The organism is Paenibacillus jilunlii, from assembly GCF_900102965.1.
Lineage (GTDB): Bacteria > Bacillota > Bacilli > Paenibacillales > Paenibacillaceae > Paenibacillus_AQ > Paenibacillus_AQ jilunlii.
Genome location: NZ_FNGM01000022.1, coordinates 57,672 through 101,376, shown reverse-complemented (window position 1 = coordinate 101,376; position 43,705 = coordinate 57,672). Strand labels below are relative to the sequence as shown.

General features: G+C 52.9%; 37 protein-coding genes and 1 pseudogene (1 of these 38 running past the window's edge). 11 read left to right on the top strand and 27 right to left on the bottom strand.

What is annotated here, in order from left to right; genetic code table 11:
* Positions 1-90: 90 nt before the first annotated feature.
* The gene (locus tag BLQ82_RS27020; RefSeq protein WP_062525643.1) at positions 91-3,057 is read right to left on the bottom strand and encodes an ABC transporter substrate binding protein; all 2,967 of its coding nucleotides are present in this window, start codon (positions 3,055-3,057) and stop codon (positions 91-93) included.
* Positions 3,058-3,382: 325 nt separating this feature from the next.
* Between BLQ82_RS27020 and BLQ82_RS27015 the strand changes: the two genes are divergently transcribed.
* Positions 3,383-4,696, top strand: a complete 1,314-nt coding sequence (locus BLQ82_RS27015) for a hypothetical protein (RefSeq protein ID WP_062525645.1) — start codon at positions 3,383-3,385, stop codon at positions 4,694-4,696.
* Between the two features lie 324 nt (positions 4,697-5,020).
* Complete coding sequence (locus tag BLQ82_RS27010) at positions 5,021-5,998, top strand: LacI family DNA-binding transcriptional regulator (RefSeq protein ID WP_062525648.1); 978 nt, start codon at positions 5,021-5,023, stop codon at positions 5,996-5,998.
* A 368-nt stretch (positions 5,999-6,366) separates the two neighbouring features.
* Here BLQ82_RS27010 and BLQ82_RS32195 read toward each other — a convergent pair whose 3' ends face one another.
* Positions 6,367-6,504 carry a hypothetical protein gene (locus tag BLQ82_RS32195; protein WP_157243839.1) on the bottom strand — a complete coding sequence of 46 codons (138 nt, stop codon included), beginning with the start codon at positions 6,502-6,504 and terminating at the stop codon, positions 6,367-6,369.
* Positions 6,505-6,579: 75 nt separating this feature from the next.
* Here BLQ82_RS32195 and BLQ82_RS27000 point away from each other — a divergent pair, with 75 nt between their 5' ends.
* Complete coding sequence (locus tag BLQ82_RS27000) at positions 6,580-7,038, top strand: DinB family protein (RefSeq protein WP_062525652.1); 459 nt, start codon at positions 6,580-6,582, stop codon at positions 7,036-7,038.
* 852 nt (positions 7,039-7,890) lie between these two features.
* On the opposite strand, the gene pgmB is transcribed toward BLQ82_RS27000, so the two are convergent.
* The 6 genes from pgmB to BLQ82_RS26960 all read right to left on the bottom strand — a co-directional run bounded on the left by pgmB (position 7,891) and on the right by BLQ82_RS26960 (position 16,239).
* A complete protein-coding gene (pgmB, locus tag BLQ82_RS32865) occupies positions 7,891-8,466 on the bottom strand; it encodes a beta-phosphoglucomutase (protein WP_342028184.1) in 576 nt (191 codons plus the stop codon).
* 15 nt (positions 8,467-8,481) lie between these two features.
* Positions 8,482-10,899, bottom strand: a complete 2,418-nt coding sequence (locus BLQ82_RS31175) for a glycoside hydrolase family 65 protein (protein WP_244281020.1) — start codon at positions 10,897-10,899, stop codon at positions 8,482-8,484.
* Between the two features lie 119 nt (positions 10,900-11,018).
* Positions 11,019-12,110 carry a carbohydrate ABC transporter permease gene (locus BLQ82_RS26975; RefSeq protein ID WP_062525654.1) on the bottom strand — a complete coding sequence of 364 codons (1,092 nt, stop codon included), beginning with the start codon at positions 12,108-12,110 and terminating at the stop codon, positions 11,019-11,021.
* Complete coding sequence (locus BLQ82_RS26970; RefSeq protein ID WP_062526138.1) at positions 12,111-13,214, bottom strand: carbohydrate ABC transporter permease; 1,104 nt, start codon at positions 13,212-13,214, stop codon at positions 12,111-12,113. It lies immediately after the preceding gene.
* Positions 13,215-13,498: 284 nt separating this feature from the next.
* The gene (locus BLQ82_RS26965) at positions 13,499-14,926 is read right to left on the bottom strand and encodes an ABC transporter substrate-binding protein (RefSeq protein ID WP_062525656.1); all 1,428 of its coding nucleotides are present in this window, start codon (positions 14,924-14,926) and stop codon (positions 13,499-13,501) included.
* A gap of 308 nt (positions 14,927-15,234) precedes the next feature.
* The gene (locus BLQ82_RS26960) at positions 15,235-16,239 is read right to left on the bottom strand and encodes a LacI family DNA-binding transcriptional regulator (protein ID WP_062525659.1); all 1,005 of its coding nucleotides are present in this window, start codon (positions 16,237-16,239) and stop codon (positions 15,235-15,237) included.
* A 417-nt stretch (positions 16,240-16,656) separates the two neighbouring features.
* Here BLQ82_RS26960 and BLQ82_RS26955 point away from each other — a divergent pair, with 417 nt between their 5' ends.
* The 4 genes from BLQ82_RS26955 (at position 16,657) to pepT (ending at position 21,618) form a co-directional block, all read left to right on the top strand.
* The gene (locus tag BLQ82_RS26955; protein WP_208810737.1) at positions 16,657-17,670 is read left to right on the top strand and encodes an LLM class flavin-dependent oxidoreductase; all 1,014 of its coding nucleotides are present in this window, start codon (positions 16,657-16,659) and stop codon (positions 17,668-17,670) included.
* 915 nt (positions 17,671-18,585) lie between these two features.
* Positions 18,586-19,593 (top strand): hypothetical protein, encoded by a 1,008-nt coding sequence (locus BLQ82_RS26950; protein ID WP_062525661.1) that lies wholly within the window; start codon positions 18,586-18,588, stop codon positions 19,591-19,593.
* A 31-nt stretch (positions 19,594-19,624) separates the two neighbouring features.
* Positions 19,625-20,290: a sortase gene (locus tag BLQ82_RS26945; protein ID WP_062525662.1), complete on the top strand. Its 666-nt coding sequence runs from the start codon at positions 19,625-19,627 to the stop codon at positions 20,288-20,290.
* A gap of 95 nt (positions 20,291-20,385) precedes the next feature.
* Positions 20,386-21,618: a peptidase T gene (gene pepT / locus BLQ82_RS26940; RefSeq protein ID WP_062525664.1), complete on the top strand. Its 1,233-nt coding sequence runs from the start codon at positions 20,386-20,388 to the stop codon at positions 21,616-21,618.
* Between the two features lie 159 nt (positions 21,619-21,777).
* On the opposite strand, the pseudogene BLQ82_RS26935 reads toward pepT, so the two are convergent.
* Positions 21,778-22,607: pseudogene (locus tag BLQ82_RS26935) on the bottom strand (oxidoreductase); the annotation flags it as partial.
* A gap of 42 nt (positions 22,608-22,649) precedes the next feature.
* Positions 22,650-23,024 carry a winged helix-turn-helix transcriptional regulator gene (locus BLQ82_RS26930; RefSeq protein ID WP_020425931.1) on the bottom strand — a complete coding sequence of 125 codons (375 nt, stop codon included), beginning with the start codon at positions 23,022-23,024 and terminating at the stop codon, positions 22,650-22,652.
* A 363-nt stretch (positions 23,025-23,387) separates the two neighbouring features.
* Between BLQ82_RS26930 and BLQ82_RS26925 the strand changes: the two genes are divergently transcribed.
* A complete protein-coding gene (locus tag BLQ82_RS26925) occupies positions 23,388-23,708 on the top strand; it encodes a cupin domain-containing protein (protein ID WP_062525668.1) in 321 nt (106 codons plus the stop codon).
* An 89-nt stretch (positions 23,709-23,797) separates the two neighbouring features.
* On the opposite strand, the gene hxlB is transcribed toward BLQ82_RS26925, so the two are convergent.
* Positions 23,798-24,355, bottom strand: a complete 558-nt coding sequence (gene hxlB, locus BLQ82_RS26920; RefSeq protein ID WP_062525670.1) for a 6-phospho-3-hexuloisomerase — start codon at positions 24,353-24,355, stop codon at positions 23,798-23,800.
* A gap of 7 nt (positions 24,356-24,362) precedes the next feature.
* Entirely contained in the window at positions 24,363-24,995 is a 633-nt protein-coding gene (gene hxlA, locus BLQ82_RS26915; protein ID WP_062525672.1) for a 3-hexulose-6-phosphate synthase, read from the bottom strand.
* Between the two features lie 271 nt (positions 24,996-25,266).
* Between hxlA and BLQ82_RS26910 the strand changes: the two genes are divergently transcribed.
* Positions 25,267-26,652, top strand: a complete 1,386-nt coding sequence (locus tag BLQ82_RS26910) for an MATE family efflux transporter (RefSeq protein WP_062525674.1) — start codon at positions 25,267-25,269, stop codon at positions 26,650-26,652.
* Positions 26,653-26,759: 107 nt separating this feature from the next.
* Positions 26,760-27,365 carry a class I SAM-dependent methyltransferase gene (locus BLQ82_RS26905; RefSeq protein ID WP_062525675.1) on the top strand — a complete coding sequence of 202 codons (606 nt, stop codon included), beginning with the start codon at positions 26,760-26,762 and terminating at the stop codon, positions 27,363-27,365.
* 226 nt (positions 27,366-27,591) lie between these two features.
* Here the strand turns inward: BLQ82_RS26905 and BLQ82_RS26900 are convergent, their stop codons facing one another.
* From BLQ82_RS26900 to BLQ82_RS26860, 9 genes are all read right to left on the bottom strand, one after another.
* Positions 27,592-28,506: a copper amine oxidase N-terminal domain-containing protein gene (locus BLQ82_RS26900; protein ID WP_244281022.1), complete on the bottom strand. Its 915-nt coding sequence runs from the start codon at positions 28,504-28,506 to the stop codon at positions 27,592-27,594.
* A 233-nt stretch (positions 28,507-28,739) separates the two neighbouring features.
* Positions 28,740-30,080: an extracellular solute-binding protein gene (locus BLQ82_RS26895; protein ID WP_062525682.1), complete on the bottom strand. Its 1,341-nt coding sequence runs from the start codon at positions 30,078-30,080 to the stop codon at positions 28,740-28,742.
* A gap of 115 nt (positions 30,081-30,195) precedes the next feature.
* Complete coding sequence (locus BLQ82_RS26890; RefSeq protein ID WP_062525684.1) at positions 30,196-30,993, bottom strand: response regulator transcription factor; 798 nt, start codon at positions 30,991-30,993, stop codon at positions 30,196-30,198.
* A complete protein-coding gene (locus BLQ82_RS26885) occupies positions 30,977-32,770 on the bottom strand; it encodes a cache domain-containing sensor histidine kinase (protein WP_074648672.1) in 1,794 nt (597 codons plus the stop codon). The genes BLQ82_RS26890 and BLQ82_RS26885 overlap by 17 nt, the downstream gene beginning before the upstream one ends.
* Positions 32,771-33,096: 326 nt before the next feature.
* On the bottom strand, positions 33,097-33,327 hold the full coding sequence (locus BLQ82_RS26880) for a cold-shock protein (RefSeq protein WP_062525688.1): 231 nt from the start codon (positions 33,325-33,327) through the stop codon (positions 33,097-33,099).
* Positions 33,328-33,459: 132 nt separating this feature from the next.
* Positions 33,460-33,660 (bottom strand): cold-shock protein, encoded by a 201-nt coding sequence (locus tag BLQ82_RS26875; RefSeq protein ID WP_036722718.1) that lies wholly within the window; start codon positions 33,658-33,660, stop codon positions 33,460-33,462.
* A 259-nt stretch (positions 33,661-33,919) separates the two neighbouring features.
* Positions 33,920-34,198: a hypothetical protein gene (locus tag BLQ82_RS26870; protein WP_062525690.1), complete on the bottom strand. Its 279-nt coding sequence runs from the start codon at positions 34,196-34,198 to the stop codon at positions 33,920-33,922.
* 136 nt (positions 34,199-34,334) lie between these two features.
* Positions 34,335-35,438, bottom strand: coding sequence for an MBL fold metallo-hydrolase (locus BLQ82_RS26865; protein ID WP_062525691.1), 1,104 nt, complete (start codon positions 35,436-35,438; stop codon positions 34,335-34,337).
* Positions 35,439-35,579: 141 nt separating this feature from the next.
* Entirely contained in the window at positions 35,580-36,293 is a 714-nt protein-coding gene (locus BLQ82_RS26860; RefSeq protein ID WP_062525693.1) for an HAD family hydrolase, read from the bottom strand.
* 144 nt (positions 36,294-36,437) lie between these two features.
* On the opposite strand from BLQ82_RS26860, the gene BLQ82_RS26855 reads away from it, so the two are divergent.
* On the top strand, positions 36,438-37,472 hold the full coding sequence (locus BLQ82_RS26855) for a copper amine oxidase N-terminal domain-containing protein (RefSeq protein ID WP_062525695.1): 1,035 nt from the start codon (positions 36,438-36,440) through the stop codon (positions 37,470-37,472).
* 432 nt (positions 37,473-37,904) lie between these two features.
* On the opposite strand, the gene BLQ82_RS26850 is transcribed toward BLQ82_RS26855, so the two are convergent.
* The 6 genes from BLQ82_RS26850 to BLQ82_RS26820 form a co-directional block, all read right to left on the bottom strand.
* Complete coding sequence (locus BLQ82_RS26850; protein WP_020425948.1) at positions 37,905-38,153, bottom strand: type B 50S ribosomal protein L31; 249 nt, start codon at positions 38,151-38,153, stop codon at positions 37,905-37,907.
* A 133-nt stretch (positions 38,154-38,286) separates the two neighbouring features.
* Positions 38,287-39,183, bottom strand: a complete 897-nt coding sequence (locus tag BLQ82_RS26845; protein ID WP_062525697.1) for a GNAT family N-acetyltransferase — start codon at positions 39,181-39,183, stop codon at positions 38,287-38,289.
* Positions 39,183-39,971 carry an SDR family oxidoreductase gene (locus BLQ82_RS26840; RefSeq protein WP_062525699.1) on the bottom strand — a complete coding sequence of 263 codons (789 nt, stop codon included), beginning with the start codon at positions 39,969-39,971 and terminating at the stop codon, positions 39,183-39,185. The genes BLQ82_RS26845 and BLQ82_RS26840 overlap by 1 nt, the downstream gene beginning before the upstream one ends.
* 516 nt (positions 39,972-40,487) lie before the next feature.
* Positions 40,488-41,342: a diguanylate cyclase domain-containing protein gene (locus tag BLQ82_RS26830; RefSeq protein ID WP_062525703.1), complete on the bottom strand. Its 855-nt coding sequence runs from the start codon at positions 41,340-41,342 to the stop codon at positions 40,488-40,490.
* Positions 41,332-43,428 (bottom strand): cellulose biosynthesis cyclic di-GMP-binding regulatory protein BcsB, encoded by a 2,097-nt coding sequence (locus BLQ82_RS26825; protein WP_062525705.1) that lies wholly within the window; start codon positions 43,426-43,428, stop codon positions 41,332-41,334. Before BLQ82_RS26825 ends, BLQ82_RS26830 begins: the two co-directional genes overlap by 11 nt.
* Before the next feature lie 44 nt (positions 43,429-43,472).
* A protein-coding gene (locus BLQ82_RS26820; protein WP_062525707.1) for a glycosyltransferase family 2 protein crosses the window boundary here: on the bottom strand, positions 43,473-43,705 show its final stretch. 1,018 nt of this gene lie beyond the right edge of the window; the window shows 233 of its 1,251 coding nt (coding positions 1,019-1,251); its start codon lies beyond the right edge, outside the window; its stop codon occupies positions 43,473-43,475.

Genomic DNA, 43,705 nt, shown 5'->3' with positions numbered 1-43,705 from the left:
TACCTCTCATTTCACCCTGTTGCCCACTTCTGGCCTAATCAAGGGTACTTCTACCTCTCATTTCGCCTCAGCCCCAATCTAAGCTCCAGCTCAGCCCGTCTGTCTGCCAGAAATCCAGCTGGCAACCTCTTTTTCCGGGATCGGTCTGCTAATGAAGTAGCCTTGGATCTTGTCGCAGCTTGTCCGCTCCAGAAAGGCCAGTTGTTCCTGCGTCTCTACACCTTCGGCGGTTACGTTCAGCCCCATGTCATGGCCAATCGTCACAATGGAGCTGGCCAGCGACATGTTGTTCGGTGTATCAATACTGTCGATAAAGGATTTATCGATCTTCAGCGTGGTGATCGGCAGCTGCTTCAGATAGCTTAGCGAAGAGTAGCCTGTCCCGAAGTCGTCAAGCGCAATGCCGATTCCTCTCTGCTTGAGGGGTTCCAGCTTGGAGCTGATCGCCTCGAAGGATTCCATAAAGATCGACTCGGTAATCTCCAGCTCCAGATACTCCGGCGCAAGTCCGGTATCCTCCAGTACAGCCAGCACCATATCCGCGAAGTCATCAAGCATCAATTGGACCACTGAAATATTCACCGAAATGTGATAGCCTTCGTATCCCTGTGCCTGCAACTCCCTCATGAAACGGCAGGCCTTGCGCAGCACCCATTCCCCAATCGGAACAATCAGGCGGCAATCCTCGGCAATGGTGATGAACGACAAGGGAGACACAAATCCAAGCACCGGGCTGTTCCAGCGGATCAGGGCTTCAAAGCCCCAAATCCGGCCTGAGCCGGTATCCACCAGCGGCTGGTATTGCAGCGACAATTCATTGTTCGCAATCGCATTCCTTAAATGATGTTCCACAATCATCCGTTCATCAAAATGCTGCTGCATCTCTTCCCCATAGACGACATAGGTGCCTTTACCCGCCTCCTTCGCCTTGTACATCGCAATATCGGCATTTTTCAGCAGCTCCTCGGCACTCGTCCCATTCTCTGGATAACTGGCAATTCCGATACTAACCGAGATATGTACACTGCTGGCATTAAGCCCAAACGGCTCACTGAAGCCCTGAACCAGAGACTCCGCATAATAAATCACCTCAGTATATCCATCCACATCCTTTAACAGAATGACAAATTCATCCCCTCCAAAACGGAAATGCCTGCACCGCCCGTCTGACAATTCCAGCAGCCGTTCACCAGCCTTCACCAGCAGTTCATCGCCGAAGGTATGGCCCATTGTGTCATTAATATATTTGAAGTTATCGATATCCAGGAAAAAGAGTGCGGCCTGCCCGCCCGGATGCTCTTCAATAAAATCCGTCAGTTCCTCGGACAGCGACAACCGGTTTGGCAGACCGCTAAGAACATCGTTATAGGCCAGGAACCGGTATTTTTCTTCACTGGCCTGCAGCAGCGCCTGATTCTCCACAACCTTGTTATACTGCTCCAAAAGCTCATCCTGCAGAGCGGTCAGCTCCTCATAGGTGGACTCCAGTTCCTGGTAGCTCATCTGCAGCTTGCTCTCGTAACCCTTGCGGTCCGTCACATCCACCATCGATCCCGCAAAACGGATGTACCCCCCGCCCGCACTCCGCAGTACCTTGCCCCGGGCCTGAAACCATATGTATTCCCCTGTTTTGCTGCGCATCCGGTACTCGGCATAATAATAAGAAGAACGCCCCTCCAGATGCTGTGTGCGCAGCCTGTCCTCCTGCTCGGCATCCTCCGGATGGACAATCTCCCTCCACCCGCCATGGCTCTCATTGATCTCACCCCGTTCGTAGCCCAGCAGCTCGTACCAGCTATCCGAGAAATAGTAGATCATCGTGGACATATCCACATCCCAGATCACTGCATCCGAGCCATACGCCGCCAGACTGAAGCGCTCATTGCTTATTTCCAGACGGCTTCGCATCCGTTTCACCAGCTGCACATAGAACAGTAAAATGAGGATGAAAACCAGCAGAACGGCAAAAGCTGCAATAATGCCCAGCACCAGTGTCCTATAGGTTTCGTAGAAAGAAAAAGGCTTGTTGATCACCTCGCTGCCTTTCGGCAGCTTGTTCAGGGGAATCCCAAAATGCTGAAGCTCATTATAGTCGAACACATTACGAATCGTACTGTCCGTAACGACCGGCAGTTCATCGGCGCGTTCACCCTGCAGAATACGGAGTGCCAGTTCCGCAGAGGTCTGGCCCTGAATTTTGCCGCTGATCAGGCTTCCGCCGAAAGCCCCATGGTTGAGGGCAAAATCATAGATATGATAGACCGGCACACTGCTGCTTCGACCCAGCTCGCTTGCAAACCGTTCAAATTCGATAATTCTTCCGGTGGAATCACTATAATATGTAGTCATGAGTACAATACTGTCTGAAGAGAGGCCCGAGACGTTTTGAACAATCTGTTCACTGGAGAGTCGGTTCAGGGGGATGAACTCAAGCCCCTGATTCAGCGAGGCAATCTGGTCCATGACCAGCTTGCCTGTAGAGAGTCCGCTTTCCGAGTTGTCAAATACAACATACACTTTGCGGATTGAAGGATTAATTTGCAGCGCCATTTGTATGGTGCGGATGGGGTCGATCTTTTCGGTCACACCGGTTATATTGCGCTTGTCCGGGATGTTGTCCACACCCAGTTCATTTACTCCGCTGAATATAATAGGCGCGTCGTTCAGGATTTCCTGCCGGTATTTCCGTGCGAAGCTGAGTGCGGCATCATCCGTGGTGATGATGGCATCAACATGAATGTTGTGATATTTGAGCTTAATCGTCTGATACAATTGCCGGAGATTCTCCTGGCTGGGATAACGTTTCCAGTCCATATACTCCGTATAAATCACCGGGGCATTTTTCGCACCTTTGAGACGTTCTTCAATGCCGTCGCTTTGCTCATCCGTCCACGCAAAACCCTTCTGGTAGGAATGCAGCACCAGCACATTCTGCGGAGGCTCACCCTCGGCCTTGACCGCCAACGCCGGAAACAGGATTGCGCTCAACATAGCAACCAGAAGAAGAGGCATCCGCCAGCTTTGTAACACTTTGAGATCAAATCTCCCTGCGACCATTAGCATACCCCCATGCATCTATCTCAAAGTCTGCCTATCACTCTTAATAGCGAAAACCTTTTATTCACGAGCCATAAAATATACGGGAAGTTTCGACAATATATTAATTCGTTGACTGTCTTCCGCTTCCCTCTTTATGGCTCTATTTTCACTGAATTGAGCATTTTGCATTAATCTAAATCAATAAAGTTGATTTGGCCGATCTCAATTTGATACTATTTACACAAAATAACAATTTATTACTAAAGAGGTGATTGGATATATTTCTGTCTCTTTTGTCCATCCAGACAGAGGAAAGTAATGAATAATGAGGAGAAGTGAAAAAATGAAACGGAAGATTACGCTGTTCATAGCAATGCTTATTACCTTGCTTTCTGGTCAAAACGCATTCGGATCAGCCTCCACTCAAGAGATCGGTGCGATCATGGGAGGCGGCAATTTCACCAATGGCAGCACAACCCAAACGAATTGTTTTCAGACATTGAATACGATCGGAGTTGGAATGACCCGTGTCAACCTGTATCCCCAATCTTATTATGCGAACAATGCTCCCACACCTGAACGGCTGGACAGTATGATGCTCCAATCCTATCAGCACGGAATAACACCGATGATCCTGTTTGAATACTACGGTTCTTATGAGAAGAACGGACAATTGCTCGGCAACTACGACAAATGGTACAGCATCGGTCAGGCGTTCGCTGATCGTTTCCGGCCCAATGGGAAGTGGGCGCAGGCCAATGGTATACAGGATTGGGGGGTCAGCATTTATACCGCCTTGAATGAGCCCGATGTGGAAAATCTGATTTCCAAGACGGATTATCACAACGCTCTTGAAGGTTTAGCGGACGGCGTGCATTCAGTCGACAAGTCCCTGAAAGTGAATCCTGGTGGATTTGCGAAGGCGAATTCGAACAGCGACTATACCCTCAGAGGCTACGGACCGGCCATCGCCGATCTTTATAATTCCGGCAAACTCGACGGAATTGATCTGCATACATATTACGACATCCAATACGCCCCTATGAAGGGAACCTACAAATATTCAGCGCAGAGCAACTTCGATTCGGTCAAACGGGCCTCCGGCATTACGGCAGACGTCAATTTTTACTCTACAGAATTCAATTTCAAGAAACGCCTGATTACCGAAGAAGAAGCGGCCAAAGGCTTCTTTACGGCGATTTGGGACAACCTTGGGGTAGTGAAAAATGACGGTAAAACCCCGGCCACACAATTCGCATTTCCATGGAGCCTGTTCAATTCGGCAACCACTGATACTTATTACGGTTTGAGTTCGAGCCCGGATTCTTGGGTACCAGTGACTCGGGGAAAAACGCTGGAAAACGTCATTGAAAAAACCAAAGGAATGTCGTTTGCTTCTCTTGATCCTAAGAAAACCGGCGAGTATGTGCTGAACGGAAGCAGCAAGAAGCTGTGGGTATGGCAGAACCTGGATTACTGGACCAATCATCCCGGCACATCATATACCATCAACGGCTTGCCTAACGGGACTTATAAGCTGGAAGTGATCGGTTGGGACGGGGTAAGACAGACGATAGCGATCTCCGGGAAAACCTCATATACCATCAACGGCTTGGCCGTAGGGGAGACCTATATGTTTTTGGCTTATACGAAGTAATTGTAATGGGTGCAAAATGGAGCAGGAGGATTGCTGCCTCGCTGCTCTTTTTTACTGGAGAAGTTTTTTGGTGACCAAACTCTGCACTTGCCATCGCGAAGCAACGAAGCGAAAACGCCGCTTAATAGTTTCAGATACATCGAAATTCTGCCCGTCTGCCCATTTATCGCTCTGCCTCATAACACTGAGGTTTCGCTGTGGCTTAGCCATGACCTTGAATCGTTTCAGCGGGAAATAGAAGGGCAAAACCCGGTTCTGTGGACAGCTCAGGTCAGACCGGATAGAATAAATTTGCAGGAACCGCTTAGACAGGAGACCTTTACGATGCCTACCATAAAAGACGTAGCACTCAAAGCCGGCGTTTCGGCCACAACGGTATCCAGAGTGCTGAACAACAGGGGTTATTTAAGCGAAGCGCTGAAGCAAAGGGTCTATACCGCGATGGAAGAGCTGAACTACAGGCCCAATGAATTGGCCCGTTCACTGAGCCGTTCCAGGTCTAATATCATTGGACTGATCATCCCCCTAATCTCGCTTCCTTTTTTCAGTGAATTAACCAGCCATATTGAGGAGCACGCCTACCTGAACGGGTACAAGCTGCTGCTCTGCAACTCGCAACAGGACAAAATCAAAGAGCTGGAATATATCGATATGCTGCGTTCAAGCCGGGTCGACGGCATCATTATGGGCAGTCATACGCTGGAGGTCGAAGCCTACCGGCAGATGAACCTGCCCCTGGTCACCTTTGACCGGCAAATCTCCCCGGCTATTCCTTATGTCTGTTCGGACAACTATGCCGGGGGACAATTGGCGACCACATTATTAATTGAAAAAGGCTGCCGGAAGCTCGCCCATATCGGCGGCCACCCGGAGCTGAATCTCTTGTCCCATCTCAGATATGAGGGTTTTGCCGATACCGCCCGTAGGGCGGGTATATGGCAGACCTCCCTGCATACGGACAATAACAGCTTCGATGTTCTGGCGTATGAACGGCTGCTGGAGCAGCTGTTCCGGGAACATCCCGGGATTGACGGCATCTTCGCCGGCAGCGATCTGATCGCCGCCTATGCGCTGAAGGCCTGCCGCGAGAGCGGGCGGCGCGTGCCGGCGGATGTGCGGATTGTCGGCTATGACGGCACCGCACTGTGCAGCCTGAGTCATCCGTCCATCACCACAATCCGGCAGCCGGTGGAAGAGATGGGCCGGCTGGCGGTAGAGCTGATTCTGAAGCAGGTGGAAGGGGCCAGCGTCTCCCCTGCCAATATTCTGCCGGTGAAGCTGCAAGAAGGCTCTACGACCTAACACGCGGAGAGCGGGGGGGGACCGGCGGTACGGTCAATGCGTGGTGCTGCGCGTATGGCGGATCTGCGCGGCAACGCAGACGGGCGGTTCTGCGCGCGGCAACGGAGACAGGCGGTTCTGCGCGGCAACGCAGACAGGCGGTTCTGCGTGGCACGCAGACGGGCGGTTCTGCGTGGCAACGCAGACGGGCGGTTCTGCGTGCGGCAACCGCAGACAGGCGGTTCCTCCACTCCGCCTACTCCTTTCCCTTTCCTTGCAGTTGCTCTTGGACCCAGCCAAATTGAGAGGTATCTCTGTGCTAACTGCGCTTTCTACAATTATTCGGAACAAATGAGCTCCAAAATGAGCAATAAGTGTATTTCGTACAATTAAAGATCAGCTTTCCCCTCCAAATCGGCTTCTTCAAAGATAATAACTGTACAGAATACAATTAAACTAGTAACTAAGAAGAAATCCTGCATTGTAGTTGTACGAAATACAACTACCCCTGACGCAATTGTCATCATGTAATATCGCCCCCCATTTTCCGGGCGTTCAGGGTTCCGGCATTTCTAAATACAATCGAAAGGCAGTGAAAGCGAATGATCCAGACTACAATTTCGGGCCTACAATCACTCTTGAAGGAGGTTCCTGCGGCGTTCATCTCTATTTCTCCTGAAGAAGCGGCAGCCCCGCGTCCGGGAGGCAAATGGTCCAAGCTCCAGCTGCTTGGACATCTGTGCGACTCCGCTATCAACAATATGTCGCGCTTCATCAAAGTACAATACGAGCCGCAGCCGCTGTCTCTTGCCCTTTACGATCAAGACGAGTGGATGACCGCCCAGCAGTACGGCCGCGCCACCCAAGAGGAAGTAATAGCTCTCTGGGTCAGCCTTAACCAGGCCATCCTGCGGGTCATTTCCGGCCTCAGTTCAGACCAGCTCCGGCTTGTATTCCTGAAAGAGAGCGGTGAAACCGTCACCCTGCAATGGCTGATCGAAGATTACCTGGAGCACATGAAGCATCATTTGGGGCAGATCTCCCCGGACTATATAGTTTGAACTTGAAATCCGTAGTCTTCAATTTGGATAACAAAAGTGAATTTTTTGCATGACTGCACTTTGTGCAATAGAACGCTCAGTGTTCCGGCTACGAATCGCATTCTGCTGTATTTCATGCAACAGATTTCCCGACTTTGAGTCAAAAACAGCTTTTCCGGGGGATTCTAATGTACAGAATGCAATAGATGGAGCTTTTCGACCGATTTATGGATCATCTGCTGCACAAAATGCAATAGAATGCGAGTGCTAGCCTAATTTGAAAGAGATTCGTATCGGCACCGGCATCCGCATAAGGATTCACCTGCTTGCCTGCCTGCTTGCTTGCATTCCCACTTATTTAAGTTTAACTTGTATAGCCTTTACTATAACGGGTGGTCGCAGTGAATATCCAGAACTCGGTTAGGACTCGCCCAGACTGGGCCAGGCTCGGCCATAATCCCCTGACCGTAAATCCAGCCGCAGCTCCACCCTAATTCCAGACCGTAGTTCTAAATGCAAACACCCCGCTTCTCCTCCAGAAATGGAGGGTAGCGGGGTGTTCCCGCTTCTCCTCCAGCAATGGAGGGTAGCGGGGTGTTCCCGCCTCTCCTCCAGCAATGGAGGGTAGCGGGGTGTTCCCGCCTCTCCTCCAGCAATAGAGGGTAGCGGGGGTGTTCCCGCTTCTCCTCCAGCAATGGAGGGTAGCGGGGGTGTTCCCGCTTCTCCTCCAGAAATAGAGGGTAGCGGGGTGTTCCCGCCTCTCCTCCAGAAATAGAGGGTAGCGGGGTGTTCCCGCCTCTCCTCCAGAAATAGAGGGTAGCGGGGTGTTCCCCGTTTCTCTCCCAGCAATGAAGGGTAGCGGGGTGTTCCCGTTTATGGCTTAATCAGCTCCAGCAGCTGCTCAACGCTCAGCTCCGCGGTCCGGGGCAGCAGCAGATCGGCATCGCCCAGCTGCGCCGGGCTTCCGATGCCTACGGCCTTCATGCCCGCGGCCTTAATCGCGGCGATGCCCGCCGCCGCGTCCTCCACGCCGATGCAGTTGCCCGGCGTGACCCCAAGCAGCTCCGCCGCCTGCAGGAAAATCTCCGGGTCGGGCTTGCCCCTCCGGAGACTGGCCGGATCGGCGATCGCCTGGAACCAACGGGCTGCGCCGAGACGCTCCAGAATAACCGGAGCGTTCAGGCTCGCCGAGGCCAGCCCCACCTGGATTCCCCGCTCCCGCAGGGAATCCAGCAGCTCCGGGATCCCCGGCAGCAGGTCGGCCGGGGTGATGCGCCCGATCATTTCCCTGTAATGATCGTTCTTTTGCTCCGCCAGCCGCAGCTTCGCGGCTTCCGGGAGACCGAGGCCGCTGTCCTCCAGCACGATGTCCAGCGACTCCATGCGGCTGACGCCTTTCAGCCGTTCATTCTTCTCCCGGCTGAAGGGCACGCCCAGCTCATCGGCCAGCGCCTGCCAGGCCAGTTAGTGATATTCGGCCGTGTCGGTGATCACACCGTCCAGATCGAAGATCACCGCTTCCAGCCGCTTTGCCAGCGCAACCCGCACCGGCTCCTGCGGAGACAGGCGCAGCGTCTGCTCCTTGTGCCGGATCTCAAGACCTTCCCCCTCAAGCAGCGTATACACCGCTGCCTCCCGGTCGACATAGATGTCCAGCAGCTGTCCGCTGTACGTAATCTTGAAGCGGTAGCTCTCCCACTGCTCCGGCAGCGCGGGACTAAAGCACAGTTGTCCGTTATATTGGCGCATTCCGCCGAAGCCGTTCACAATCGACATCCATGAGCCTGCCATAGCGGCCATGTGCAGCCCGTCCTTGGCGTTGCGGTTGATATCATCCAGATCCATCCGTACCGTACGGTCGAAGTAAGCATAGGCTCCGGCCAAATCGCCGATTTCGGCGGAGACAATACTATGAATGCACGGCGACAGGGAAGAATCGTGAGTCGTCAGCGGCTCATAATACTGATAATTGCGGATTTTATCGGCCAGGCTGAATTGATCGCCGAGCAGGAACAAGGCCATGACCAGATCGGCCTGCTTCAGCACCTGGTGGCGGTAGATGACCAGCGGGTGATAGTTCAGCAGCAGCGGATATTTATCCGCCGGGGTCCGCTGGAAATCCCATTTCTGCTTGCTCAGGAACGTATCATCCTGCGCATAAATGCCCAACGCCTTGTCAAAAGGGATAAACATCTTCTCCGCAGCTTCCAGCCAGCCGTCTGCCTCCTCCGCACTTAGGCCCATCTCATGCTGCAGCCGTGCATAATCACCGGGATATTCGCGGCGGAGCCAGTCTGCCGTCTCATAGGCATACAGAAGCTGATCCCGCACCATAAGGTTCGTATAGGCGTTATTGTTCACAATGGCCGTATATTCATCGGGTCCGGTTACGGCGTCAATACAGAAGGCTCCGCCGCGCGCCGGATTGTAATGGCCGAGGTCCGCCCAGAAGCGCGACGTTTCGAACAGAATTTCCGCACCCTTGGCGGCAAGAAACTCCACGTCCCCGGTCGCCTGCACATACTGCTTGATGCCATAGGCAATATCGGCATTGATATGGGCCTGGGCCGTGCCTGCCGGGAAATAGGCCGAGTTCTCTGCACCATCGATGGTGCGCCACGGGTACAGCGCCCCCTTCTGCGACATCACCGCTGACCGCTCCCGCGCTTTGCCGAGCGTGGCATAGCGGAACTCCAGCAGCGCCCGGCTGACGGCAGGCTGAGTGTAGGTAAAGAACGGCAGCATATACATTTCGGTATCCCAGAAATAATGGCCCTCATACCCTTCACCGGTCAGGCCTTTGGCACCGATATTCGTTACCCCGTCACGGCCGGCAGACTGCAGCAGCTGGAAAGCATTGAAGCGGATTCCCTGCTGCAGCGCCGGGTCACCTGTAATCTCTACATCCGTATGACTCCAGAAAGTATCCAGGTAGGCCTGCTGTTCAGCGGCCAGCCCGGCAAAACCGCATTTCCCCGCCATGTCCAGCACAAAGGCGCTCCGGCTAAGAAGTTCCCCCTCGCCATAATCCTTGGAGGTATGGTACGTGATATATTTGCTCAGCGTGACGCTCTCCCCGCTGCGGATGGCAGCGGCATAACACACCGAAATCCGCTGCCCGGCCAGCTGGCGTCCCATCTCGCGGCCCATCTCCGCCTGTAGTTCATGACCCATCGCCGTCACCAGCGCGAACCGGGTATGGCGCGTCCGCTGCTTCATCCACAGGAAGCCGCCGGCACCCTCATCCCCTGTGTCTTCCAGCAGCAGGCTGGGCTCCGTACTGCCCGCCCCCAACCGGGGATCATCGCTCGCCTCCGGCCGGACGATCTCCCCATCCATAGCGGAATCAAACTTCAACGTGCCGTCGAAATTCAGCGCCGTTACCCGGTATTCAATGGCGGCAAGATGCTTATGCTGCAAGGCAACCATCCGCCGGATTTGCAGCAGCACCCGGTGGCCCGCAGGCGATTCCCATTCCACTTCACGGTGGAGTATGCCGCTTTTCATATCGAGCCTGCGCTCGTAGCGGTGTACCGTACCACTGTTCAGATGGAAGGCATGGCCCTCTACACTCAGTTCAATGATCCGCGCATCCGTCACATTCAGCATCGCCTGATTGCGGCCGGGATACCCGTAAGCCCCTTCGGGATACACAATCGGCTCAGAATCAAAAAAGCCATTCAGATAATTCCCGGCAACCGAGGTTCCCGCAAGACCGTGATAACCTTCCTCGAAATTACCGCGCATGCCGATATATCCATTGCCCAGCGAGAACACGCTCTCGCTCCTCTGGTTATACTCCTCCTGATAGGCGTCTTCATCAAGACTCCATTCCCGGTAAGGATACAGCGCCGCCGGATGCTCATAGGGCTTCATTTTCATCGCTAAGTCTCCTTCTCATCGCGGACTTCTTCCGGACCGGCCCGCTTCAGCGGTCCAGACCTCCGCTTTATAGATTTGCCGCCGGAACCGGTATTGCCGCGCACCGGTCCGGCCAACCGTCAGCCTTTCACCGAACCGCCCATAAGCCCCCGGACGAAGTACTTTTGCAGCAGGAAAAAAATCGCCAGCGGCATCAGCATCGAAATAAAAGCCGCGGAGGTCAGCAGATGCCAGTCGTTGCCGCGCGAGCCGACCAGGTCGGCGATCTTCATCGACATGACCTGCACCGAAGGCTGGTTGCCGATAAAAATCAGCGACACCAGGTAATCATTCCATACCCAGAGGAACTGGAAGATTCCGATGGAGGCCAGAGCGGGCACGGACAGCGGCAGAATCAGTCTGCTGAAGATCGTGAAATGGCTCGCGCCGTCAATAAAGGCCGATTCGAACAGATCCTTGGGCAGCTGGCTGATGAAATTGTACATGAAGTAGGTAACCAGCGGCAGACCAAAAGCGGTATGTGCCAGCCAGATCCCCAGATAGCTTCCGTTCAGACCAAGCGAAGTATAGTCCTTAAGCACAGGAATCAATGCGACTTGAATCGGGATCACGAGCATGGCGATAATGATTACGAACAGTGTTTTGCGGCCCGGGAACCGCAGCCAGGCGAAGGCATACGCGGCAAAAGAGGCGATCAGCACCGGAATGACCGTAGCCGGGACCGCAATCGTCAGCGTATTCCAGAAGGCCTGCGACAGCCCCGTACCCTTTTGCATCGTTTCACTGCCGTCCGCTTCCGTGAGTTTGTACTCTTTGCCGGACAACACATTGCTGTAATTATCCATAGTAAGATCAGGGGTGGTCTTCCAGCCCTGCTCCTGCATATTGATCGTGCGCGCTCTGCGGTTCTCCCACATCAGGCGGCTGTCGTCCACCTCCACGCCCGCCTTCAGCTGGTCGTCCGTGTAGGTCTGGCCGTTCACCTCAATCGGCTGGCGCAGATCGGTATCCTTGGACAGCTGCAGTGTCTCGCCTTGCGTCCACTCCTGATGAGGGAATACCTTCCACCAGCCGGTCTGCAGAATATCCGCTGCAGGACGGAATGAGGAAATAAAGAGGCCCAGCGTCGGCAGCAGCCAAATGAAGCAGATGACGCCCAGCACGAGATTGACGATGGTTTTGCCGCCTTTTCTTTTCTTTTTGCCGGCCATTTAGAATCCCCCCTGCTTGCGGAACTGCCGCAGATTAATAAGAATTACAGGCAAAACTGCGATCAGGAGCACAATAGCCAGCGTTGAGCCGTACCCAAAATTACGGTACATAAAGAACTGCCGGTAGAACTGTGTCGCTACCACTTCTGTATCGTATTGACCTCCTGTCATCACCATGACGACGTCAAATATTTTCAATGTAAAGACGATAATGGTGGTTGTAACGGTCAGAATCGTCGCGGAGATGAACGGAATCATAATGCCGAAGAAAATCTTCACCTCACCTGCACCGTCCACACGCGCGGCCTCCAGAATATCGTCGGGAACCCCTTTGATTGCTGCAGAAAAGATTACCATCGCAAACCCTGTCTGCATCCAGATCAGAATGATAATGAGAAAAAAGTTGTTCCAGGGCTGCAGCATACTCGTCCAAGCCTGCGGTTCGCCGCCAAAATAGGTCACAATCGCGTTCAGCAGTCCGATTTGCTCGTCGCCCGGCTGATAATAATAGACGAATTTCCAAATGACTCCCGCGGCTACAAAAGAGATGGCCATGGGCATAAAAATGATCGATTTGGCGATTTTTTCGTAGCTGCTGCGGTCGGCAAGAATGGCGATCAGCAGCCCGAAGCAGACACAGGCCAGCGTTCCGATGAATACCCATAGCAGATTGTTGCGCAGTGCGGTCGCCATAAGGTGGTCGCTGAAGATCGCGGCATAGTTGCTGAGTCCGACAAATTTCTCCGAGGAAGCATTAAAAAAGCTCAGGTACAGCGTCCGCAGCGCCGGCAGCACCAGCAGCCAGCCCAGAATGATTACCGCCGGGCCGATAAAAATATACGGCAGCACCTTCCTGCGGATATGGTCAGGATACTGCTCCACCGCCCAGGTCAGCGTATAGTAAATCAGATACACGCCCAGCACGCCCCACAGTACGGCAAGAACCGCAGTCAGCAGCGGATTCAGCGTAGAATCCCGGAAGAACACAAAAATCAGGCCATTGATCACGATGTTGGCGAGCAGAATCCCAAGGGACAGGAGCACCGCCTTGATGCTGATGGTCTGTTTCACTTGTGCACCGGGGTCACTGGATTTCTGCTTCATTTGTGCATCCATATTAGCTCCTCCTGAAAGTTTTGTGAGCTTAAGCATCATCCGAACCGCTTCGTACAAAACTGGCTTCGGAAGCATCGGCTTAAGTTTTGTGCGCAAAACTGTTTTCGTAAGCATACGCTTAGGTTTTGCGCAGCAAAACCCTTCGTAAGCCCTGCAAACCGTCCATTCGGGCAGTCAGCGCGCCTTTGACAGGCAAAAAGCGGGACAGGCTGTACTCGCTGCTCACTGCCCCGCTTTTTAAATGAATCTTAATGACTTAAGAAAGTCCAAGCTTAATTGTTCCAGCCTGACTGAATCTGCTCCAGGGCCTTATCCAGTGTAGCTGTTCCGCTCACATAGTCTGTCATGCCCTTCCAGAACGTGCCCGCGCCCACTTTGCCCGGCATCAGGTCAGAGCCGTCGAAGCGCAGTGTGGAAGCATCCTGCACCAGCTTCGCCATCCGGCGGTCGGATTCAGAGGTGTACCAATCCAGGGAAGCATCATTCATTGGGGCAATCACGCCGCCGGACTGTACCCAGGTTTTGATCGATTCGCCTGTGGTGAAGAACTCCATGACTGCACGCACTTCAGGACGGTCATTGAACATGGCATAGATATCGCCCGCCACCAGCACCGGCTTGCCGTATTGCGGATCAATCGGCGGCAGATAGAACCAGTCGTAATCCTGATCCACCTTGGCCGTTTCCGGGAAGAAGCTGGTAATGAAGTTCCCCATCAGATTGAACCAGGCTTTTGGCGGGTTCTCGAACATCGGTTTCGGGGCATCCCCGAAGGCTGTAGTTACAATCGATTTGGTTCCGCCATAGACGTAATCTTTATTGAGCCAGATCTTGGACATCACTTCTACGGCATTCTTCACCTCAGGTGAAGTGAACGGCAGCTCGCCTTTTACCCATTTATCATAGTTTTCAGGAGTAGTAGTACGCAGCATAATGTTCTCTATCCAGTCGGTTGCCGCCCAGCCCGTTGCCGCACCGCTCTCAATCCCGATGGTCCAGGCCGGATCGCCGTCCTTGGCAATTTGCTCAGTCAGCGCCATCATGTCATCCCAGGTTTCCGGAACAGTATAACCGGCATCGTCAAATTGCTTCTTCGGATACCAGACCAGACTTTTCACATTGCTGCGGTTCCAGATCCCGGCCATGATTTTGCCGTCTTTCCCGTCCATGGTGGACATATCCAGCCAGCTTTTGTTGTAGTTCGCTTTCAGTTTCTCCTGGTCCAGCACCCCGGTCAGATCAACCACTTTGCCGGTTTTGGCAATGGAGGCCAAGAGGCCCGGCTGCGGGAAGTCGGCGATGTCCGGCGCATTGCCGCCGTCAACACGGATGTTGATCGTCGCTTCGAATTCCTTGGAGCCTTCATATTGAATATCGATGCCGGTTTTGGCCTCAAACTCCTTAATGCTGCTCTCAAACTTCACCTGGTCGGCATCCACAAACGGTCCGAACATGGTTACCTTGGTGCCTTTATATTCACCTTTCATAGCCAAATCCAGCGGTGAGCCCGCAGCAGCGGCTTCCGAAGCTTCCGGTGAAGCCTGGCTGTTAGATGCAGCCGGTGCCTCTGTAGCCGCTGGCGGATCGGTCTTGGCCGCATTATTGGTATTATTATTTCCGCCGCATCCGCTAAGCATCATGGTGAAGGATAAGCACAGCACCATGGCGAGTGACAGTTTTCGTCCCGTAGCCTTTTTCATTTTGTCATACATCCCCTTTAATTATGGTTTTAGAGACTGCATTCCTTATGCTTCTTCCGGGTATTGCCTCCGCCTGCCTGCGGGATCACCTCCTTGCAAAGCTTTTCATCAAAAGTTATGGCCAAAAATTCAGCATAACTTGTATACGTTTTCAATTTTCTAATAGCTATGTCTGCTGGTGGTTATTTATGCTGTTAAATTGTTGGAATGATGCTTTTCAGTGCTGTTCAGCGTATATTCCCCGCATTTCCAGAGTCGTTGCACAGTAGTTTGAAAAGCTTTTCAGATTATCGGAAAATGAGCAGCGCTCATCTTTCCCGTGAGGATTCTCTTACGATCAGCTTATGCTCCATTTTTTCCGTTGGAACTACAACCTTCCCGGTGGTCAGCAGTTCATGCAGCTTCTCCGCTGCCCGGTAGCCCAGTTGATAGATTGGCTGTGCAATGGTCGTCAGCTTCGGAATGTACATGCCTGACATCCGCAGATTGTCGAACCCGATGACGGATACCTGCCCCGGCACCAGAATATTGCGGTCCTTCAGATACGAAATGGCTCCCATCGCGAACTCATCGGCTACACAGAACAGGGCTGTCACTTGCGGATAATCTGTAAACAGCTCATGCGCTGCCTGATAGGCATGCTCAAAGCGGTGATTGGCGTATCTGACCTTCTCTACATTGTGCTCAAGCCCGGCTTCATTCAGTGCTCTTACAAATCCTTCATAACGCGGCGGGCCGGACACGGAGTTGTCATGATTGAACCCGATCATCCCGATCTCGGTATGCCCCAGCTCAATCAGGAACTTCACGGCGTCATAGGCCGCTCTCTCATCATCAACCTCCACTGACGGCACATCGAATTCTTCCGAATGGGAAGACACCAGTACAAAGGGGATTCTGCAGCCCGTCAGCTTCTCGTAACATTCCGGATACAGAACATCACTGGCGTATACAATCCCATCCACCTGCTTCTCATGAAACGTGTCAATGTAGCTCAGCATCCGTTCCTTGTCGCGGTCTGTATTGCAGATCATCAGACTGTAGCCCAGCTTAATGCAGGCATCCTGCATCCCCCGGATCACTCCGGCAAAGTAAAGGTTCTCAATATCTGGTATGAGCAGTCCCAGCGTATTGGATTTCTTGTAAATCAACCCCCTGGCAAAAGCATTCGGCTGATACTGCAGCTTCTCAATGGCTTCAATTACACGGCTGCGCTTGCTCTCTACTACAGTATGGGGCGCATTCATTACACGCGACACGGTGCTGATCGACACCTCTGCCATTTTGGCGACATCTCTGATTGTTGGCTTCATTTGAGTGACTTCCTTTGGTTAGAAAAGCTTTTCAAAGCGATTATAGCAAGGGTTCACAATTTTGACAAGAGAATTTTTAAAACGCTTACATTCAAGGCTTTTTTGCCAAAAGACCCTCATTTCACACCAGCCCGCCCTATTTCACACGTTGTATGATTCCACCGGAAAGTTAAACCAGCAGGTGGAATTTCAATTTTGAAAACCTTATCAATCCTTCTTATGCTCCACTAACTTATGAACTTGCGGAATCCACCCCCTAAGCACACCTAAATACCTAATGGAAACTGCCTTCTTCGGGATATTTGCTTACTTAAAGTGTGTAAATAATATTATTTCATGTTATAATTGCCGGGTAGATTACTTCCGCACTGCAAATACTGGTTATTAATAGAAATACTTATTTGGGAGGGATTATTCGTGAAAAAACTGCAGGACATTCCGTTTTCCGTGCTGGATCTGGCTCCAATTGTGGAGGGGGGAACGGCAGCGGACTCTTTTCATAACACGCTTGATCTGGCCCGCCATGCTGAGGCTTGGGGCTACCACCGCTACTGGCTCGCAGAGCATCATAATATGCCGGGCATTGCCAGCTCCGCCACTTCGCTCGTGATTGGCCACGTGGCCGCAGGCACCAAGAGCATCCGCGTAGGGTCAGGAGGCATCATGCTCTCCAATCATGCGCCGCTGATGATTGCCGAGCAATTCGGCACACTCGAATCCCTCTATCCCGGCCGTATCGACCTCGGGCTGGGCCGGGCTCCCGGCTCTGACCAGGCTGCGGCCCGGGCCATGCGCCGCGGACTGGGCCAGGACGGCAGTGAATTCCCTGAGCAGCTCAGCGAGCTAAGAGCTTACTTCGATCCGGACGGTGCCGGATCACGTCCGCTCGGCGTGCGCGCGGTACCCGGCGAAGGGCTGAATGTGCCCATCTGGCTGCTCGGCTCCAGCGGCTTCAGCGCCCAATTGGCGGGGCAGCTCGGTTTGCCCTTCGCTTTTGCCAGCCATTTCGCACCCGATTATCTGCTGCCTGCTCTTCACCTGTACCGCACCAGCTTCAAGCCGTCGGCGGTACTCGATAAACCGCATGTAATGGTGGGACTTGGCATTACTGCTGCGGAAACCACAGAACAGGCCCGCTGGCTTGCCACGTCACAGCAGCAGCAGTTCCTCAATATTATCCGGGGCCGTACCGGCAAGCTGCAGCCGCCGGTAGACAGCATGGAGGGACTATGGTCCCCTCAGGAAAAAGCTATGCTGCTCAGCAAGCAGCTGTACTCCATCGCCGGAGATCAAACGGCAATTAAGGAAAGACTGCTGCAGATCGTGGAAGAAACTCAGGCTGACGAATTCATTGTCGCCTCGCAGATTTACGACCATACTGCACGCTTGCATTCCTATGAGCTTGTTGCCGAGCTGGTTAAGGGAAGCTAATCTATGCCTAGTTAGAATAGAGCAAGGGGATTGTGCCGGTCAGGGAAGCATTCGTTCAGCCCTGACTGTGCAATCTCTTTTTTTGTATGTATTTTTAGCCATGGACCTTCTCAGCAGCCTCAAAATGCAAATATGTCCCCACTGCGAGCACCAGTAAAATGGAGAACTAGAAGGCTCGAAAGCTTGGGGAATGCAATGAAGCTCATAAGAGATTGAAGCGAAGTGGAAAAAGTAAAACTAATTCGCTGAAATCCGGGCTCCAGAAGGTTTTAGTGGGATTTTGTACACCTATTTCGCCCATATTCATCCTAAATGACCGCTTTCCGCCGGATTAGTGATACTTTTTCCAACATAGGATACTCCGTAAGCCGAATGGGTTCGTTTAGTGATACTTTTTCCAACATAGGATACTCCATAAGCCGAATGGGTTCGTTTCTTGAACCTTTTTCCGCTAACAGTGACTGCCCCCATCAACAATTATTTAAGCTTAATCTATATCGTTGAAAAGTTGACGGCAGCACTCCAGGTCAAGTGAAACCCGACGCCGGAAGAATGTTTGTTTGTTCTTTATAAAATACAATATTTTTTCGTAATATCGAGAAATATTTAGATATTCGAAGCTATTTGTAAATACCTATGCATTAATCTAACCATTTGATCTTTTAAAATCATTAAAAGCAATTTTCAGCGTTTTTGTTTATTTTGAAATTTGATTATACTGATATTATTCGTTATAACGAACATACATAATCCTTCTTCACTCAAACTCATTTTTAACTGCCCCATTTTATATCTAGTAGTCCTTCAGAAAACCACTCTTTTCGACAAGATTTGAGCAAATCACTGAATAAAGCAGGGATGGTGCCGGATTTCCCCGGTGGCAGAATTGACTTCCCATAGGAAAGGAGCGGGCAAGTGAAGAAAAAATACCATAAAGCAGTACTAGGCTTGTATATTCTGATTGTTCTGGCCGGGGTAGTCTGGCACGCCGGGGGAGTAAGTGCAGAGGACACAATTAAGCTTACGGTGAATTCGCACACAACCAGTATGGCCAAGATGGCCAACATGCAGCCGGGAGATGTGACCACTTCCGACTATACAGTGATTAATGAGGGCAATGAACCGTTCAATTACTATGTAGATTTCAAATTCATCTCCGGAGACCGCGAATTGTACGATATTCTGCAAATGACCCTGCAAAAAGAGGGAGTTATCCTCTATTCCGGGGTGATGAGCGAAGCCGAGGGGAGAGTGGCTGTGGGAACACTGGCCGGGGGAGGCCAGGAAGCCATTCAGATGGATGTAACCTTTCCGTATGAGGCGGGCAATGAATATCAGGCGACAACGACCAGTGTAGCCTTTGTGTTCTCCGCTTCCGGTGAGGCCGGACCGTCAGCGGAGCCGAGCGCTACGCCTTCCGCTTCCGTTACACCGAATCCGTCGGCTGACCCGAGCGCTACGCCTTCCGCTTCCGTTACACCGAACCCGTCGGCTGACCCGAGCGCTACGCCTTCCGCTTCCGTTACACCGAACCCGCCGATTGGTCCAACGGCCTCTCCAACAGGCAGCTCGGTGCCGGGAACAATCGTCACACCGTCCGCTTCACCTTCGGCAGCCGCATCACCGGACCCGAATGAGGCTGCTGTAACCGATCCGCCGGTTCCGCTCGGAGGCCACAACAGTAGCGGGGGCAACACACCTTCAGCTTCACCGGGTACCGGCAGCACTGGAACCGGCACTGAGGCTACCCCGTCGCCGGACCATGAAACACCGCTCGCCGACAATGAGCTTCCGCTTGGAGGACCGGATGGCGGCGATAAGCTGCCGGACACCGCTGAGCCGTGGTATAACCTGGTTCTGCTCAGTTTGGCCGTAGCGGTTGTGAGCTTGATCATCCTGCGCAGACTGAACTCGAAGAAGTAAGACCACTACATCACAGGTTGGAGGAGAGAGTATGAAGAAGCGTTCCGGGCTGGTCATTGCCGTGAAGCTGGTCTTCGTACTCTCTTTGTGTGTACTGCTCTATTCAGCCTTCCAAATCCTCAAAGCACCGGTGGAAGCCCGTCAGGCCCTGCGGGAATGGGAGAAAAAGAGGGAGGAAGCTCCCAATATATACCATTACAATGAAGAAACACCACTGCCTGACGGAATGGCCAGTCCAGCGGGGGGAACCCCCCCGTCCAAGCCCGCCTACACCGAGGGCGACATTATCGGGGAAATTTATTTGCCCAAGCTGGAGAAGCGGATTGCCATTGTGGAGGGCACAGAACGCCCGCAGCTGAAAAAGGGGGCCGGACATGATAAGGGCAGTGCTCCCATCGGCGCTATCGGCAACAGCGTGCTGGCCGGCCACCGTGACACGGTGTTCCGGGGACTCGGTACTTTGCAGAAAGATGACCGGATTGAGGTGGAGACTGCAGAAGGTAAATTCATTTATATCGTTACAGGCAGCAAGATAGTAGACGGAGACGCCAGGGGGGTTATCAAACGGAGCGATGAGGCAGTGCTCACGCTCATTACCTGTTACCCGTTTACCTATGTCGGCTCGGCACCGGACCGTTATCTGCTCACAGCGGTTCTCCTCCGCGAAGAGCCTGTTTCTCTATCCCGGCAGCCCTAGAGCCGTGACTCGCCAGTTCTCCCGCCAAGGGATGAGACATTGTATAGAAAGTGATACTATAGACATATGATGACACAGAGGAGATGACCTGTTTAATGAAGGAAAAGCTGATAGAGCGGTTTATTTCGTATGCTCAAATGGATACCCAATCGAATGAGGACAATGAAGCCTGCCCTTCTACACCCGGACAGATGGAGCTGGCCCGCAAGCTGGTAGCTGAGCTGCAAGAGCTGGGGCTGGTGGAGGTCACCGTGGACGAGCATGCTTATGTCATGGCTACCCTGCCTGCCAATACGGACAAGGAGGTTCCTGTCATTGGCTTTCTCGCGCATCTGGATACCGCGACAGATTTCACCGGCGCGGGGGTGAAGCCGCAGCTTGTCGAGAACTATGACGGCAAGGATATTGTCCTCAATAAAGAGCTGGACATTGTCCTCTCCACGGAGAGCTTCCCCGAGCTGGCCGGATATAAAGGCCACACGCTGATTACCACGGACGGGACAACCCTCCTGGGCGCGGACAACAAAGCGGGAATCGCTGAGATTATGACTGCAATGGCCTATCTGCTGGAGCATCCGGAAATCAGACACGGCAAGATCCGGGTGGCTTTTACCCCCGATGAGGAAATTGGACGCGGACCGCATAAATTCGATGTCGCACGCTTCGGTGCTTCCCATGCCTACACCGTAGACGGCGGACCACTCGGAGAATTGGAGTACGAAAGCTTCAACGCTGCCGGAGTTAAGATCAGCTTCAAAGGGGTGAATGTGCATCCTGGAACCGCCAAGGGAAAAATGATCCATTCCGCCAAAATCGCCATGGCGTTCCATCTCAGACTGCCGTCCGGTGAAGCCCCGGAATTCACTGAGGGCTATGAGGGCTTTTACCATCTGATCTCCATGCAGGGTACAGCGGAGCAGAGCAAGCTGCAGTATATCATCCGCGATTTTGACCGCGAGGCCTTTGAGAACCGGAAGGCGTATATCGCTGCTATTGTAGAGGAATTCCAGTCTACCTATGGGGCGGAGAATATAGTGCTGGAAATGAAGGATCAATACTATAATATGCGCGAAAAAATCGAGCCGGTACGCCACATCGTCGACATCGCCCAGGAAGCCATGGAGAACCTCGGCATTACGCCGGTGATCACCCCGATCCGCGGCGGTACGGACGGTTCGCAGCTGTCGTATATGGGGCTGCCTACGCCGAATATTTTCACTGGCGGCGAGAATTTCCACGGCAAATTCGAGTATGCCTCGGTAGATGTCATGCTGAAGGCCGTTCAGGTTATAGTCGAAATTGCCAAGCTGACTGAACAGAAGGCTTAACTGCTGCGGATTCCGCGTTGCATGAGTCCGCATAAGACTACAAATATCCCCGGCTAGCTGGATCAGAGGCCCCTAGCCGGGGATATTTGTGTTCGTTTTACAGGCCGGGGCGGCAGCGGAAGGTTATGAACGGGCAGGTATTTCAGGCGAGTGTCCGGGTTAAGACTTCACCGGAAGCCAGCCCGGTGTATGAATCAGCGCTCTCCAGAGCGGATCAGGGATGAATAGGGCGTCTTGGGCAGCAGGGTCCAGTTCCGTCTCTATTTCACCGCACGGCCTTCCGCTACCTTCTGCACCCAGTCCGGTTCAGTCAGCAGCGGACGGCCCAGAGCCACCAGACTGATTCCGCTGGACAGGATCTTCAGTGCATCTTCAGCACTGTACAGAGAACCGACACCGATTACCGGCAGCCCGTCGCCGGCACGGTCAACAATCTGCTCAATCCGCGGACGGCCGTCCCCGGTCCCACGGTGCGGCCGCGACCACAGATCCATCTGCGAGACGTGCAGATAGTCCAGCCCCTCTTCCTTCAGCGCATCGATAAGCGCGAAGGTCTCGGTCATTGTAATCCCCGGTGTTTCCGGTTCTTCGGGGGAGAAGCGGTAGCCGACAAGGAACGGCGACGATGCATGTTTCTTCACAGCGCCTTTTACCGCGCGCAGAACAGCCAGCGGAAAGGCCCGGCGTTTCTGCAGATCTCCGCCCCAGCGGTCGCCGCGCGTATTGGAATGCGGCGAGAAAAACTGCTGCAGCAGATATCCGTTCGCACCGTGAATCTCCACGCCGTCGAATCCGGCTTCAATAGCCCGGCGTGTAGCTGCACCGAAATCGGCGATGATGCCATCAATCTCATCGCCGGCCAGTGCACGCGGCACAGGCCCATGGCCGCCGCCCGGAAGCTCTGACAGCACATTGCTTGCACTGACGGGTTGTCCGTCCAGCAGCTGCTCCGGCGGGCATTGGCGTCCGCCGTGGAAAATCTGCAGAATTTAATGTTTTATTGAAAGGGCTGTGTAGTATTCAGCAGAGTGCTACCGGTCACCGGGAGGGATGTCCTTCCAGATTACATTCTCGCCATAGTTCTTGCCCCAGTCATACATCATGCGCAGCACGGGCAGCAGACTTTGGCCATATTCCGTCAAGGAGTATTCTACTCTCGGAGGAACCTCTGCATACACCTGCCTGAATACAAGCTGGTCTTCCTCCAGTTCGCGGAGCTGGTTGGTCAGCATTTTTTGGGTGATATGGGGAATCAGCTTTTTCAGCTCACTGAAGCGTTTCGTCCCTTCCAGGCCCAGATGCCACAGAATAATCAGCTTCCACTTCCCGCCGATCACAGCAAGCGTAAGTTCCTTCTCACAGTTGATTTCCTTCAGATTAATGCGGTCCTTAATTTCCGTTGCCAATGTGAATCGGCCCCCTTTCTTACCCTAATCATACTACAGGACACCGGGGAAGCGCACATGACGGGCGGAGCTGGAGAGTTTTTGAAATTTCCGGTGAAGCCGTAAGACCGGTATCTATACCTGCCGCTGTAATTTTCATGGCGTTTTCCATCTTCTCTGCCACCTTTGGGGAGAATTTCACCTTTTCAGTTGGTTTGTCCCCTTTCTTCCCTTCGTTTATCTATCCCGCCCTCCGTGAAAGCACGGTTATACTATTAAATGAAAGTATCCCAGCGAAACATGATATCTTTACAAGGAGGTTTGAACTGCTGATCAAATACCCGGGTATTACAGCACACTATATAGATGGAGGTAGATTGGAACATGGGCAAATTGGGAGTATGGGAAGCCGCAGAACCGGGAGTCAAACGCTGTATCCTGAATGCAGCAGGCAGTCTGATGATGATGGAGGTTCATTTTGAAGAGGGGGCCGAGGGGTATGAGCATAGCCATCCCCATGAGCAGATGAGCTACTGTCTGCGCGGAAGTTTCGAATTCCGCATTGACGGCAAGAAGCATAAGGTAAGCGCAGGCCAGAGTATTGCCATACCGCCTAACGCCAAGCATGGCGTAACCGCTCTGGAAGCAGACTCAGCACTGCTCGATGCCTTCACGCCTATCCGCGAGGATTTGCTTGAGCGCTAGAACGGCCGATCTCGGGATTTATCCGGTATCCTGCCAACCGATGTACAATAAGCACCGCCTGTCTGGCTTCCCGGACAGGCGGTGCTTATCTATTCCAGATTGGCATGGTTGCCGAACATCCGGGTGGAGGTCTGGCCGGTCTTCTCCATCATCCGCAGGATTACGGCATCATAGAAGAGCAGCAGAGTCTGCTCAAACAGCGAAGCCATTGGCTGGATGGTGATCCGGCCTCCGGCCGCCTGCTCCTTGGACGCCCCCGGCAGCTTGACGACATGATCGGCCAGCTGTCCGATGGACGACTCCGGGGAGATGGTCACCGCCACAACCGCGGCACCCACAGCCTGGGCCTTCACTGCCATGGACAGCAGGCTTGCCGTCTCGCCGGACCCGGTGCCCAGCACCAGCACATCGCCCGGTCCTATCCCCGGCGTTACCGTTTCGCCGACTACGTAGGCATCTTTTCCGGCATGCATCAGCCGCATGGCGAAGGCCCGGCCCATGAGGCCGGAGCGGCCGGCCCCGGCGACGAAAACCCGGCCGGAGCGCAGCAGCAGCTCCGCCATCTGCTCAGCCTCCGCTGCGCCGAGCTGCGCAACCGACCGCTGCAGTTCATTCACAATTTGCTGCGCATAGCTGAATGTATTCATAAGCGGCTCAGGCCTGGCTGACCAGGCGCTTCATTTCCGCCGCCGCTGCCTTCTGATCGCTTTCGCCGGTAATCCCGCCGCCAACGATGACGAGATCAGGACCGGCAGCAATCACTTCAGGCAGTGTGTTCAGCTTGATGCCGCCGGCAATCGCTGTTTTGGCCTGTTTCACTACACTTTTGATGGCCTGCAAATCAGCAAAAGAGTTTTTCCCCTCCGCCTGATGGTCATAACCGGAATGCACGCAGACATAATCCACACCGAGCGCGTCTACTTCGGCTGCCCTGGCCGCAATGTCCTTGACGTTGATCAGGTCTACCAGAATCTCCCGGCCGCTTTTCTTCGCTTCCTCAACGGCCCCTTTAATCGTTGAGTCGTCGGACACACCGAGTACGGTGACGATATCCGCGCCTGCTTCAGCCGCCTTCATCACCTCGTACCCGCCGGCATCCATAATTTTCAGGTCAGCCAACACAGTCAGAGCCGGAAAGGCTTCCTTCATTGCCTTCACGGCATGCAAGCCTTCATTAATTACTATCGGCGTGCCGATCTCCACGATATCAATAAATCCGGCGACCTCCGAGACAATTTCCTTGGCTCCGTCAATATTTACAAGGTCCAGCGCTAATTGCAGCTTCATCTGTTCAAACCCCTTTTCAATAGTTTAAGTAAGTGCTTCACATATTGTAGGTTCATAACTTCAGTAGGGGAAGTAGGCACTTTGCCGTATTGTAGTTACCTGAAGGATACTATTGTGCGGGGAAGGGACTGCTTAAGAGGGAGGCATTCCGAAAGTCATGTTGGATTTTTTTCATAATTTTCGTAAATATACTGCATTTTCATTAAAGCTGTGCTAACATACACCTTGTTTACAGATTGGAGCCGCATGAAATCACTAAAAGAGGTGTGTAATGAACCAAACAAAACACCAGGAATTTAATTTGGTTAAGCTGACCTGGCCTATTTTTCTGGAGCTGTTTCTATTTATGCTGATGGGAAGTGTGGATACGTTCATGATCAGCTCCGTGTCTGATGATGCGGTGTCCGGCGTGGGCGCAGCCAATCAGATTATAACTATGGCTATACTCGTGCTCAGCGTGATCGGCAACGGGGCGGCCATTGTCGTTTCGCAATATCTCGGATCTAAGAAGCCTCAGGAGGCGGCGGAGGTCACGGGCAATGCTGTTACACTCAATCTGGCCGTAGGCATTATTCTTAGTACAGCCATGCTGATCTTCGGGGAAGCACTGCTGAGAGCGCTGAATGTAACAGGGGATATTCTCGTACATGCCAAGGTTTATATTCATATTGTCGGAGGCGGGATTTTCCTGCAGGCGCTGATCAATGCCCTGGCTACGACCATACGGACCTACGGTTTCACCAAACAGACAATGATGGTCTCCCTGCTGATGAATCTTATTCACGTAGCCGGCAACTATCTGCTGATCTTCGGTCATTTCGGTTTGCCTGCGCTGGGTGTACAGGGAGCGGCGATTTCTACAGTAGCCAGCCGTTTGATCTGCCTCGTTATTTTCTTCCTGCTGCTCTATAGAATTATGGAGGTGCGGGTGAAACTGGCTTATTACATTCATCTTTCCAAAAAATATGTGCTGCAAATTCTTAAGATCGGCATCCCGTCAGCTTTTGAATCGGTGATCTACCAATCGTGCCAGCTGATTTTCACCTTATATATTACGTATCTGGGTGCAGAGGCCATGGCTACCCGCCAATACGCCCTGAATATCTCCAGCTATATCTTTTTGTTCAGCGTGGCTGTATCGATGGGCACCTCGATTATTGTCGGACATCTTGTGGGTGCGAGACGGCCGGAGGAAGCCTACAAGCGGGTGTTCAGCAGTGTGAAATGGGCACTGCTTGTTACGGTCATCATTGATGCTGCCGTCATTTTCTTCCGTGTGCCGCTGATGGGATTATTCACAGATAACCTGGATATCGTCGCGATGGGCGCCCAGGTGATTCTGCTCAGTATTTTCCTGGAAACCGGGCGAACCTGCAACCTGGTCATTATCAACTCGCTGCGGGCCTCGGGTGATGCCAAGTTCCCGGTCTATATGGGCCTTATTTCGATGGTCTGCATCAGTCTTCCGCTCGGCTATGTGCTGGTATTCCAGCTTGATCTGGGCCTGGCCGGCGTCTGGCTGGCTACCGCTTTTGACGAATGGCTCCGGGCGGTGATTATGTATTTCCGCTGGAAGAGCCGGGCTTGGGAGAAGCATGGCCTGATTGAACACGAGACGGCAGAACCTGCTGTCCCAGCCGCCGCAACGGCACATTGATCTGCGGGAACGAAAAAGCGGTTCAACCTGATCTCTTCAGATCCGGTGAACCGCTCTTCTTTTACATAGCAAGTTCCACTTTATAACAAAGAAGGATGAAGGTCACGATGACAATGAATGAATCATTGAAAGAAACACAGTCTGAGCGGTTCAATAACCTTGCTTCCGACTGGAGCAACAGTGATGAAGCGATACGACAGGCGGAGAATGCAGTCAACATCCTTGGTATACATAGTGGACAGAGCCTCCTGGACGTAGCCTCCGGCACCGGTGTGATTCTCCACGCGCTTAAGCAGCTTCAGATATCCCCCAGCCATTACCTGGCAATGGATATCTCTTCAGCCATGCTGGAGAAACTGCGTACTGCCTTCCCGGAGGCTCAGACAGCCTGCGCCGATTTCGAGCAGCCTTTCACCTGTCAGCAGGGCTTTGACTATGTGCTGATCTATAACAGCATCCCCCATTTCTCCGATCTGGACATGCTGTTCACCAATGCGAAGCGCAGCCTGCTGCCGGGCGGCACTTTTATGATTGCCCATTCCAGAACACGGCAAGGCCTAATGGAACATCACCAGCGCATCGGCTACATAAGTGAACGTGCTCCGATTCCCGCCGATGAAGAGCTGGCCCTTTTGGCGGATAAATATGATTTTGACCAAGTAGTGGCTGCTGATGATGAATTTTTCTATTTCTCCTGCCGCAGCAAGGGGTAAGGCTCTTTCTCTGATGCAGCTCCCAATACGAACAAAAGAGATGTTCTCATCAAAGGAATGCTGTATCGTGCCCTCTTTTACCAGTATATGCGAAGTTTGAACTACCAATGTGTGACCGCTATCAGCTATACCTCATTCAATTTGTTACCTGCCGCCTTTAATCCAGGAATCGAAGAAGGAGTTATCCGTCATCCCGAAATAAGCCTTAGTGAATCTTGGGGAAGCTTTATGATTTTCCTTCTTCCGGAATGTCAAAAAACTGATTTAAATTCATCTCCTTTGTCCCAAGGGTCTTGACTTCTCCGTTAGGCTCCACGAACCCGTATTTTGCTTCTCCGACATGCCCCATAAATTCAAAAAAAACTACACGACTCGTTATTTTTGGAAGTTCACCGTCCTGGTTGGTGATTTTTAGAGGCAAAAAGAACAGGCCGCTGGAGGCTTTAACCGAATCAAAGGTGGCCGTCCATTTTTTCTCGCTGTGGTTTCCCACAACTTCGTAATATGAAATACTGTTGCCTCCAGTCAAGAAAAATTGGTCCGCTTTTCCTTCCGGGAAATAATAACCTTGATTACCCCCTACTTCGCTGGGGGTAATATCCAAGGCTTTCAACGAGCTAACCATTGGAAATTTTAGCGCTGCACTTCGGGCTTCGGACAGGCTGGACGAGGCAAATTGTTCCTTTAGCTCTTCCTCTTCACTGGATTTGGCGACGAATACAATCCGTTGTTTGGGATTCCACAGGACATACGCCCCCGTCGATTCTGCGATAAAACGCAAGGGAACCATGACACGCCCTTGTTTTAGGGTCGAGGCTGCTTCTAGTTTTACCTCTTTATTTCCAACCTTTGCTGTTTTCTGACCCGCCACTAAGGTGATGGTTTTACCGTCTCGGGTAAGGGTGACGGTCTTGGATGCGTTATTCCATTGTACCGAGCTGCCGGGTATTTGTTGGGCTACCTGCAAAGGAACCATTGTGGTTCCTTTGGTGATATAGGGGGCCACATCCGTATTTGCGTAAAGGCCATTGATACTAATTTTGATAGCTGAGGAAGCTGCGGAAGCCGTTCCTGTAGGTAGGGCACTTCCTGCGATTAGCAGGGACGCGATGAGACATCCGATGAATCCTCTTTTCAACATTTTGTTCACGTTATTATATCCTCCTTGTTCCATTTTTGGTCTCCACTCCCTGTATTATAGACGCACGAAAATCCAAAATGTTAATAAAAACAAAGAAGAAACTTCTATAAAAGAAGTTTCTTCTTTGTTTTAAATATGACTGCTCCTGTTAGGCAGGGTCAAGCTTGGTGATAAGCGGAGCGAAGTTATAGACGGTGAATTTGTCGGCGCTGGCGGGATCAGCAGGATTTCCCTTAGGACCTTCCTTTCTCTATCGCCTCTTTATGCTTGGCAGCGAACTGCTCCGGCGTCACCGCTTTGCCGAACAGCGCCTGAATCATATCCAGGTGGACCTGAGCGGCGCCCGGCTTCATCTGCACATCCGCAAACAGGGTGAGGCTGCTGGCATGATTGAGCTCGTTAAGCAAATCCACGTAGAGGTGCGGCAGCTCGGAATTTGAAGTATCGACTTTCGTTGCCGGAATAACACCTGCGGTGGTTACAGAATCCTGTCCCCACTTGGCTACAAAGTACTCGACAAATGCCTTGGCTTCTTCCTTGACCTTGGAGGATTCCGCTACGAACAGGCCCACACCGGGTCCGCCTACCCAGCTGTTGATGTCCCCTTTGCCGCCGTCTACAGTAGGGAACTTGAAGAATTTAACCTTATCCTTGAACTCCTGACGGATATCCGGGTTGGTGGTAAAATTAGGCAGCTCCCATGTTCCCGTCAGGTACATGGCCGCTTGTTCATTCACGAACTCCGACTTGCCTTCATCATTGGACAAGCCGTTAAAGCCCTTATTGAAGGCATTCATATCGACCAGCGTCTGCACCTCCACCGCCGCCCGGATCAGCCCCGGATCATCAAATGAGCCTGTCCCGTTCGTCGCTTTCTTCAAAGTATCGCTTCCCGCAATCCGGTCAGCCAGATACATGTACCACAGCGAGCCGGTCCAGCGGTCTTTGTTGCCCAAGGCGACCGGGGCTACACCGTTATCGGAGAGCGTTTTCACAACATGCTTGAATTCATCAAAGGTTGTCGGAACCTGCAGATTGTATTTAGCAAAAATGTCCTTGTTATAATAAACCGGCGAAATATTCAGCTCGATAGGCAGGGCGTAGGTCTTGCCATCCACCACATAGGCTTCGGTAGTACCGGGAACGAATTTATTCTTAAGTTGTTCACCGCCCAGGACATCATCCAGCGGAGTGAACAATCCGCCTTTTACATAAGGCTCCATGAAGCCTGCCGCCCAGGTGATGCCTACATCCGGCAGCTCGTTGGAGGCCGACAGCACCTTCAGCTTGTTCTTGTACTGCTCGTTCTCTAAGACTTCCTGCTTGATCGTGACGTTGGGATGATCCTTTTGGTAATCGTCAATGATCTGTCCAACCAGTTTATTCTGCTGGGCCGAAATTCCTGCCGGCCATAAATGCATCATGGTGATGGTAACTTTCTGTGCCTGTGTATCAGTGGATGCCAAGGCATTGACCGGGGAACCTGTGCTGATCCCGTCCCCGCTGCAGCCTGACAGAACGAGTCCCAGCATAGACGTCAATACCAGGTTTTTGGTTATCTTGTTCCTTGGCATTCCTACAACCTCCATAATATTTGTTATACGGTCAATGTAAACGCCATCATTTACATTTTAGCATCGCGGCCGGAGGACGATAAGATCACGATTATTGGTTATAATTCCATTTTTATTAGATTTCGCTGTGCCCATCCTTCATTTGATGGCGGTAGCGGCTGGGACTCATGTCTTCCAGGGACTTGAATACCTTGATAAAATATTTATCCGTACGGTAACCCACCCTTTCACCGATCTCTACAATCGGCAGGCTTGTCTGCAGCAGCAGCTCCTTGGCCCGCTGAATTCTCAGCCGGGATAAATATTCGCTGAACGGCACTCCGGTCTGCTCCTTGAAAAGCACGCTGAAATAGCTGGCATTCAAGTGAATCCTTCCGGCCACCTCGGCCATGGTCAGCTGCTCATGCAGATGCTGCTCCACATAGGCCAGGGCCTCTTTTACCGGTTCACCCATACCCGCCGTATCCGGGTCAATCTCCATCAGCTTAGGGTCAACCAGCTTTTCCAGCTTCTCGCGGCGCTGCTGCTCTTCTTCCTGCTTCAGAGCGGCTTCGACCACCTGTACCAGCTCCTCTTTGTCCAGCGGCTTCAGCAGATAATTGACTGCCCCCAGCCTAAGCGCCTGCTGCACATAATCGAATTCAGCATAACCGGAAATGACAATAATAACCGGCTTCCGCACTTGTCCCTCCAGCGAGCGGATCAGATCCAGCCCGCTGACCTCAGGCATGCGGACATCCGTAATCAGCAGATGCACCCGCCCGTGCAGCAGCCGCTCACGCGCATCGATGCCATTCTCTGCCGTTTCGACGATATACCGGCCAGCCGCCCACATCTCCAGTGTCTGCCTGATGCCCTGCCGCGTTCTCGGCTCATCGTCCACGACCAGAATTGTCCTATTGCCCAGGTTCATAGGTATGCCCTCCATTGTTCGGAATTTCAAAAGTAATCACCGTGCCCTCGGACAGTCTGCTCTCGATGTTCAAACCTTCCACGCCCGTTCCTTCCGCTTCATAGTACAGCTTGAGCCGGCGCTGCACATTCACAAGCCCTATTCCAGTTCCCTTGGCGGAGATGGATGGACCGCCTTCAAGCGCACTGTACAGTGACTGCAGGGTATCTGCATCCATCCCCGGCCCGTTGTCCTGTACGGTGATTTGCGTCCAGCCTTTACGCTTGGCTGGAGCAACCATGACACTAACCGTTCCGCTGCCCACCCGGCTCTCCACCCCATGCAGAATGGCGTTCTCGACAATGGGCTGAATAAGCAGCTTAGGCACCGGTACGGCAGCCTCCTCCGGACCAAGCTGAATATTCCAGGCTAAGCGGTCCCCCATCCGCATCTCCATAATTTTCAGATACCGCTGTACTTGTTCCATTTCTTCCCCAAGTGTAACCCACTCATCCTTATTCGGATTTCCGATAATGTACCGGAACAGCCTCGACATGACAACAACAAGCCCGGCCAGCTCCTCTTCGCCCTTCTCCTCAAGCGACCAGTTGAAGGCCTCCAGCGTATTGAACAGGAAATGGGGGTTGATCTGCGCCTGCAGCGCCTTAAGCTCCGTCCGGCTCTGCAGTACTTCTTTTTCATACACGACCCGGATCAGATCATTCATATTGGCAATCATGCCGTTATAGGTATTGTTCAGTTCTCTAAGCTCTATTGTGGATACCGATTCCGGGTTAGGCGTGAGCACCCCAAGCCTGGACTTGCGCATCGCCCGGATCAGCTGGATAATCGGCCTCGTGATCATCGTGGACAGCACAAAGGACATTATCAAAAAGAGCAAGGTTCCGAACCCCCCCGAGACGAGCAGCACAGTCCTCAGAACAGAGAGGCCTCTGGTAACATAACTTACCGGAGTGAGCACGAGCAGCGTCCAGTTTGTCTTGTCTGAGCGCAGCTTCACCTGCACATATTCCTTGCCCCGGAAGCTGACCGTCTGGTCCTTGCTGGCAAGCAGCGGCAGCAGCTCCGCCTCCGGTTCCTGACTGCTGCCGAGCAGCTCGCCTTCGTCATTCACCAGCAGCACAGACTCGCCCCCGTCGCTGCCGGACAGCGGATCATCAAGCTGGAAATAGCTGCGCTGGATGCGGGCCATCAAATAACCGCCCCGAGAGAACCAGCGGTCCATCAGACTGACCTGGCGGATGGCCAGCAGGCTCTCTTCGTCGTTTGGGTCGACCCCAATCCATACCAGTCTGCCCTTTTGGGTATTGGCTGCGGTGATATAGGCATTACTGATCCTTGTCTCCAGGCTGCCGTCCTTGATAGGAAACAGCAGCCGGTAATCAGCTGTGTACAGCTCCAGAGAACCTACGCTTGGCATGTATGCCTGATAGCTGGAGATAATCCGCAGCAGAGACTGCCGCTGGTTGAAAGTAACGGATTGGCCGTCAAGCTCTTCCGTCAGCAGCTGCTGAATGGTCGGATGATTCGCCACCTGCTCCATCAGGCTGTCGATTTGGCCGATCAATGCATCGAGTCTGCCGTTCGCCTGCACCGCAGTCTGCTGGATATGCCGTTCCGCATTATTTTTCAGCAAATAGGAGACCCTGTTGTACACGAATACACCGGACACAGCAATAATAATCAGCATGACCAGCAGGAAGCCAATGAATATTTGATTGCGCAGCGTATTCAATTCTTTGATTTTCCCATACACTTCGGATACTCCCTTTCCCATGGCAGCGTTTCCAACCTTATTCTCCAAAAGCTCCGCCGATTGTCAAGACGAATTGGCTCCCCTTAGCCCGGCACGGTAAAAAGCCCCTAAGCCGTTTCCCCTGCATGGGTTACGTTAAGGGCTATCGCTCCGATCAGATGAACATGACCGGTGGTCCACTCTTTATCCAGAGCCACGATTCATGTAATATAATATCTGCTTCTTCAGGATATTTGTCAATCCGCAAAGTACAAAAAAATAGCCCGCTCCGCAATAGAAGCCGACTGTTAAAGGATATTCGCTGGTGCAGGCCTAGATCTCCAGGGTAGCTTAGAGAAAATTGCGGATTACGTAATGGTAATCCCCTTCTTGATCGCCTTCATGTCCAAATTCGTGTTCACAAGCATAGGCAGTATCTTCATGCTTCTAGTCATCGGAGAGTTGCATTGCCAGCAGGTAGGCACATACTGAAAGGCAAAATTATCGCGCATCCATCCTGTGCAACCCTCTTTGGTGCAAGACCAAATGGCTGTGTCTTCCTGGGGAAGATCCTCCAGCGCTTTTTTACGAAAATACATAAGTACCCCTCCTTGGTTCGAATTGAGATGATTTCCACACCCTAAAGAGGCGTTGTAGCGGGCTGCGGCGGCTTGTTCGTGGTCAAAAAAAAGCTGCCCTCAACTTGTGTTAAGGGCAGCTTTGATTCCATATTACAGTTTTACAACGTTTTCGGCTTGTGGTCCGCGAGCGCCTTGAGTTACGTTGAACTCAACGCGTTGGCCTTCGTCCAGAGACTTGAAGCCTTCGCCAGTGATTGCGGAGAAGTGTACGAATACGTCGCTTCCGCCTTCAACCTCGATAAAACCAAAACCTTTGTCTGCATTGAACCATTTAACTGTACCTGTTTGCATGATATTACCTCCAAAATTTTATTTAACACATGTCCTTTTATTCCTACGTATTGTACGAACAAATAAAAATTCACACATTGTAAAAGGATTCATACGCACAAATGATAACCCTTTACAATATGTGAATTAAGGTTTAACTTTATGTTTAAATTCATTATAGCACACCAATTCTTCGAAAGCAAAGAAATAACTAAAAATAAAAATATTCTGCCCGGTCCGCGAACCTTCACTAAGGCTCTAAACCGGGCAGCCGCAAGGGTTAGTCGATATATCCGGCCAGCCCTTTATCCATTAAGTAATCCATCTCCGCATCGAGAATACTCTCCACGGTCAGTTCATCCAGCTTCACATCACGCTGGGCGGTGACGTAGTCCACCAGATCATCATTGTCGATGTCCACCTCGCCTTTGGCATTTGCCTTGGCCTTATTAATAAAGGTCTGCTCATGCTTCAGCACCAGCCGGATCAGCTTCGGGTCCACCTTGGTCTGCGCGGCCAATACATCGACCAGTTCCTGCTCATTTACTTGATCACTCATACTATTTCTTCAGCTCCTCGGCATTTATGCTGCTAACCTGAAATAACGATCTCCGATTCTTACGGCATTGTTATGGAAGCCGCGAAAGAGCGGCATGGATGTTATTGTACCATAACTCCCGGCTTAGCCGCGCCGCTCACTTCCACCACGCAAGTGAAGGAACCTCTGCCGAACCGGCATAGACCGGCTCGCCGATGCGCGGTGTAGCCAGCCGGACACCGTGCGCCTTAGCCGCTGCGAAAACACGCTCCACCGGATCGGTCCAGTCATGCATCGACAGGGTAAACGCCGCCCAATGAATGGGAATCATCAGTGCCCCGCGAACATCCAGATGCGCTTGAACCGTCTGCTCCGGGAGCATATGGATATCCGCCCAGCGGGGATCGTATTGGCCGCATTCCATTAGGGTCAGATCGAAAGGGCCATATTTCTCGCCAATTTCGGCAAAATGGGGGCCATAGCCGCTGTCGCCGCTGAAAAAGATCTTCGTCTCTGCCCCCCGGATAATCCAGGAGCACCAGAGCGTGGAGTTGCGGTCCAGAAGGCTGCGTCCTGAGAAGTGCCGTGCCGGAGCACTGGTCAGAGTAAGCCCTGCATACCCGATTTCATCCCACCAGTCCTGTTCACGGATCTTCTCCCGGCTCACTCCCCAGCGCTGCAGATGGGCGCCGACGCCCAGCGGTACAATGAACATGCCTACCTTGTCCTTTAACTGCTTGATCGAGCCATAATCGAGGTGATCATAATGGTCATGGGAGAGCAGCACAGCATCTATGCGGGGAAGCTCCGAAATCTCAACCGGCAGCTGCTTGCTGTAACGCCGGCCGCCAACGAACGGAAACGGGGAAGGGGAGCGGCCCAGCATAGGGTCGAGGAACAACGTCACTCCGTCTATCTCCAGCAGAACAGCGGAATGCCCGAACCAGGTCACGCGGGTATCCCCGCTCGCCTGAATCGAACCGGGCAGCAGCTTCTCAGGAATCAGGGGCTGCGGAGGCCGTGAGTTGGGATTGCCTTTGATGAAATCCTTGAGAATGGAAAAGCTGCTTCCCGCGCTGTTTTCCATCATCACGGTTGCAGCCGGATAGACAAACTTGCCATCCTTGTAGTTCAGCGAGCGGCTTATGATTTGCTTTTCCTTCCTGGAAGCCCGTCGTCCAAAAGCGGGATAAAAGGTCATTACAATGTAAGCCACTGCTGCCAGCACCACAAGGGATACAGCGATAATAATTAAGGTCATGGTCCAGCCCTTCTCTCCAGCATAGTAATTCCATGGACATATTATAAAGCGGTCCAGGCCGGTGGGGCAAATGTTGCGCGCCAAGGAGGATTAACGGGGCTTGGAGCCATCAAGCCCCCTAGTGTTAATTCACTGGGAGAGCTACAAATTCCAGCCGGGGATTTTGCGCAAATCTCCATCCCAGATCTGGACGGTGCTCTGTACCGGCACATCAGCCGGAGAAGAGGCTGTGCGGATATAACAGGAGTCTATCCCCACCGCCGCCGCACCGGCCATATCGGTACGCGGATCGTTGCCGATCATGATTGCCGAGCTTAGATCCGCCCCATATTTCTCCGTCAGGTAGCGGTAGAACAGCGGGTCCGGCTTGCTGATCCCCGCCTCTGATGAAATCGCCACACCGTCGAATAAATGCAGGATGCCCAGCATGGTGAGTTCGGCTTCAATGAAGGTTTTCTGGCCGTTGGAGAGCAGGAATACCTTTTTGCCGCGTGATCTCAAGCGCCGCAGAATTTCGTCTACCCCGTCATACAGGGAAATCTTTATCATCGACAAGGTACGCAGCCATCTTACGGTTTCATGCAGCCAGGCCTGTCCCGGATTACCGCCCAAATCGCGGGCCACCGCGCGGAACACCTCCTCCATCACAAAATCCGGGAACTCACAGTGCTGTGCGGCAGCTGCCAGCTGACGGTCCCGTTCGAGCAGAAAACGCCGCTGCAGATCCTCTCCGGAAATATTCAGCCCATGATAACTGAAATGGAGCGACAGCCGCTCCCAGATTTCCGGCCGCTCCTCATCCGTCTCAATATCAATCAGTGTGCCATACAGATCAAAAATGTAAGTTTGATACATCAATTCCCCTCCTGACCGTTTCTGAAGCTATTGCCAATATTTTCATTGTAAACTGATCCGCGGTTTATGCAACAATTTCGCGGTTCATGACGTTTAGAAGTTAATAGAACCGGTACCCGAGAACTAAATCAAAGGAGTATACCTATGAACGCTGCCCTGAAAACAAGTGCAATCCTGCTAACCTTTTCACTCGCTCTTGCAACCGGAGGGGTCTCGGCAGCCCCTAGCGCTGCATCGGCATCTAGTCACAGCACTGTACAGACACCCTCTGCTGCGTCTGCAAAATTCCCCATATCGGTAAATGGTTCTGCGCTTTCCGAGCCCGGCTTCCAGTCTCCCGGCAGCAAAGAGCCGCTGCTTCCTCTGCGGGCCGTTGCCGATGCACTCGGCTTCACCATGGCCTGGAATGCGCAGACGAAGGCCGTTGACCTGCATAAAGGCAGCATTTTCACCAGTGTAAAAAGCGGCAAGGACCGCTATGCCGTCAATAAGATGTATATCCAGCTCGGAACAGCTCCGCAAACGAAGCAGAACAAGCTGTATGTCCCCGCCTCTTTTGTAAGCAAAGTGCTGCGTCAATCGATTAGCGTGGAGGGACAGAAGATCGTGATCAACCCGGCAGCAGAGTATATCAGTGAGACCGGTGTCATCACAGCCATTACGGATGCGGACAGCTACCAATCGGTACGTATCCGGGGCATCGGCACCGAGGGATTGATTTTGAACGTGGGGAAGGATACCAAGCTTACCCGCCAAGACGGCTCTGAGCTGGCCTTCAGCGAGCTTCAGATCGGCATGACCGTGGCAGCGCAGCACTCCCTGATCTCCACCCGCAGCCTGCCTCCGCAAACGCCGGCCTACCAGATCACTGTACTGGACGGGGAGACAGGGGACGAGCCGCTTGGCACGGCAGGCACGGTCCAGCAAGTCACTACAGCGGAGGATGACACGGTAAGCATACGCATCCGCGGCAGTGCTCTGAGCGAGAAATCGCAAAACGAGGTTGTCCTCCGCCTGACAAAGGACACGGTGATTATTAATGAGAACGGTGAGACTGCGTCCTCTGCCGATGTGACCCAGGGAGCCGAAGTGATCAGCTTCTATAGCCCCATGCTGACCCGCAGCCTGCCTCCATCAGGCACAGCTCTGAAGGTGGTTCTAAAGGCGAATAAGCTTTAAGGAATGCCCCCGATTTTTATTTATACAACAGCCGCGATCTTGCAAATAGAGGGTTGCGGCTGTTTTACTGTGTGAACGGCACTTGGCCTGGCTCCAACACAACGAAGACCCTGCAGGCAGCCCGCAGAGTCTTCAAAAGGTGAGAAGTGAATATTTAGTTATGCCAGGTTCCACAGGCTAGGGTACTTTTCCGGTAAACAATCGACGCCATCTCGATTTGTTTTTGCCTTTCAGATAGTACATGGGTGAAATCAACTACCTTTCGGAATACACATTACATGCCGTTCCAATCGCTATAATTGACACCTTCCACTTCCCACCTACTTATTAATACCCGTTATCCGCGCGAAATAAGCAGACTGTACAAAAAAAAAGAGGACTTCCCGTATACCATCTGCATGGCTGCGGAATATCCTCTGTGCGGTAAAACTATTATTTCTTCTGCGCCAACCGTTGTTTGAACTTGTCCACACGGCCGCCAGTTTCGGTATCTCTTTGTTTACCAGTGTAGAACGGGTGGGATGCGGAGCTGGAGTCCACACGGATCACTGGATAAGTGTTGCCGTCTTCCCATTCCATAGTTTCATTGGATGATTTGGTGGACGAGCTCAGGAATTTGAAACCTACGCTGGCATCCAGAAAAATCACCTGGTTGAATTTAGGGTGTATGCCTTCTTTCATTGTAGTAACCTCCTTCCCGTACATATACAATCTCTATGGCAAAATGAAGCGATCTCTTGGGAGATAACTAAATCCACAGATTTACACGCCATACTATCATACGCTATCGCGGGCGCTGAGTCAATCACCTAAATTAATCCAATACCCGCTGCATGTGTAAAAGCTCACTCCGCACGCTGAACCCGGCGGCTTCCAGCCAGCTGCGTGTTCCAGAGTCGGAAGCCGGGGTATGCACCGTGCTCAGGCTGACCCCGCTTCCGCTATAGCTGAAGATACGGCTAAGCAGCAGATGGATAATCCGCCCCCCGGCAGGGAGGTCATCGCGCAGCTTGCCGGGATACAGCTGAATCCCGCTGAGTTGCCCCGTCCCCGAATATACCCGCCGGAACTGGACATACCCCAGGGCGGCTCCGTTTTGCTCGGCGATCAGACAGCGTCCGTCCTTGAGGCTGGGCCAGTGGGTCTGCCAGGGACCGGAATAGTCGTAGAACGGCAGCGCGGCCGCTTCTGCAGCTGCACATTCACGAATCTGCAGGCCGGCTTCTTCATAGCCCCCGGAAGCTTGTTCAGACTCTGCTGGAACGGCAAGCTCACCGTCCAATGTGTAGAACAGCGTCGTTCCTTGCCCACGGTAGCCGTACTTTTCATATAGGGCAATCGCAGGCTCGTTCTGCACAAAGGCTTCCAGCCTTGCTGTCTGCGCTCCGGCAAGCCTGTATCTGCGGATGTTCTCTTCAAGCAAACGTCCGCCCATTCCCTGGCCCCTGTAGGCGGGAAGGACGGCAGTCCCTCCGTTCCAGGCCATGGTTTCGCCGTTCACCGTACGCAGGCCGTTCAGGGTGAAGCCCACCGCCTGCCCGTCCGCATAGAGCATGATGGATTCTTCCGGCAGCAGATCCTCCCGGTGGAACCTGCCCAGGAACGTCCTGCAGTCCATCTGCAAATTCGCATAGTAATCCTGGAACCCTGCATTCCAAGCAGCGAGTGTGTCCTGCAGCGGAATTTCGCCCAATGTTCTGAACATAACCATTACAGTGACTTCACCATCCCGCCGTCGATCAGCAGAGACTGGCCGGTAATGTAGGTATTCGCAAACGAGCCCAGGAACACGGCTGCTTTGCCGAATTCCTCCGGCGTTCCGCTTCGTCCGGCCGGAATCTGGGCCAGCGCCTCCTGCTCGACTTGCTCACGGGAGATGCCGCGGGCCTCCGCCCGCTTGCCGTCCAGCTGCAGAATCCGGTCGGTGCCGATGCGCCCGGGTGCAAGCGAATTAATCAGGATGCCCTCCGGAGCAAGCTCAGTCGCAAGCGTCTTGAACAGCGCGCTCACCCCCGCCCGGAAAACATTCGAGAGGATCAGGCCGCCAATCGGCTGCTTAACCGAGACCGAGCTGACGCCCACGATGCGGCCCCCGCCGCTTGCACGCAAGTAAGGCAGCGCCTCGCGGATCATGCGCACCGTGCCCATCAGCGTAAGCTCATAGCCGCCGTTCCAGTCGGCGTCGGTCATCTCCTCAAAGCCGCCGCCCGGAGGGCCTCCGGCATTGGTGACCAGCACATCCAGCCCGCCTCCGTATTCGGCGGCGGCTTCAATCGCCCGCCCGATCTCCTCCGGACGGTTCACATCCATCTGCACCACGGCCACCTCGCGTCCGGTTGCCTCAGCGATGGCCCGCCGGGCCGCTTCAAGCTGCTCCAGGTTCCGGCTGGCAATGGTCACCTTCGCGCCTTCGCGTGCGAATTCCAGCGCGGTGGCTAGTCCCAGCCCCTTGCTGGCTGCTGCGACAAATACCGATTTCCCTGTAAGACCCAAATCCATTCTCTCCGCCTCCTCGTTCCGGTACCCCGGGGGCCGTTCGCCTGAATGAAGCCCACGCAGCCGAGGCTCAGGTTTCGGTACCGATAGTTCCGGTAATGTTATTTTTCATGCTGCCAGTAATCGGCAGCGGATAAACTAATTTTAGTACAGCCCGGACCCCGGGTCCAGACTCGCGCCCTTACCCGGGACACAACGGCACTTCTGCCGTTGTTTCCAAGCAACTGGCCCACTGGGCCTTCAACAACGGCATTTCTGCCGTTGTTTCCGAGCAATTTGCCCCCGGGGCCCCCAACAACGGTATTTCTGCCGTTGTTTCCAAGCAACTGGCCCACTGGGTCCCCAACAACGGCATTTCTGCCGTTGTTTCCAAGCAACTAGCCCACTGGGCCTTCAACAACGGCATTTCTGCCGTTGTTTCGGTACAGTTGTCTCCCAGCCAATACATGCCAAACAGCGATGAGCACGCAAGCGCGCCCACCGCTATCTATGCAAATACGGCTGTCCTCCATTGGGAGGCTACACGTCGTATTCCAACTGCTTCTTGGCCTGCAATATAAAATCGAACGGGTTCTCAACCGTCTCTGCCTCATATTGCACAGCCCCGATTTTCAGCCCCAGGTTCACCTTGTATTTCGCTGAGAATTCCGTGTCATTCAATTCCTGCAGCTTGAGCTTGATCCGCTCGATGACAATCTTGGCCCCCTCGCGGTCCGTGAACAGCAGCAGCCCCCAAGTGGCATCCTCCTTATCCAGCAGATACAGCGCATCATTGGTGCGGATACTGGATTGGCTGAGCTTGGACACATCGTAGATCGCCTCAGACAGCTGCTCCTCCGAAATCAAGCGGCGAATTTCACTCCAGTATTTTACCTTGACCACCAGGAGTGTCAGCGGAATGCTGTAGCGTGTGGAGATTCCCGTAAACAAACTGGCATCCTTCTGAAAAGAAATGATGTTCCGCAGATCGGTGTTCTCGTCGACAGTGGCGAGGTTCGCCGTTTTTTTCTCCAGCAGCTCATTTTCGGCCTGAAGCTCCCGGGTTCTGGATGTAAACACCCAGATTACTACTGTAAGCAGCGGGGTCATAATCAGCCAGAAATACGTATTAACGCCAATAGTCCCGCCCTCCGACACCGTCTGGTAGAGGACGAAGAAGCCGTAACCGAAGATAAACGCCAGATTCAGCACCAGCCCTGCGGTCACGGTAGTGAAATAGGTAACCAGCGCCAGCAGAAAAGCAATATTCAAAATAATAATGTTCTGGATGTAATGATCGGGCGAACCTGCGATAAAGACGATGCATATGAAGTTCAGCACCAGGAACACCAGAAAAGCGAGATCGGAAAAAAGGCTGCTGCGGCTACGTCTCACGCTTATCCCCCCGTTTCTTCATATGTTTGCGGAGCAGCAGAAGCAGTGAGACGATCACCAGCGTGACTGCAAGCACAACCGCCACCACGAAGCCCAGCACATCGCTGCGTTCCGTGATTTGCTCGATTACAGAGTCTTTGTCGGCTCCTGCAATTTTTTTGAAGCGGTACGCGCTGACGTTGCCGTCCTTATCGGCGGTCACCCCGTCGCCATATACCTTCCATTTGTCCTTATCGCTTGCGATCAGCTTGGAGACCAGATACATCTCCTCCGTGCTGACTCCAGTCACTGCCATGAAGCCCCGCCCGCCTCCATACGGGGATTCCAGCAGTTGGAGCGTGCCGATCTCCGCCCCGTACTGTTCATCGATGCTGATCTTCTCATTGGAGAGAATCGTGGACCCATCCTTGCTGTAACGGAAATATAGCTTGTCATTGTTGTCACGGATCACCTTGTTGTCTGCATAGGAGCCGATGGCGATGATATTATTGTTCTTCAGATTCTCTGCACTGACAGCATCAGTGTAGTAATGGATATCCCCTGTATTGCCGCCTGCATATTGACCCAACAAGTTGAAAATATTCGCCAGGCTCTGGTACGTGTAGTTGTCCATTTTCTGCGGAAGTACGACCGCTACATGGTTGTAGATCTCATCCCGCAGGAACGGATACGGATAATTGTTGAACAGCAAATCCGTGCGGTCCTTGGTATTCAAGTGCATCGCAGTTTCCTTGCTGATGTAGGCCCAGGGCATTTCCCCCGTATTCGGAGTACAGATGGGATTGTTCATTTCCAGATCAAATGCCACGGTCACCGAGAAGTTGCCGGAGATATTCAGGCTCCGCGGAATCGCCAGATTCAGTATATCGCCGTTTGCCAGCTCCTTGGTCAGCCGCTTGCTGCCGATCGGTGTATCGTTAATGCTTACCGTCACCAGCGAGCGGCCGAAGTCCAGATTCTCCGCATAGCGGAAATCAAGGCTGATTTTACCGGAATCGGCAATCGAGCGGTTCGAAGGCAGCGTAACGAAGTAGGTCTGCTCCTGATGGTTCGGACCGGTCAGCTTATCTCCGGTTTCGGTAAAGGTCACGTTGGAGCTGATGGCCAAAGCCGGTGATGACACATCGGTGGCATCATCGATGACCTTTTTGTCGCTGCTGATCTGGCTGACCAGCTGACGGTTGGCGAGCAGCCGTCCGGCCTTGATCAGCAGGCTCTCATCTTTGGAAGTGACGACCAGCGTAGGCTGGCTATCCTTGTCCAGCAATTGGATAAGCGCATGCTCTTCCAGGTCTACGGAAGCATCAAGCTGCTGCTTCAGCCTACCCGGTACATGGTCCGCCAGGGCCAGCAGCACCACAAGCCCCCTGTCTCTGACGGCTTTTTCACTGTAAGGCAGCAGCGGAAGTGTTTTGTCAGCTAAGGTATTGGCCTTGGCGAAGCCCGATAAAGCATAGGTGGCCGCCTCCAGTTCAGAACCGGTGGCATGGTCCGGTACGCTCAGGAGGCTTTGGCCTCTTTTTACATAATCCATACCGGAGAAGCGCCCGCTGAAATCGCTGATTCCCCCGTCCAGGGCTTTGGGTATATAGGCTACCGCAACACTGGAGCTGTTGAACAGATGCAGCCAATTATCCGGTGTGTTGTCTACGTAGCAGACCTGGTTATTCTCCCCGGCTGTCCGCAGGTAGCCCTGAATGCTCAGCGTGTTTACTCCTTGCTTCAAAAAGCTTTTTGGTGCCGGAAGGGTCACACTCTGCTCCCCGTTGTTTTGCAAAGAAGGCCTGAAGGAGTAGAACGGACTGCCGTTCAGGGAGAGGGTGACACTGGAAATCTGGTCCTCGGTGATTTGCGAAATCTGAAAATGCAGATTGACCTTAAGGTCCTGCACATTCCAGTAATCCATGACCGTGAAATACTGCTGCTGCGAGCTTGTTCCCGTAAGTGAACTGTCGCTGCCGGTAAACGTTGTCTCGTACGTCAGCCTTCCGTCGCCCGGGACCGCCGCTGCTGCGGAAGCCGCCTGGAGCGGGATCAGCAAAAGGGAGAGGCAAAGCGCCCACATCATGATCTGTTTTTTGTTCATAGTCCGTATCTCCTGTTTCACTGATTTCTTGGCCTCAAAGTGCCTTAGTAGCGTTCCGTCTTGTACCATTTGGCTTCCCGTTTAAAGATGACGTCTTTGAGATAGTTGTACAGCCCGTAAGCGGCAACGACCATCCACAGCTGGCAATAGGATACATACATCAGCAGAATGATCCAGAGATTGGACAGGCTCATCTCGCCCTTCTCTGTCGTCAGTGTGACGAAGATGCCCACTACAAATAGAATGATTGCAAGCAGCCACAAGAAGCTGCTGAGTC

Excerpts from the sequence above, each read along its gene's own strand:
- BLQ82_RS27020 (WP_062525643.1), bottom strand. The coding sequence starts at position 3,057 with ATGGTCGCAGGGAGATTTGATCTCAAAGTGTTACAAAGCTGGCGGATG.
- BLQ82_RS27015 (WP_062525645.1), top strand. The coding sequence starts at position 3,383 with ATGAAACGGAAGATTACGCTGTTCATAGCAATGCTTATTACCTTGCTT.
- BLQ82_RS27010 (WP_062525648.1), top strand. The coding sequence starts at position 5,021 with ATGCCTACCATAAAAGACGTAGCACTCAAAGCCGGCGTTTCGGCCACA.
- BLQ82_RS32195 (WP_157243839.1), bottom strand. The coding sequence starts at position 6,504 with ATGATGACAATTGCGTCAGGGGTAGTTGTATTTCGTACAACTACAATG.
- BLQ82_RS27000 (WP_062525652.1), top strand. The coding sequence starts at position 6,580 with ATGATCCAGACTACAATTTCGGGCCTACAATCACTCTTGAAGGAGGTT.
- BLQ82_RS31175 (WP_244281020.1), bottom strand. The coding sequence starts at position 10,899 with ATGAAAATGAAGCCCTATGAGCATCCGGCGGCGCTGTATCCTTACCGG.
- BLQ82_RS26975 (WP_062525654.1), bottom strand. The coding sequence starts at position 12,110 with ATGGCCGGCAAAAAGAAAAGAAAAGGCGGCAAAACCATCGTCAATCTC.
- BLQ82_RS26970 (WP_062526138.1), bottom strand. The coding sequence starts at position 13,214 with ATGAAGCAGAAATCCAGTGACCCCGGTGCACAAGTGAAACAGACCATC.
- BLQ82_RS26965 (WP_062525656.1), bottom strand. The coding sequence starts at position 14,926 with ATGAAAAAGGCTACGGGACGAAAACTGTCACTCGCCATGGTGCTGTGC.
- BLQ82_RS26960 (WP_062525659.1), bottom strand. The coding sequence starts at position 16,239 with ATGAAGCCAACAATCAGAGATGTCGCCAAAATGGCAGAGGTGTCGATC.
- BLQ82_RS26945 (WP_062525662.1), top strand. The coding sequence starts at position 19,625 with ATGAAGAAGCGTTCCGGGCTGGTCATTGCCGTGAAGCTGGTCTTCGTA.
- pepT (WP_062525664.1), top strand. The coding sequence starts at position 20,386 with ATGAAGGAAAAGCTGATAGAGCGGTTTATTTCGTATGCTCAAATGGAT.
- BLQ82_RS26925 (WP_062525668.1), top strand. The coding sequence starts at position 23,388 with ATGGGCAAATTGGGAGTATGGGAAGCCGCAGAACCGGGAGTCAAACGC.
- hxlB (WP_062525670.1), bottom strand. The coding sequence starts at position 24,355 with ATGAATACATTCAGCTATGCGCAGCAAATTGTGAATGAACTGCAGCGG.
- hxlA (WP_062525672.1), bottom strand. The coding sequence starts at position 24,995 with ATGAAGCTGCAATTAGCGCTGGACCTTGTAAATATTGACGGAGCCAAG.
- BLQ82_RS26910 (WP_062525674.1), top strand. The coding sequence starts at position 25,267 with ATGAACCAAACAAAACACCAGGAATTTAATTTGGTTAAGCTGACCTGG.
- BLQ82_RS26905 (WP_062525675.1), top strand. The coding sequence starts at position 26,760 with ATGACAATGAATGAATCATTGAAAGAAACACAGTCTGAGCGGTTCAAT.
- BLQ82_RS26900 (WP_244281022.1), bottom strand. The coding sequence starts at position 28,506 with ATGTTGAAAAGAGGATTCATCGGATGTCTCATCGCGTCCCTGCTAATC.
- BLQ82_RS26895 (WP_062525682.1), bottom strand. The coding sequence starts at position 30,080 with ATGCCAAGGAACAAGATAACCAAAAACCTGGTATTGACGTCTATGCTG.
- BLQ82_RS26890 (WP_062525684.1), bottom strand. The coding sequence starts at position 30,993 with ATGAACCTGGGCAATAGGACAATTCTGGTCGTGGACGATGAGCCGAGA.
- BLQ82_RS26885 (WP_074648672.1), bottom strand. The coding sequence starts at position 32,770 with ATGGGAAAGGGAGTATCCGAAGTGTATGGGAAAATCAAAGAATTGAAT.
- BLQ82_RS26880 (WP_062525688.1), bottom strand. The coding sequence starts at position 33,327 with ATGTATTTTCGTAAAAAAGCGCTGGAGGATCTTCCCCAGGAAGACACA.
- BLQ82_RS26875 (WP_036722718.1), bottom strand. The coding sequence starts at position 33,660 with ATGCAAACAGGTACAGTTAAATGGTTCAATGCAGACAAAGGTTTTGGT.
- BLQ82_RS26870 (WP_062525690.1), bottom strand. The coding sequence starts at position 34,198 with ATGAGTGATCAAGTAAATGAGCAGGAACTGGTCGATGTATTGGCCGCG.
- BLQ82_RS26865 (WP_062525691.1), bottom strand. The coding sequence starts at position 35,438 with ATGACCTTAATTATTATCGCTGTATCCCTTGTGGTGCTGGCAGCAGTG.
- BLQ82_RS26860 (WP_062525693.1), bottom strand. The coding sequence starts at position 36,293 with ATGTATCAAACTTACATTTTTGATCTGTATGGCACACTGATTGATATT.
- BLQ82_RS26855 (WP_062525695.1), top strand. The coding sequence starts at position 36,438 with ATGAACGCTGCCCTGAAAACAAGTGCAATCCTGCTAACCTTTTCACTC.
- BLQ82_RS26850 (WP_020425948.1), bottom strand. The coding sequence starts at position 38,153 with ATGAAAGAAGGCATACACCCTAAATTCAACCAGGTGATTTTTCTGGAT.
- BLQ82_RS26845 (WP_062525697.1), bottom strand. The coding sequence starts at position 39,183 with ATGGTTATGTTCAGAACATTGGGCGAAATTCCGCTGCAGGACACACTC.
- BLQ82_RS26840 (WP_062525699.1), bottom strand. The coding sequence starts at position 39,971 with ATGGATTTGGGTCTTACAGGGAAATCGGTATTTGTCGCAGCAGCCAGC.
- BLQ82_RS26825 (WP_062525705.1), bottom strand. The coding sequence starts at position 43,428 with ATGAACAAAAAACAGATCATGATGTGGGCGCTTTGCCTCTCCCTTTTG.